This is a genomic window from Streptomyces sp. BI87 (assembly GCF_025957665.1).
Taxonomy (GTDB): domain Bacteria; phylum Actinomycetota; class Actinomycetes; order Streptomycetales; family Streptomycetaceae; genus Streptomyces; species Streptomyces albidoflavus.
This window is the reverse complement of the sequence record NZ_CP110079.1, coordinates 3,454,407-3,511,809: the sequence shown is the minus strand read 5'-3', so window position 1 is coordinate 3,511,809 and position 57,403 is coordinate 3,454,407. Positions and strand designations below refer to the sequence as shown.

Annotated in this window: 51 protein-coding genes and 1 riboswitch; of the genes, 27 read left to right on the top strand and 24 right to left on the bottom strand. The window is 72.0% G+C overall.

Translation table 11 applies throughout. The features are described 5' to 3' along the window. Positions 1–335: 335 nt before the first annotated feature. Together OIM89_RS15450 and OIM89_RS15445 are read left to right on the top strand one after the other, a co-directional pair. Positions 336–1,742 (top strand): PP2C family protein-serine/threonine phosphatase, encoded by a 1,407-nt coding sequence (locus OIM89_RS15450; protein ID WP_264491358.1) that lies wholly within the window; start codon positions 336–338, stop codon positions 1,740–1,742. Between the two features lie 124 nt (positions 1,743–1,866). Next, the gene (locus OIM89_RS15445) at positions 1,867–3,345 is read left to right on the top strand and encodes an aminopeptidase P family protein (RefSeq protein ID WP_047466440.1); all 1,479 of its coding nucleotides are present in this window, start codon (positions 1,867–1,869) and stop codon (positions 3,343–3,345) included. Between the two features lie 190 nt (positions 3,346–3,535). On the opposite strand, the gene OIM89_RS15440 is transcribed toward OIM89_RS15445, so the two are convergent. Further along, a complete protein-coding gene (locus tag OIM89_RS15440) occupies positions 3,536–3,985 on the bottom strand; it encodes an ATP-binding protein (RefSeq protein ID WP_030696631.1) in 450 nt (149 codons plus the stop codon). A 224-nt stretch (positions 3,986–4,209) separates the two neighbouring features. Here OIM89_RS15440 and OIM89_RS15435 point away from each other — a divergent pair, with 224 nt between their 5' ends. The 9 genes from OIM89_RS15435 to OIM89_RS15395 all read left to right on the top strand — a co-directional run bounded on the left by OIM89_RS15435 (position 4,210) and on the right by OIM89_RS15395 (position 14,408). Then, a complete protein-coding gene (locus OIM89_RS15435; protein ID WP_030696632.1) occupies positions 4,210–4,980 on the top strand; it encodes a hypothetical protein in 771 nt (256 codons plus the stop codon). Positions 4,981–5,121: 141 nt separating this feature from the next. After that, positions 5,122–5,913 carry a YcnI family protein gene (locus tag OIM89_RS15430; protein ID WP_037665194.1) on the top strand — a complete coding sequence of 264 codons (792 nt, stop codon included), beginning with the start codon at positions 5,122–5,124 and terminating at the stop codon, positions 5,911–5,913. Between the two features lie 78 nt (positions 5,914–5,991). Beyond that, complete coding sequence (locus tag OIM89_RS15425) at positions 5,992–6,645, top strand: SCO family protein (RefSeq protein WP_226965648.1); 654 nt, start codon at positions 5,992–5,994, stop codon at positions 6,643–6,645. Next, positions 6,642–7,178, top strand: coding sequence for a copper chaperone PCu(A)C (locus tag OIM89_RS15420; RefSeq protein WP_030696635.1), 537 nt, complete (start codon positions 6,642–6,644; stop codon positions 7,176–7,178). The genes OIM89_RS15425 and OIM89_RS15420 overlap by 4 nt, the downstream gene beginning before the upstream one ends. Before the next feature lie 60 nt (positions 7,179–7,238). Then, positions 7,239–9,278, top strand: coding sequence for a copper resistance CopC/CopD family protein (locus OIM89_RS15415; RefSeq protein WP_226965520.1), 2,040 nt, complete (start codon positions 7,239–7,241; stop codon positions 9,276–9,278). 6 nt (positions 9,279–9,284) lie between these two features. Further along, a complete protein-coding gene (gene efeB / locus OIM89_RS15410) occupies positions 9,285–10,529 on the top strand; it encodes an iron uptake transporter deferrochelatase/peroxidase subunit (RefSeq protein ID WP_030696637.1) in 1,245 nt (414 codons plus the stop codon). 64 nt (positions 10,530–10,593) lie between these two features. Continuing rightward, on the top strand, positions 10,594–11,529 hold the full coding sequence (pheA, locus tag OIM89_RS15405; RefSeq protein ID WP_030696638.1) for a prephenate dehydratase: 936 nt from the start codon (positions 10,594–10,596) through the stop codon (positions 11,527–11,529). A 756-nt stretch (positions 11,530–12,285) separates the two neighbouring features. Then, positions 12,286–13,557, top strand: a complete 1,272-nt coding sequence (gene serS, locus OIM89_RS15400; protein ID WP_030696639.1) for a serine--tRNA ligase — start codon at positions 12,286–12,288, stop codon at positions 13,555–13,557. 26 nt (positions 13,558–13,583) lie between these two features. Next, a complete protein-coding gene (locus tag OIM89_RS15395; RefSeq protein ID WP_151168866.1) occupies positions 13,584–14,408 on the top strand; it encodes an HAD family hydrolase in 825 nt (274 codons plus the stop codon). Between the two features lie 12 nt (positions 14,409–14,420). On the opposite strand, the gene OIM89_RS15390 is transcribed toward OIM89_RS15395, so the two are convergent. Genes OIM89_RS15390 through OIM89_RS15375 form a run of 4 tightly spaced genes read right to left on the bottom strand, consistent with a single transcriptional unit; the run spans position 14,421 to position 17,959 of the window. Beyond that, positions 14,421–15,140 (bottom strand): ABC transporter permease, encoded by a 720-nt coding sequence (locus OIM89_RS15390; RefSeq protein ID WP_030696641.1) that lies wholly within the window; start codon positions 15,138–15,140, stop codon positions 14,421–14,423. A 13-nt stretch (positions 15,141–15,153) separates the two neighbouring features. Beyond that, positions 15,154–16,065, bottom strand: coding sequence for an ABC transporter ATP-binding protein (locus tag OIM89_RS15385; protein WP_238469309.1), 912 nt, complete (start codon positions 16,063–16,065; stop codon positions 15,154–15,156). Further along, positions 16,062–16,943, bottom strand: coding sequence for an ABC transporter permease (locus tag OIM89_RS15380; RefSeq protein ID WP_030696642.1), 882 nt, complete (start codon positions 16,941–16,943; stop codon positions 16,062–16,064). The genes OIM89_RS15385 and OIM89_RS15380 overlap by 4 nt, the downstream gene beginning before the upstream one ends. Then, a complete protein-coding gene (locus OIM89_RS15375; protein WP_030696643.1) occupies positions 16,940–17,959 on the bottom strand; it encodes an ABC transporter ATP-binding protein in 1,020 nt (339 codons plus the stop codon). The genes OIM89_RS15380 and OIM89_RS15375 overlap by 4 nt, the downstream gene beginning before the upstream one ends. Positions 17,960–18,255: 296 nt before the next feature. Between OIM89_RS15375 and OIM89_RS15370 the strand changes: the two genes are divergently transcribed. Then, the gene (locus OIM89_RS15370; protein ID WP_264491357.1) at positions 18,256–20,073 is read left to right on the top strand and encodes an SDR family oxidoreductase; all 1,818 of its coding nucleotides are present in this window, start codon (positions 18,256–18,258) and stop codon (positions 20,071–20,073) included. Positions 20,074–20,401: 328 nt separating this feature from the next. Beyond that, positions 20,402–20,857, top strand: a complete 456-nt coding sequence (locus tag OIM89_RS15365) for a hypothetical protein (RefSeq protein WP_151168862.1) — start codon at positions 20,402–20,404, stop codon at positions 20,855–20,857. A gap of 11 nt (positions 20,858–20,868) precedes the next feature. Here OIM89_RS15365 and OIM89_RS15360 read toward each other — a convergent pair whose 3' ends face one another. Continuing rightward, a complete protein-coding gene (locus OIM89_RS15360) occupies positions 20,869–21,771 on the bottom strand; it encodes an LLM class flavin-dependent oxidoreductase (RefSeq protein WP_264491356.1) in 903 nt (300 codons plus the stop codon). A gap of 156 nt (positions 21,772–21,927) precedes the next feature. Between OIM89_RS15360 and OIM89_RS15355 the strand changes: the two genes are divergently transcribed. Further along, entirely contained in the window at positions 21,928–22,821 is an 894-nt protein-coding gene (locus OIM89_RS15355; protein ID WP_195730738.1) for a Cof-type HAD-IIB family hydrolase, read from the top strand. A gap of 2 nt (positions 22,822–22,823) precedes the next feature. Here OIM89_RS15355 and OIM89_RS15350 read toward each other — a convergent pair whose 3' ends face one another. From OIM89_RS15350 to hisC, 6 genes are all read right to left on the bottom strand, one after another. Then, positions 22,824–23,870, bottom strand: a complete 1,047-nt coding sequence (locus OIM89_RS15350; protein ID WP_030696648.1) for a M23 family metallopeptidase — start codon at positions 23,868–23,870, stop codon at positions 22,824–22,826. 124 nt (positions 23,871–23,994) lie between these two features. Beyond that, positions 23,995–25,710: a GAF domain-containing protein gene (locus OIM89_RS15345; protein WP_264491355.1), complete on the bottom strand. Its 1,716-nt coding sequence runs from the start codon at positions 25,708–25,710 to the stop codon at positions 23,995–23,997. Positions 25,711–25,787: 77 nt separating this feature from the next. After that, positions 25,788–29,453 carry a thiol reductant ABC exporter subunit CydD gene (gene cydD, locus OIM89_RS15340; protein ID WP_264491354.1) on the bottom strand — a complete coding sequence of 1,222 codons (3,666 nt, stop codon included), beginning with the start codon at positions 29,451–29,453 and terminating at the stop codon, positions 25,788–25,790. Positions 29,454–29,511: 58 nt separating this feature from the next. Continuing rightward, entirely contained in the window at positions 29,512–30,513 is a 1,002-nt protein-coding gene (gene cydB, locus OIM89_RS15335; protein ID WP_151168856.1) for a cytochrome d ubiquinol oxidase subunit II, read from the bottom strand. A gap of 14 nt (positions 30,514–30,527) precedes the next feature. After that, positions 30,528–32,036 (bottom strand): cytochrome ubiquinol oxidase subunit I, encoded by a 1,509-nt coding sequence (locus tag OIM89_RS15330; RefSeq protein WP_264491353.1) that lies wholly within the window; start codon positions 32,034–32,036, stop codon positions 30,528–30,530. Positions 32,037–32,228: 192 nt separating this feature from the next. Then, positions 32,229–33,311: a histidinol-phosphate transaminase gene (hisC, locus tag OIM89_RS15325; protein ID WP_047466418.1), complete on the bottom strand. Its 1,083-nt coding sequence runs from the start codon at positions 33,309–33,311 to the stop codon at positions 32,229–32,231. Between the two features lie 385 nt (positions 33,312–33,696). On the opposite strand from hisC, the gene OIM89_RS15320 reads away from it, so the two are divergent. The 3 genes from OIM89_RS15320 (at position 33,697) to OIM89_RS15310 (ending at position 37,189) form a co-directional block, all read left to right on the top strand. Then, positions 33,697–34,818 (top strand): LacI family DNA-binding transcriptional regulator, encoded by a 1,122-nt coding sequence (locus OIM89_RS15320; RefSeq protein WP_030696654.1) that lies wholly within the window; start codon positions 33,697–33,699, stop codon positions 34,816–34,818. 182 nt (positions 34,819–35,000) lie between these two features. Then, positions 35,001–36,068: a metallophosphoesterase gene (locus tag OIM89_RS15315; RefSeq protein ID WP_175457885.1), complete on the top strand. Its 1,068-nt coding sequence runs from the start codon at positions 35,001–35,003 to the stop codon at positions 36,066–36,068. Between the two features lie 209 nt (positions 36,069–36,277). After that, on the top strand, positions 36,278–37,189 hold the full coding sequence (locus tag OIM89_RS15310; RefSeq protein WP_264491352.1) for a hypothetical protein: 912 nt from the start codon (positions 36,278–36,280) through the stop codon (positions 37,187–37,189). A gap of 141 nt (positions 37,190–37,330) precedes the next feature. Here the strand turns inward: OIM89_RS15310 and thiC are convergent, their stop codons facing one another. Further along, the gene (thiC, locus tag OIM89_RS15305; protein WP_264491351.1) at positions 37,331–39,124 is read right to left on the bottom strand and encodes a phosphomethylpyrimidine synthase ThiC; all 1,794 of its coding nucleotides are present in this window, start codon (positions 39,122–39,124) and stop codon (positions 37,331–37,333) included. After that, positions 39,117–39,274, bottom strand: a riboswitch (TPP riboswitch). It overlaps the preceding gene by 8 nt. 71 nt (positions 39,275–39,345) lie before the next feature. Here thiC and OIM89_RS15300 point away from each other — a divergent pair. Then, complete coding sequence (locus OIM89_RS15300) at positions 39,346–40,734, top strand: YibE/F family protein (RefSeq protein WP_238469301.1); 1,389 nt, start codon at positions 39,346–39,348, stop codon at positions 40,732–40,734. A 43-nt stretch (positions 40,735–40,777) separates the two neighbouring features. On the opposite strand, the gene OIM89_RS15295 is transcribed toward OIM89_RS15300, so the two are convergent. The 4 genes from OIM89_RS15295 to OIM89_RS15280 form a co-directional block, all read right to left on the bottom strand. Then, positions 40,778–41,215 carry an SsgA family sporulation/cell division regulator gene (locus OIM89_RS15295; protein WP_008408208.1) on the bottom strand — a complete coding sequence of 146 codons (438 nt, stop codon included), beginning with the start codon at positions 41,213–41,215 and terminating at the stop codon, positions 40,778–40,780. A 97-nt stretch (positions 41,216–41,312) separates the two neighbouring features. After that, entirely contained in the window at positions 41,313–42,131 is an 819-nt protein-coding gene (locus OIM89_RS15290) for an IclR family transcriptional regulator (RefSeq protein WP_030696659.1), read from the bottom strand. 171 nt (positions 42,132–42,302) lie between these two features. Continuing rightward, on the bottom strand, positions 42,303–42,518 hold the full coding sequence (locus tag OIM89_RS15285) for a DUF5326 family protein (protein WP_030696660.1): 216 nt from the start codon (positions 42,516–42,518) through the stop codon (positions 42,303–42,305). A gap of 199 nt (positions 42,519–42,717) precedes the next feature. Next, entirely contained in the window at positions 42,718–43,035 is a 318-nt protein-coding gene (locus OIM89_RS15280) for a cupin domain-containing protein (protein ID WP_003949433.1), read from the bottom strand. A 117-nt stretch (positions 43,036–43,152) separates the two neighbouring features. Between OIM89_RS15280 and OIM89_RS15275 the strand changes: the two genes are divergently transcribed. The 7 genes from OIM89_RS15275 to OIM89_RS15245 all read left to right on the top strand — a co-directional run bounded on the left by OIM89_RS15275 (position 43,153) and on the right by OIM89_RS15245 (position 48,725). After that, positions 43,153–43,533 carry a phage holin family protein gene (locus OIM89_RS15275; protein ID WP_030696661.1) on the top strand — a complete coding sequence of 127 codons (381 nt, stop codon included), beginning with the start codon at positions 43,153–43,155 and terminating at the stop codon, positions 43,531–43,533. Positions 43,534–43,713: 180 nt separating this feature from the next. Beyond that, on the top strand, positions 43,714–44,838 hold the full coding sequence (locus tag OIM89_RS15270; protein WP_264491350.1) for a cystathionine gamma-lyase: 1,125 nt from the start codon (positions 43,714–43,716) through the stop codon (positions 44,836–44,838). Positions 44,839–45,043: 205 nt separating this feature from the next. Beyond that, positions 45,044–45,949: a LysR family transcriptional regulator gene (locus tag OIM89_RS15265; RefSeq protein WP_264491349.1), complete on the top strand. Its 906-nt coding sequence runs from the start codon at positions 45,044–45,046 to the stop codon at positions 45,947–45,949. Positions 45,950–45,995: 46 nt separating this feature from the next. After that, positions 45,996–46,478, top strand: a complete 483-nt coding sequence (locus OIM89_RS15260) for an NUDIX domain-containing protein (protein ID WP_030696664.1) — start codon at positions 45,996–45,998, stop codon at positions 46,476–46,478. 200 nt (positions 46,479–46,678) lie between these two features. Next, a complete protein-coding gene (locus tag OIM89_RS15255) occupies positions 46,679–47,557 on the top strand; it encodes a GNAT family N-acetyltransferase (RefSeq protein WP_030696665.1) in 879 nt (292 codons plus the stop codon). A gap of 153 nt (positions 47,558–47,710) precedes the next feature. Continuing rightward, entirely contained in the window at positions 47,711–48,169 is a 459-nt protein-coding gene (locus tag OIM89_RS15250) for a MarR family winged helix-turn-helix transcriptional regulator (protein WP_030696666.1), read from the top strand. A 52-nt stretch (positions 48,170–48,221) separates the two neighbouring features. Next, the gene (locus tag OIM89_RS15245; RefSeq protein ID WP_051727128.1) at positions 48,222–48,725 is read left to right on the top strand and encodes a GNAT family N-acetyltransferase; all 504 of its coding nucleotides are present in this window, start codon (positions 48,222–48,224) and stop codon (positions 48,723–48,725) included. Positions 48,726–48,882: 157 nt separating this feature from the next. On the opposite strand, the gene OIM89_RS15240 is transcribed toward OIM89_RS15245, so the two are convergent. The 4 genes from OIM89_RS15240 to OIM89_RS15230 all read right to left on the bottom strand — a co-directional run bounded on the left by OIM89_RS15240 (position 48,883) and on the right by OIM89_RS15230 (position 52,524). After that, on the bottom strand, positions 48,883–50,283 hold the full coding sequence (locus OIM89_RS15240; protein ID WP_030696668.1) for a serine hydrolase domain-containing protein: 1,401 nt from the start codon (positions 50,281–50,283) through the stop codon (positions 48,883–48,885). 151 nt (positions 50,284–50,434) lie between these two features. Continuing rightward, positions 50,435–50,671, bottom strand: coding sequence for a GNAT family N-acetyltransferase (locus OIM89_RS30000; protein WP_107049079.1), 237 nt, complete (start codon positions 50,669–50,671; stop codon positions 50,435–50,437). A 49-nt stretch (positions 50,672–50,720) separates the two neighbouring features. After that, positions 50,721–51,869, bottom strand: coding sequence for a serine hydrolase domain-containing protein (locus OIM89_RS15235; protein ID WP_247860645.1), 1,149 nt, complete (start codon positions 51,867–51,869; stop codon positions 50,721–50,723). 112 nt (positions 51,870–51,981) lie between these two features. Next, entirely contained in the window at positions 51,982–52,524 is a 543-nt protein-coding gene (locus OIM89_RS15230) for a DapH/DapD/GlmU-related protein (protein ID WP_018470260.1), read from the bottom strand. Positions 52,525–52,681: 157 nt separating this feature from the next. Between OIM89_RS15230 and OIM89_RS15225 the strand changes: the two genes are divergently transcribed. Further along, positions 52,682–53,251: a dihydrofolate reductase family protein gene (locus OIM89_RS15225; protein ID WP_030696671.1), complete on the top strand. Its 570-nt coding sequence runs from the start codon at positions 52,682–52,684 to the stop codon at positions 53,249–53,251. A 24-nt stretch (positions 53,252–53,275) separates the two neighbouring features. Here OIM89_RS15225 and dnaB read toward each other — a convergent pair whose 3' ends face one another. Next, complete coding sequence (gene dnaB / locus OIM89_RS15220) at positions 53,276–54,745, bottom strand: replicative DNA helicase (protein WP_030696672.1); 1,470 nt, start codon at positions 54,743–54,745, stop codon at positions 53,276–53,278. Positions 54,746–55,214: 469 nt separating this feature from the next. Between dnaB and OIM89_RS15215 the strand changes: the two genes are divergently transcribed. Next, on the top strand, positions 55,215–56,552 hold the full coding sequence (locus tag OIM89_RS15215; protein ID WP_047466375.1) for an MATE family efflux transporter: 1,338 nt from the start codon (positions 55,215–55,217) through the stop codon (positions 56,550–56,552). Between the two features lie 136 nt (positions 56,553–56,688). On the opposite strand, the gene rplI is transcribed toward OIM89_RS15215, so the two are convergent. Continuing rightward, positions 56,689–57,135, bottom strand: a complete 447-nt coding sequence (gene rplI / locus OIM89_RS15210) for a 50S ribosomal protein L9 (protein ID WP_030696674.1) — start codon at positions 57,133–57,135, stop codon at positions 56,689–56,691. Positions 57,136–57,153: 18 nt separating this feature from the next. Beyond that, positions 57,154–57,390, bottom strand: a complete 237-nt coding sequence (rpsR, locus tag OIM89_RS15205) for a 30S ribosomal protein S18 (RefSeq protein ID WP_003949403.1) — start codon at positions 57,388–57,390, stop codon at positions 57,154–57,156. Between the last annotated feature and the right edge of the window lie 13 nt (positions 57,391–57,403).

The window sequence follows — 57,403 nt, the reverse complement described above, 5'->3', positions numbered from 1 at the left end:
CCGGTCCACACCCTCTCGGTGTTCGTACCCGGCACGGCCGTTGTGACGCGTCCTCCCGAAGCATTCGCCCGGGGGCCGTCTGCGCTCCCTCGGCCGAACGAGGTCAGTCGACCGCAATATGCGCTTCCCGCTGACACTTTCGAGCCAAGTTCGCCTTTTTGGCCCAGGTGGCCACGGGTCCGCGCCAGCCGCAGGAACCTGGGGAATCCCCGCAGGACAATGCTGGACATCTCGTCTTCATTGCGTGTAGATGTGGACCATTGTCGGCGGCGCGGAATCACCTGGGGGTTTGCGATGCTTTTGAGCAATACGCACCGGCCGGAAAACCGTAGAACATGACAGCGCCCCACTTTCCCAATGTGGCCGGAATCGATCCCGCTGTTCCCGCCCCCGCGCAGACTGTCGCGCCCTCTCCGCAGCCTCCGGCCGCGCCGGCCCCGTCCCCTTCGACGGCCGTCCAGGACCGCCTCGCCGGCTGGGTCTCCGACCTCACCACGCTGCACGAACTCACCGAACGGCTGATCGCCACCCCCACCGTCGACGCCGCCCTGCGGGAGTTGCTGCACGCCGGAGCCTCGCTCGTCGGCGCCCGCCGCGGCCTAGCCGCCCTGGAGCCGGGCGGCCCCGGCGGGCCCCGCGCCGCCTTCACCGGGCTCGGCCTCGGCCGTGCCGACCTCGGCCACATCGAGACCGTGCCACGCGCCGCCTCCTGCCATGGCCGGCTCCTCGACGAACCGCCCGGCGGACGCCGCGAGATCTGCCACCCCGACCTCGCCACCGACCACACCACCGACCCGCGCCACCGCGAGGTCGCCGCCCGGCTCGGCTGGGCGGCGAGTTACGCGGCGGCGCTGGAGACCGGCGGCGACGGACGGTTCGGCGCGGTGGTCTGGCTCTACGACGAGCCGGCCGAGCCCGACGAGCGCCGCCGCCACCTCACCGGGCTCTACCTCCGCCAGGCCGGGGAGCACCTGGCCCGGCTGCTCGCCCTCGACGCGGCCCGCGCCACCGTCGCCACCCTCCGCGAGGAACTGCTGCCCAGCCGTCTGCCCCGGGTACCCGGGGTACGGCTCGCCGCCCGCCACCGGACCGGGCCGCGCGGGGGCAGCGACTGGTACGACGCGCTGCCGCTCCCCGAGGGCGCCCTCGGCCTCGCCATCGGCTCGGTGACCGGGTCCGGCCCGAGCGCGGTCGCCGCCATGGGCCGACTGCGCGCCTCGCTGCGGGCGTACGCGGTGATGGAGGGCGAGGACCCGGTCGCCGTCCTCTCCGACCTGGAACTGCTGCTGCGGCTCACCGAGCCCGCCCGCTCGGCGACGGCGCTCTTCGGGTACTGCGAGCCGGCCGAGGGCCCCGGCCCGGAGCGCGGGCGGCGCCTCGTGCTGGCGGGGGCCGGGCACTGCCCGCCGGTGGTCGTCAGCGAGCGCGGCGCCGAGTTCGTGGAGACCTCGCTCTCCGCGCCGCTGGGCATGCTCGCCTGCTGGGAGGCGCCCAGCGTGGAGTTGCGGCCGCAGCCGGGCGACACCGTCCTCCTCTACAGCGACGGGCTGCTGCGGCGGACCGGCGACGCGATGGACCGGGCCTTCGCCCGGCTGCACTCGGCCGCCGCCTCGGTCCCCCGGGGCCGGCGGGAGGACCCGGGAGCCGTCGCCGACCACATCCTCACCACCCTGCTCCCCGAAGGGCTCCACGACGAGGAGAGCGAGGAGGACGTGGTCCTGCTCGCCGTCCGCTTCGACTGACGCGGGGCAGGCCACCGGGCCCGCGCCCCCGGGTGACGGGACCAACAGCCGCACGCCCCTTCGGCACCGCCTGGAACGGACATACGATGGAGGAACATCCCATGTCCCACCCAGGAGGAATGCCGTGGCCGAGGAACTCTCGGAGACCCCGAAGGACGTCGATGAGGCCGTGGCGGACGCCGGCGAGCAGCCGATCAAGCAGCGGAAGAACGGGCTCTACCCCGCCCTCTCCGACGAGCTCGCGGAGAACATGACGCAGGGCTGGGCCGACACCGAGCTGCACGACCTGGAGCCGATCGAGCAGGCCGCCGAGACCGCGGGCCGCCGCGCCGCCCTCTCCGCCCGCTTCCCCGGCGAGCGCCTGGTCGTCCCGGCAGGCAACCTCAAGACCCGCTCCAACGACACCGAGTACGCCTTCCGCTCCTCGGTCGAGTACGCGTACCTCACCGGTGACCAGACCGAGGACGGCGTCCTCGTCCTGGAGCCGACCGAGGCCGGCCACGAGGCCACCATCTACCTGCTCCCCCGCTCCAACCGGGAGAACGGCGAGTTCTGGCTCGACGGGCAGGGCGAGCTGTGGGTGGGCCGCCGCCACTCGCTGACCGAGGCCGAGCAGCTGCTCGGGCTCCCCGCCAAGGACGTGCGCGAGCTGGCCGGCGCGCTGGCCGAGGCCACCGGCCCCGTCCGGGTGGTCCGCGGCTACGACGCCGGCATCGAGGCCGCCCTCGCCGACAAGGTCACCGCCGAGCGGGACGAGGAGCTGAAGGTCTTCCTCTCCGAGGCCCGGCTGGTCAAGGACGCCTTCGAGGTCCGCGAGCTCCAGAAGGCGGTGGACTCCACCGTCCGCGGCTTCGAGGACGTCGTCCGTGTCCTGGACAAGGCCGAGGCCACCTCCGAGCGGTACATCGAGGGCACCTTCTTCCTCCGCGCCCGCGTCGAGGGCAACGACATCGGCTACGGCTCCATCTGCGCCGCCGGCCCGCACGCCACCACCCTGCACTGGGTCCGCAACAACGGCCAGGTCCGCTCCGGCGACCTGCTCCTGCTCGACGCCGGCGTGGAGACGCACACCCTCTACACCGCCGACGTCACCCGCACCCTGCCCATCAACGGCACGTACTCCCCGCTCCAGCGGAAGATCTACGACGCCGTGTACGAGGCCCAGGAGGCGGGCATCGCCGCTGTGCGGCCGGGCGCCAAGTACCGGGACTTCCACGAGGCCGCGCAGCGCGTGCTGGCCACCCGGCTCGTCGAGTGGGGCATCCTCGAAGGCCCGGTCGACCGGGTACTGGAGCTGGGGCTCCAGCGCCGCTTCACGCTCCACGGCACCGGCCACATGCTCGGCATGGACGTCCACGACTGCGCGGTCGCGCGGACCGAGACCTACGTCCAGGGCACCCTGGAGCCCGGCATGTGCCTCACCGTCGAGCCCGGTCTGTACTTCCAGGCGGACGACCTGACGGTGCCGGAGGAGTACCGCGGCATCGGCGTCCGGATCGAGGACGACATCCTGGTCACCGAGGACGGCAACCGGAACCTCTCCGCCGCCCTGCCGCGCACCTCGGACGAGGTCGAGCGCTGGATGGCCGAGCTGAAGGGCTGACACCCACCGCCCCTGCCAAGGGGCCCCACCCCACGAGGGGCGTCGTTTCACGTGAAACGACGCCCCTCGTGGTGTTTCACGTGAAACATCCATCGGGGTCATGTTTCACGTGAAACATGGCGTGGCTCCGGTCGTGCGGGGCTTGTCCGTGTTTCACGTGAAACATCGCGCACCCTGCCCGGGGCAGTGGTCAGACGGCGACCAGCGGGGCGTCCTTGCGCCACTTCAGGATCTTGTCGAAGGAGACCACGGCTCCCGCCCGGCCCGGCTTGTTGCCGAAGTGGGCGTGGTCGGAGAGCTGCTCGATGAGGTCCAGTCCGCGGCCGCTCTCGTCCTGCGGAGCGGTCATCGGCACACTGCGGACGGGCCGGGCGGGGAAGCCGGGACCGGAGTCGGCCACCTCGATCCGACATCGCTCACCGTCGAGATAGGCGGTGACCCGGTAGGCGCTCTCGGGTGCGGGCGACCCCGCTCCTCCGTGTTCCACCGCGTTGGCACACGCTTCACTCAGGGCGACGGACAGGTCGTAGGAGATGTCGGGATCGACACCTGCGGTGTCCATCGACCCGATGAGCAGGCGACGGGCGAGCGGCACACTGGCGGCATCGCGCCGCAAATGGAGTGACCACATGATGCTCATGCTCCAGCCTCCTGACTGCGGCTCGACATACCGATACGTATTGCCCGGCCGTCCGCGAGGTAAGCCCCCCGGCTGCCGGCGCCTGCCCGGACCGCCCGCGCGGCGTCTCGCGCCGGGGGGTAAATACGCATACGCCCGCACCGCTGGGCCGAGAAGCTGAGGTACCCGGACTTTGCGGACCTGCCGTACCGCCGAGGGGGCGCCGGTGCGATGATGAGCCGGTCATGGCTGCCCCCCACGCGTACGCGCAGGCCGGAACAGGTCTCCGGCTCCTGAGGGCCGCGGTGTTCACCGCGGTCTGCGTCGTGGTGTCCGCGGCCGGGCACGTCTTCGCCTCCTGCCTGGCCCTGCCGGGCTGGACCCTGGCCGCCGCCTTCCTCGGGGTCTTCCTCGTGACGGTGGCGCTCGCCGGACGGGAACGTTCTCTGCTCGGGATCGTCCTCACGCTGGCCGCCGGGCAGATCGGCCTGCACGCCCTCTTCGGCCTCGCCCAGCAGGGCGCCGCCCAGGCCGCCGCCGAGGCGACCCTGGTGGCTCGCGCCGGGGAACTGACCTGCGGGCACAGCGGGGCCATCTCCCCGCACCAGGCGGAGCAGATCCTGACCACGGCGGGGCTCGACCCGCACAGCGGCTCCCTGCACCAGCACACGGGGCTCGCCGGGCTGCTGCCCTCGCTGCCGATGCTCCTCGGCCACCTGCTGGCCGCGCTCGTCGCGGGCTGGCTGCTGCGCCGGGGTGACCTCGCCCTCTTCCGGCTGGTGCGGCTCTCCGCACTCGGCCGCGACGAACTCCGCGTCCACGGGGCGCCGGTGCGCGCGCTGCGGACCGCGCTGCGGCTGGTCCGCGCCCTCCGCGCTGGTCTCGGCGCCGACGGTTCGCCGTGGGCCCGTCATCTCTCGCCCCCCGAGCCGCCCCGGCTCCGGACGGCCGAACTCCAGCACTCGGTGAGCAGGCGGGGTCCCCCCGCCGCCGAGGTGTACGTACTCGCAGTCTGACGCGGCACTCCGCAACGCCCGCGCGCACGCCTCACGGTGTGCCCGGACGGGACGGGAGGGGTGCCGCGAGGTCCGCGCGCGCCCGCGCGCCGGACACGTACCGCCTCATCCGTTCACCACTGCCGAAAGTGGAGTTCCTTCATGTCTGTCGACAATGTGACCGCCGTGGTCCCTGCCTCCTCGCGCCGCCCCTGGGCCGTGCGCGGCTCCGTCCTCGCGGTGGCCGCGGCCGCCGGGGTCCTCCTGCTCGCCGGCCCCGCCTCCGCCCACGTGAGTGTGCAGCCGCAGGGCGAGGCCGCCCAGGGTGGCTACGCGACCGTCAACTTCAAGGTCCCCAACGAACGGGACGACGCCTCCACCGTGAAGCTGGAGATCAACTTCCCGGCCGACCACCCGCTGACCTCCGTCATGCCGCAGCCGGTCCCCGGCTGGGACGTGGAGATCACCAAGGAGAAGCTGGACAAGCCGCTGGAGAGCCACGGCAACAAGATCACCGAGGCCGTCTCCAAGGTCACCTGGACCGCGGAGGACAAGGGTGTCCAGGCGGGTCAGTTCCAGCAGTTCCCGGTCTCCCTCGGGGCGCTGCCCGAGGACGCCGACCAGCTCGTCTTCAAGGCCATCCAGACGTACGACAGCAAGGAGGTCGTGCGCTGGATCGAGGAGCCGGCCGAGGGCGAGGAGCCCGAGTCCCCGGCCCCGGTGCTGGCCCTGACGGCTGCCTCCGGTGACGGCCACGGCGCCGCCTCGGACGACAAGTCCGCCAAGCCCGCTGCCTCCGGCCACGGCGAGGACGCCGAGAAGGCGTCGTCCGAGCAGGCCGCCGAGGACGCCAGCGACTCCACCGCCCGCATCCTCGCGGTCGTCGGCATCCTCGTCGGCCTCGCGGGCGTCGCCTTCGGCGTCCTCTCCGGCCGTCGGCGTACCACCAGCTGAACCCTGCGGTGTGCACCGGGATCATGACCGTGGAACGGTCACCCGGTGCACACCGCACCCGATCCCTGGGACATCACCATGCGCAAGAAGACCCTGCTCGCCGCCGCCCTGCTCTCGGCCTCCGCGCTCACCCTGACCGCCTGCGGCGGCTCGGCGGGAGGCGACAAGCCGGTCGCGTCGGTCTCCTCCGACGTCGCCACCGAGAAGGCGGCCACCGTTCTCGACCAGCCGTTCAAGAAGCCGGACCTCGTCCTCACCGACACCCAGGGGAAGAAGTTCGACCTGCGCGAGCGGACCGCGGGCAAGCCCACCCTCCTCTACTTCGGCTACACCAACTGCCCGGACGTCTGCCCGCTGACGATGAGCAACATCGCCATCGCCAAGAAGGCGCTCCCCAAGGCCGACCAGGAGAAGCTCCAGGTCGTCTTCGTCTCCACCGACCCGGAGCACGACACCCCCGAGGTGCTCGGCTCCTGGCTGAAGGGGCAGGACCCGGCCTTCATCGGCCTCACCGGCGACTTCGCCACCATCCAGGGCGGCGCCCGCACGATCGGCATCTCCATCGACGAGCCGACGAAGGACAAGAACGGCAAGCGGGTCTCGATGCACGGCAAGCAGGTCATCGCCTTCTCCCCGAAGGACGACGCCGGGTACGTGATGTACGGCGACGACGCCACCGCCGACGACTACCAGAAGGACCTGCCGAAGCTCCTGACCGGGGCCAAGCCGTGAGGCGCCGGCTGATCGGCGCCGCGCTCGCCCTGGTCGCGGCGGCCTCGCTGGCGGGCTGCTCGGACGGTGGGGCCGAGGCGTCGGGCGCCCCCGAACTGTCGGTGGACGGCGCCTTCATGCCGCAGCCGGTCAACGCCGACTTGGCGGCCGGCTTCTTCAAGGTCACCAACAAGGGTTCCGCCGCCGACCAGCTCACCTCGGTGACCAGCCCGTCCGCCGAGCGGGTCACGCTGCACACCACCAAGGACGGGACCATGCGCGAGCAGGACGCGTTCGAGGTCCCCGCCGACGGCACCCTCGACTTCAGCCGCGGCGGCAACCACCTGATGTTCGAGGAGCTCACCGGGCGGCCCGCGGTCGGCGACACCGTCGAGGTCACCCTGCACTTCAGCGGGTCGGGGGAGATCGAGGTCTCCCTCCCGGTGAAGGAGGCCACCTACAACCCGGCCAAGGCGTCGGGGACCGGGCACGGCACGGCGCAGCCGGCACAGGGCCGGACTGCTCAGGAGCACCACGGCACAGTGAGGAGCTGACCGCTGATGACCTGCACGGAAACCGGCCTCCGCAGAGGTGGCGCGGCGCCACGGAGCGCAGTGGCCGCACGGCTGCTGCCCGTCCTGCTCGCCGTGCTCCTGGCCGGGCTCGCGGTACTGGCCGGGGCCGGGAGCGCCGGCGCGCACGCGGCGCTGACCGGGAGCGATCCGCAGCAGGACTCGGTGGTCGAACAGGCGCCGAAGGAGGTCTCGCTCACCTTCTCCGAGCAGATCGCCGTCGACGAGGACGCCATCCGCGTCCTGGACCCGGCGGGCAACCGCGTCGACACCGAGGAGACTCCCCGGTCGCTCGGCTCGGGCGGCGCGCAGTACGCGGTGAAGCTGCGCGCCGGGCTGCCGGACGGCACCTTCACCGTGGCGTACCAGGTCGTCTCGGCCGACAGCCATCCGGTGGCCGGCGCGTTCACCTTCTCCATCGGCGCCCCGTCCGAGACCAGCGCGGCCGTCCCCGACCAGGCGTCGGGCGGCGGGGCCGTCGGCGCGCTCTACGGCATCGCCCGTTACCTCTCGTACGCCGGGTTCACACTGCTGGTGGGCGGGGCCGCCTTCGTGCTGGCCTGCTGGCCGCGCGGGGCCGCGGTGCGGCCGATGCAGCGGCTGGTGGCGTTCAGCTGGGTCGGGCTGACGGCGGCGACCCTCGCGATGCTGCTGCTGCGCGGGCCCTACGCGGGCTCCGGCAAGCTCGGGGACGTCTTCGACCTGGAGGTGCTGGGGGGCGTCCTGGAGACCAAGACCGGGGCGGCGCTGGTCTCCCGGCTGCTGCTGCTGGCCGCGGCCGCCCTCTTCGTCGCCGTCCTCTTCGGTGCGTACGCGCGGCGCGAGGACCCGAAGGAGCGGCGCGACCTGACCTTCGGTCTGGCGATCGGCGGGACGGTCGTCGCGGCGGGGCTCGCGGCGACCTGGGCCTTGTCCGAGCACGCCTCGACCGGGCTCCAGGCGGGCGTCGCGATGCCGGTGGACGTGCTGCACCTGCTCGCCGTGGCGGCGTGGCTCGGCGGGCTGACGGCGCTGCTGGTCGCGCTGTACCGGGGCCCGGCCGTGGAGCGGGCCGCCGTGCAGCGGTTCTCCCGGGTGGCCTTCGGCTCCGTGGTGGTGCTGGCGCTGACCGGCCTCTACCAGTCGTGGCGTCAGGTCGGCTCCTGGTCGGCGCTGACCGGGACCTCGTACGGGCAGTTGCTGCTGGTCAAGATCGGGCTGGTCGCCCTGCTGGTCGCGGTGGCGGGGCTGTCGCGCCGGTGGACGGGGCGGCTCGGGGAGGCGCCTGGGGATGCAGGGTCGCCGGGGCCCGAGGGCGAGGGCGCGTCCGCGCCGGATTCGGCGGAGCCGGTCACCGACTCTGCGCCGGACGCCGGTGACGGCGAGCGTACGGAGGCCGTCGTGGCAGCGGCCGAAACGTCGGAGGGCGCCGAAGGGGGGCGGCCCGCTGCCGTCCAGGGCGCGGAGGCCGAGACGGGTACGCCCGTGGCGGAGTCCGCCGCGACGGCGCGGGTACCGGTCCAGGCCGACCCGGCGCGGGAGGCCCAGTTGCGGCGGCAGCGGGAGGCGGCGTCGGCCGCCACCCGGAAGAAGCGGCGGGACGGGGATTCCGAGCGGTCGGGGCTGCGGCGCTCCGTGCTGCTGGAGGCCGGGATCGCGGTGGTCGTGCTGGCGGTCACCACGGTGCTGACGACGACGGAGCCGGGGCGTACCGAGGAGGAGGCGGCGGCCGGCGCCTCGGCCTCCGCCGCCCAGCAGCAGGGGCCGGTCTCGCTCACCGTGCCGTTCGACACGGGCGGCAAGGACGGCAAGGGCACCGTGCTCCTCGACGTCGACCCGGGCCGGAGCGGCGACAACGCGCTGCACGTCTACGTCCAGGACCCGGCAAAGGAGCCGCTGGACGTCCCGGAGGTGAAGGTGGCCCTGACCCTGAAGGCACAGGAACTCGGCCCGCTCACCGCTCCGCTGGAGCGCATCTCCGAAGGACACTGGAGTGCCACCGGGGTGCAGATCCCGCTGGCGGGGAGCTGGACGGTCGCGGTCACCGTCCGGACCTCCGACATCGATCAGGTGACCGTGAGCAAGAACGCAAGGATCGGCTGAACCACCATGGCGGACACTCCCCTCCAGCGTCCGGTGACCCGGCGGCGCCTGCTCGGCACCGCCGGGGCGACCGGCCTCGCCCTCGGCGTGGCGGGAGCCGCCGCCGGTTACACGGCGGCGGCCCCCTCCGAGACCGTCACGCCGCTGACCGAGGTGGGCTCCCGGCGCGAGATGTTTCACGTGAAACATCAGCCCGGCATCACCACGCCGCTGCACGCCCGGGGCCATCTGATCGCCTTCGACCTGGCTCCCGGGGCGGGACGCAAGGAGGCGGCCGCGCTCCTGCGGCGCTGGTCGCAGACGGCGGCCCGGCTGATGGCGGGGGAGCCCGCCCCGGCCGGCGGCCACGACACCGGGATCGCGCTGGACGCGGGGCCTTCCGCGCTGACCGTGACCTTCGGGTTCGGCCACAGCTTCTTCGCCCGTACCGGGCTGGAGAAGCAGCGGCCGGTCGCGCTCGACCCGCTGCCGGAGTTCTCCTCGGACCGGCTCGACGCCCGCCGCAGCAACGGCGACCTGTGGGTGCAGATCGGCGCGGACGACGCGCTGGTCGCCTTCCACGCGCTGCGGGCCGTGCAGAAGGACGCCGGGCAGGCCGCCAGGGTCCGCTGGCAGATGGACGGCTTCAACCGCTCCCCCGGCGCCACCGAGAAGCCGATGACCACCCGCAACCTGATGGGCCAGATCGACGGCACCAACAACCCGGCCCCGTCCGACGAGGACTTCGCCGCCCGCGTCCGGGTCCCCGCCGACGGTGATCCGGCCTGGATGGCGGGCGGCTCGTACGTCGTCTTCCGGCGCATCCGGATGCTCCTCGACGACTGGGAGAAGCTCTCGGTCGCCGGTCAGGAGGCGGTGATGGGGCGGCGGAAGTCCGACGGCGCCCCGCTCACCGGCGGCACCGAGACCACCGAGCCGGACCTGGAGCGGGTCGGCAAGGACGGGGATCTGGTCATCCCTCTCAACGCGCACGCCCGGATCACCCGCCCCGACCAGAACGGCGGCGCGGCGATGCTCCGGCGCCCTTTCTCGTACCACGACGGCATCGACGACGAGGGCGTGCCCGACGCCGGGCTGCTCTTCCTCTGCTGGCAGGCCGACCCGCTGCGCGGCTTCGTCCCCGTCCAGCGCAAGCTCGACCGGGGCGACGCGCTCTCGGCCTTCATCCGGCACGAGGCGAGCGGCCTGTACGCCGTCCCGGGCGGGGCGCCGAAGGGCGGGTACGTGGGGCAGGAACTGCTGGAGGGGTAGCCGCGCTGTCCGGTGGGTGGTCGCCGCCACGAAGGGGCCGCCCACGGAGACTAGGGTTTCGGACATGTCAGCCACCCGCTACGCGTATCTGGGCCCCGAAGGCACCTTCACCGAGGCCGCGCTCCGTCAGCTCCCCGAGGCCGCCACCCGGGAACTCGCCCCGATGGTCTCCGTGCCCGCCGCGCTGGACGCGGTCCGCGCGGGGAAGGCGGCGGCCGCCCTGGTGCCGATCGAGAACTCGGTGGAGGGCGGCATCACCACCACCCTCGACGAGCTGGCCGTGGGACAGCCGCTGATGATCTACCGCGAGGTGCTGCTGTCGATCTCCTTCGCCCTGCTGGTACGGCCCGGCACCGAACTGGCCGACATCAAGACGGTGACCGCGCACCCGGCGGCCCAGGCCCAGGTCCGCAACTGGCTCTCCGCCCACCTCCCCGAGGCCCAGTGGGAGTCGGCCGCCTCCAACGCCGACGGCGCCCGCCTGGTGCAGGAGGGCCGGTACGACGCGGCCTTCGCCGGGGAGTTCGCCGCGGCCACCTACGGCCTCGAACCGCTGGTCACCGAGATCCACGACGCGGAGAACGCGCAGACCCGCTTCATCCTGGTGGGCCGCCCGGCCCGGCCGTCCGCGCCGACCGGCGCCGACAAGACCTCGGTGGTCGTCTGGCTCGGCCCCGACCGCCCCGGTGCGCTGCTGGAACTGCTCCAGGAGTTCGCGGTGCGCGGGGTCAACCTGATGCTGATCCAGTCCCGGCCGACCGGCGCGGGCATCGGCAACTACTGGTTCGCCGTAGACGCCGAGGGACACATCGCCGACCGCCGGGTGGCCGAGGCCCTGATGGGGCTCAAGCGGCTCAGCCCCGACGTGCGGTTCCTGGGGTCCTACCCGCGCGCCGACGTCCGCCCGGAGGAGCTGGCACCGCTGCGCCCCGGCACCTCGGACGAGGAGTACGTGACAGCCGCGGACTGGCTGAACCGGTGCCAGGACGGGCGGTTCTGAGGGGTCCGGCGCCGCGGCTGCGGCCGCGTGGAGCGGTCCCCACCTGCCGGTTCTCCTCGTCCACAGAGTTATCCACAGGCGCGGCTCTCGACCTGGGGACAAGTCGACACGCGAGTCCGACATCATCGACAAACCGGTGAACCGACTCCAACGGTTTCGCCTTGCACCAAAAGAGGCCCCGTCACCTTAATTCTCGTGATCAACCCTTTGGGGCGAACCATTTCCACTCGAAAGCGCGGGTGTGCGAGGTTTGATCCGGGAATCCGGCGACCGGCACACCCCTTCCAGAAGTCATCGTTCCGGCATCCACAGATCACTCCCACAGCCTGTGGATAACTTTCGGCGAGGCATCATTCCTGTGGACAACAACAGGAGCGGACACCCCAAGTGGGCGCTTTCGCGGGGCAGTCGGGCCGCCCCCCACCGGGCCCGACCGGCCCGGGGGCGGGAACGCCCGGCCGACGCGCTTTCCGCCCAGCCCCTCGCCCGGCCTTCCGCGCGGGCATCTCCGCGAGCGGAATCTCTCGCACCGGTCTCGGCTCCCTCCGGAGTTCCGCGGTGTCGAAAGACGCGGAATCCGAACCGGAAATCCGCGCCGCAGGCTCCCTCGGCTTCGTGTCGCCGTACGCGTCACGGGGGCCGGACGTCCCCCGGACACCCGGCGTGCCCGTCGCCGCCCCGGGCGAAGAGGGACGTTTCGCACAGCCCGCGTTGTCGGGTCGTAGGGCGCTGGACGGCCCCGGTAGCCTGGAGGGCGTGATTGACCTTCGCCTGCTTCGTGAGGACCCCGACCGTGTGCGCGCCTCCCAGCGCGCCCGTGGAGAGGACGTCGCGCTCGTCGACGCCCTGCTCTCCGCCGACGAACGGCGCAGGTCGTCCGGCGTCCGCTTCGACGAGCTGCGCTCCGAGCAGAAGTCGCTCGGCAAGCTCATCCCCAAGGCCACCGGTGACGAGAAGGCCGAGCTGCTGAAGAAGGCCGGCGAACTCTCCGCCGCCGTCAAGGCCGCCGACGCCGAGAAGGACGAGGCCGACCAGGAGGCCAAGCAGCTCCTGCTCCGCCTGGGCAACCTCGTCCACCCCGACGTGCCGGTCGGTGGCGAGGAGGACTTCGCCGTCCTCGCCAAGCACGGCACCATCCGCGACTTCGCGGCCGAGGGTTTCGAGCCCCGCGACCACCTGGAGCTCGGCGAGGCCCTCGGCGCCATCGACGTCGAGCGCGCCGCCAAGGTCTCCGGCTCGCGCTTCTACTACCTGACCGGCGTCGGCGCCCTGCTGGAGCTGGCCCTGGTCAACGCCGCCATCGCCCAGGCCACCGCCGCCGGCTTCACCCCGATGCTGACGCCCGCGCTGGTCCGCCCGCGCGCGATGGAGGGCACCGGCTTCCTCGGCCAGGCCGCCGAGGACGTCTACCACCTGGAGAAGGACGACTTCTACCTGGTCGGCACCTCCGAGGTCCCCCTCGCCGCGTACCACATGGACGAGATCATCGAGGCCGACAAGCTGCCCCTGCGGTACGCCGGCTTCTCCCCGTGCTTCCGCCGCGAGGCCGGCACGTACGGCAAGGACACCCGGGGCATCTTCCGCGTCCACCAGTTCGACAAGGTCGAGATGTTCTCGTACGTCGAGCCGGAGGACGCCGAGGCCGAGCACCAGCGGCTGCTCGACTGGGAGATCCAGTGGCTCCAGAGCCTGGAGCTGCCCTTCCAGGTGATCGACGTGGCCAGCGCCGACCTCGGCTCCTCGGCCTCGCGGAAGTTCGACTGCGAGGCCTGGATTCCCACCCAGGGCAAGTACCGCGAGCTGACCTCCACCTCCAACTGCACGGAGTTCCAGGCCCGCCGCCTGTCCGTGCGGATGCGCGAGGGCAAGAAGGTCCAGCCGCTGGCGACCCTCAACGGCACGCTGTGCGCCGTCCCGCGCACCATCGTCGCCATCCTGGAGAATCACCAGCAGGCCGACGGCTCCGTGCGGGTGCCGGAGGTTCTCCGCCCCTACCTCGGCGGACGCGAAACCCTCGACCCGCAGTAGTCACCCAGTCTGGAGCCGTTCACCACGTGAGCCCCGTCCGTCCCGCCCCCGTGTTCCCGTACAAGCTCGTCGCCACCGATCTGGACGGAACGCTGCTGCGGCCCGACGACACGGTCTCCGAACGCACCCGTGAGGCACTCGCCGCGGCCACCGCGGCGGGTGCCGCGCACATCGTGGTGACCGGCCGCTCCGTCGCCTGGACCCGGCACGTCCTCGACGACCTCGGCTACGAGGGCATCGCCGTCTGCGGCCAGGGCGCGCAGGTCTACCACGCGGGGGAGCAGCGGCTCCTCACCTCGCTGACGATGGACCGCCGGCTCGCCGTGCTGGCCATCGAGAAGATCGAGGCGGAGACCGGACCGCTGCACCTGGCCGCCGCCCGGGACGGCCTGCACGGCGAGGTCCTCATCGGCCCCGGCTACCAGGTCCAGGACGGCCCCCTCGCCTCGGTCCCCTCCACCGACCGGGACAGCCTGTGGGCCGAGCCGATCAGCAAGGTCTACCTCCAGCACCCCGCCCTGGACGACGACGAGCTGGCCGCCGCCGCGCTGCGCATCGCCGGTGACCTGGTCGGTGTCGTGATGGCCGGGCCGGGCGTGGTGGAGCTGCTGCCGCTGGGCCTCTCCAAGGCCACCGGGCTCTCGCTGGCCGCCCGGCGCCTGGGCACCAAGGGCGCCGAGACCATCGCCTTCGGCGACATGCCGAACGACATCCCGATGTTCGGCTGGGCGGGCCACGGCGTCGCCATGGCCAACGCCCACCGCGAGCTGAAGGCCGTCGCCGACGAGCTGACCACCTCCAACGCGGAGGACGGCATCGCCGTCGTCCTGGAGCGCCTGCTCACCGGCTGACCCCCCGCCCGGTCACTCCTCCCCGGCCACCGTCAGACTCCGCAGCTTCTGGCCCGCGTACCAGGTGGCCAGTACGGTCGCCGCGACCAGCAGGATGACGGCGGTGGGCAGCGCCACGTCGGAGGCGACGGCCTCGCCGCCGGTCACCTTCTCGGCGACCGCCAGGGCCCACTGCTGCACGCTGAGGGTGCGGGCTCCGCTGATGAGAGAGGCGAAGAGGCCCTCCCAGATCAGGGCGTAGACCAGGCCGAAGACCACGGCGTGCCGGGTGATGGTGCCCAGCAGGAGGAAGAGCGCCGCGTAGGCGATGGAGGCGACCAGCGCCGCGACCGTGTAGGCGACGGCGAGTTGGCCCCCGTTGCCGTTGAGGATGAAGCCGGCGAGCAGCGTGGGTATGGCGGAGAAGGCCATCGTCACGCCGATGGCGACGAACAGCTTGGTCAGGATGATCGTGGGCCGCTTGATCGGCTTGGCCAGCAGGTAGACCACCGAGCCGTCGTCGATCTCCGGCGCGATGGCGCCGGTGCCCGCGACGACGCCGATGATCGGCACCATGACGGCGAGCGAGAACCCGCCGAGGACGGCTTCTGCCGTGCTGTCGTCGGCTCCGGTGAGCAGCCGCACCGCCGCCGCGATGACGAGGAGCAGCGCGGGGAGGACGAAGAGGATGAGGGCCCGGCGGCGGCCGAGCAGCGCCCGGTAGGTGAGCCGGGCGACCGTGGGGTCGTACATCGCTGAAGGCTCCTTACGCCGCGACGAGATAGGAGAAGACCGATTCGAGGGACTCGTCGGACGGCGAGACGGCCAGCAGCCTGATGCCGTGGTCCCGGGCCACCCGTGGCAGCAGTGCGGTGAACCGCCCGAAGTCGACCGCCTGGACGCGCAGCATCCCTTCCTGAGCGTCCACCTCGATGCCGGCGGTGGAGGGGTCCGCTATCAGCGCGGCGGCCAGGGCCCGGTCGTCGCTGGAGCGCACCACGTACTGGTGCGGCCGGTCGGTCATCAGCCGCCGGATGCGGCGGAAGTCCCCGGACGCGGCGTGCCGGCCGGCGACGATCACCTCGATGTGCGAGGCGAGTTGCTCGACCTCCTCCAGGATGTGCGAGGAGAAGAGCACCGTGCGGCCCTCCTCGCCCATCCGCCGCAGCAGTTCCATGAGCTGCATGCGCTGGCGGGGGTCCATGCCGTTGAACGGCTCGTCGAGGAGGAGCACGGAGGGGTCGTGCACCAGCGCCGAGGCCATCTTGACCCGCTGGCGCATGCCCTTGCTGTAAGTGGCGATCTTGCGGTCCTGGGCGTACTCCATGTCGACCGTGGCCAGCGCGCGGGCGGCCACGGCGGCGTCGAGGCCGTGGAGTTCGGCGTTGGCGACGACGAACTCCCGGCCGGTGAGGAAGTCGTACATGGCCTCGCGCTCGGGGACGATCCCGATCTGCCGGTAGACGGACTCGTTCCGCCAGACCGGGTCGCCGTCGAGGGTGACGGTGCCGGTGGAGGGGGCGAGGAAGCCGCCCATCATGTTGATCAGCGTGGACTTGCCCGCGCCGTTGGGCCCGAGGAGGCCGGTGACGCCGGGGCCGATCGTCATGGTGATGTCGTTGACCGCGACGACGTTCCCGAACCAGCGGGAGGCATGGTCGATGGTGAGGGTGGTCACAGTCCGGCCTTCCGGTAGCGGCGCATCAGCAGGCCGTAGCAGCCGGCGATGAGGGCGAGGACGACGAGGAGATGGACGGCCCCGCCCGCCGTGGACGGCCCGGCCCCGCCCGGGTAGGCCGAGGTGGCGCCGAGGAAGGCGGTCTGCACGCCGTCGATCAGGGTGATGGGGGAGAACAGGCCGATCCAGCCGACCGCGTCGGTGTTGCCCTGCTGGAAGGCGATGGCCTGGACGGTGGAGACCGCGCCGTAGGTGATGGTGAAGACCGCGATGACCGCGGCGATCCCGAAGCCGCGGCGCGGCGTGACGGCCGAGACCACCAGCCCGATTCCGGCGAAGAGGAGCGAGAGCAGTGCCACGGAGACCATGCCCTGTCCGAATCCCGCCGTCTGGTCGGCGAAGTCGAGTTCGGCGAGAAGCGCGCCCGCGTAGAGCACCAGGAGCGGGACGGCGGTGAGGAGGAAGAGGGCCGAGGCCATCGCCGCGTACTTGGCGAGGACGTAGTCGACGCGCTCGACGGGGCGGGAGAAGTAGAGCGGCACCGTCTTGAACCGCAGGTCGCGGGAGACCGACTGCGGTGCCTGCGAGGCCACGTAGAGACCGATGACGGCCTGCATGACGACGGCGTAGCGGGTGTAGTCGACCGGGAGGGTCTTGAGGCCGGCGGTGACCGTGACCGCGACCATGATGGCCGCCGGGAGGCACATCACGGCGAAGAGGAGCATCGGCAGCACTTTGGACTTGGCCGAGCGTCCGAGGCCGTAGGCGCCGCGCAGGCTCTGGGAGTAGAGGGCGCGCCGGGCGTGGGCGCGGCCGAGGCGCGGGCCGTCGTACTTCCGGTACCCGATGTTGTGGATCTGTGTGCTGTCCACGGTCATGACCGACCGCCTCCCGCCGTGGGTCGGAGGGACTCCGCCGCGGCGGCGGGCGGAGGCTCTGATGGGTCGTGGTGCGGGCGCCGGCCGGTGCCGTCCGCCTGGAAGACGTCGGCGATGTGCCGGCGGCCCTGCTCCATGCGGACCAGGCCGAGGCCGAGGTCGACGACGAGGTCGCGGACCAGGTCGCGGGTCTGGTCGTCGGCCTCCTCCAGGAGCAGGCTGTGGCCCGCGCCGGGGAGGACGCCGCCCGAGCCGGCCGTGACGCCCCGGTCGCGGAGGGCGGCCAGCAGCGCGGCCGTGCCGTCCGGGTGCGCCTCGGTGTCGGTGACCTCGACCGCCAGCGTCGTGGTGGCGCCGGTGAAGTCGCGGGTGGAGCTGGAGCGGAGCAGGCTGCCGCCGTCGATGACCACGACGTGGTCGCAGGTGCGCTCCAGCTCTCCGAGGAGGTGGGAGGTGACCAGGACCGAGATGCCGAAGTCGGCGTGGATGCGGCGGATCAGGCCCAGCATGTCGTCCCGGCCGACCGGGTCGAGGCCGTTGGTCGGCTCGTCGAGGAAGACCAGGTCCGGGTCGTGGACCAGGGCCTGGGCGAGCTTGACGCGCTGCTTCATGCCGGTGGAGTAGCCGCCCATGGGGCGGTAGCGCTCTTCGTAGAGGCCCACGTGGCGCAGGGTGTCGGCGGTGCGCTCCCGGGCCGCGGTGGGAGGCAGGCCGGACATCCGCGCCATGTGCACGACGAACTCGGTGGCCGAGACGTCGGGTGGCAGGCAGTCGTGCTCCGGCATGTATCCGACGCGCTCGCGGATGGCGCCCCCGTGGGTGGAGACGTCGAGGCCCAGCACCTCCGCCCGTCCCTCGGTGGCCGGGGCCAGGCCCAGCAGAATCTTGATGAGCGTGGACTTCCCGGCACCGTTGGACCCCACGAGGCCGGTCACTCCGGGCCCGACGTCCATGGTCAGCCGGTCAAGCGCGGTCACCTTGGGGTACCGCTTGCTCAGGCTTTCGGTCGCGATCACAGTCACCCCTCGAACGTAGTGGTGCGCGCCACACAGGTCGTCAGACCACGGGGTTGTCCTCGTCTCAGACTCCGGTATTACGAGCCCGTAAGGGGGCCGTACCGGGGTACGGGAGCGCGTCGGGGTCGCGGAACGGAGCGTGGAGCACACGTGGGTGAACGCGGCCCGCTATTGGAAGAGTTGTCCACAAGGCTGGTGCACGCCTATTGACGGGGCCGCGCCTGGTTGCAAGATTCGTCGGTGCCACGGTGCGTAATCCACCCGTCGCGACGGACGAGAGAGACGGAGTACAGGTCATGGGGGGTCTGACCGGCGCGCGTGAGCGCTCGGTACACACAGGCGGCGTGGAGCTGCGCGTCGCGGAACTGGGCGACGCGAGCAGGCCCACCGTCGTCCTGGTCCACGGCTACCCGGACTCCAAGGAGGTCTGGTCCGGCGTCGCCACCCGCCTCGCCGACCGCTACCACGTCGTCCTCTACGACGTCCGAGGCCACGGCCGGTCGACCGCGCCCCGCCCGCTGCGCGGCGGGTTCACCCTGGAGAAGCTCACCGACGACTTCCTCGCCGTCGTGGACGCGGTCAGCCCCGACGCCCCGGTCCACCTCGTCGGCCACGACTGGGGCTCCGTGCAGTCCTGGGAGTTCGCCACCGTCGAACGCACCCGCGGCCGCGTCGCCTCCTTCACCTCCCTCTCCGGCCCGTCCCTGGACCACTTCGGCCACTGGATCAAGAAGCGCGCCGCCCGTCCCACCCCGCGCCGCCTGGCACAACTCGTCAACCAGGGCGCCAAGTCCTGGTACGTCTACATGCTGCACACCCCGGTCCTGCCCGAGCTGGCCTGGCGCGGCCCGCTCGGCAAGCGCTGGCCGCGCATCCTGGAGCGGCTGGAGAAGGTACCGGCGGGCGACTACCCGACCTCTTCCCTGGGGAACGACGCAGCCCACGGCGCCTGGCTGTACCGGGACAACGTCCGCGCCCGCCTGCGCCACCCGCGTCCCGACCCGTACGCCCACGCGCCGGTGCAGCTGATCACGCCGACCGGCGACATCTTCCTGTCGCAGCGGCTCTACGACGAGCTGGAGTCCTGGGTTCCGCAGCTGGTCCGCCGCACGATCCCCGCCAAGCACTGGGTACCGCGCACCCGTCCCGACCAGCTCGCCGCGTGGATCGGCAAGTTCGTCGACAGCCAGGAGGCCCTGCGCCAGAGCGGGCGCGCCACCTCGCTCACCCTGGTCGAGGGCGGACGGCCCCGGGGAAGCGCCCGCCGGCGGGCGGCGCTGGCCCGGTACGCCGAGCGGTTCGCCGGACAGCTCGTGCTGGTCACGGGCGCGGCCGGCGGGATCGGGCGGGCCACCGTGCTCGCCTTCGCCACCGCCGGCGCCCGGGTGATCGCCGCGGACCGGGACGGCGCGGGAGCGGCCGGCACGGCGCGCGCGGCCCTCGCGGCGGGGGCGCCCCGCGCCTGGGCCGAGACCGTGGACGTCGGTGACGAGCAGGCCATGGACAAGTTCGCCGCCAAGGTGGCCGCCGAGTACGGCACGGTGGACGTCCTCGTCAACAACGCCGGAATCGGACTCTCCGGCTCCCTCCTCGACACCACGCCCGAGGAGTGGCGCCGCGTCCTGGACGTCAACCTCTGGGGTGTCATCCACGGCTGCCGCCTCTTCGGCCGCCAGATGGCCGACCGGAACCAGGGCGGCCACATCGTCAACCTCGCCTCCGCCGCCGCCTACCTGCCCTCGAAGACGCTCCCCGCGTACAGCACCTCCAAGGCCGCCGTGCTCATGCTGAGCGAGAGCCTCCGCGCCGAACTGGCCCCGCGCTCCATCGGCGTCACCGCGATATGCCCCGGCATCGTCAACACGGGCATCACCCGCACCTCCCGCTTCGCCGGAGCGGGCAAGGAGGAGGAGGCCAAGCACCAGCAGCGCGCTGCCAAGCTCTACGGCGTGCGCAACTACCCGCCGGAGAAGGTCGCCGACGCGATCCTGCGCGCGGTGCTCGACAACAGCGCGGTCGTCCCGGTCACCCCGGAGGCGCGCGGCGGCCGTCTCCTCGCTCGCCTCTCCCCGAAGGGCGCCCGGGCCTTCGCACGGCTCAACCCGCCGGTGTGAGGGTCAGGACAGGAGATGACGAGCGTGCCAACAGCGCCTGAACCACAAGCGCCTGACGTGCTGTCACGCTGCCTCCGAGAGCGAAGTTGCCCCCAGAGGCGCCCAGTTATCCACAGGATCGGCCGTCTCAGCTGTGGATAACAGGCCCTCACTGTGGATCAAACCTCAATACACCGTGGAATGACGCACAGTTGCGGAGGCCCACGCCTGAACGCCCCCTTCGCGCAGGCTCCTTGCACTCCGAGGTCTTCCTGCGCCCGGCCGACCGTCCGCACCGGTCGCCCGGGCCCGGGATGCCGAACGGTGGCCGTGGCGCCATGATCGACGGGTGAGCTGTCCGCACCTGCCGACCACGCAGGCGGCCGTCCTGGCGGTCCGCGAGGTCGCCGGGGGCTTCCACCGCACCGGGGAGGTGACCGAGGAGATCGGCGCCGACCGGGTCTCACGGGCGCCCGGGGTCGCCCCGTCCCCCTGGACCGCCGACGCGGAGGAGTTGCTTCCGCACGAGGCGTACATCGAGCTGAGCGGGACGCCCTCCGTGCAGGTGCGGCTGTACGCGGACGGCGACGCCTCGGTCTGCGTGGAGGGCGTCGACTGCCCCGACCTCGACCGGGACGTCGTCCCCGCCTTCCTCGCCTCGGTCTACGGCGGCCTGGCCCACCTGCGGCGCCGGGCCTTCCCGCCCAGCTGCCACCTGGTCGTCCCGCTCCCCTGCGGTACGGAGCACCGCGCGTACGTCTCGCCGCTCGAACTGACCGGCTGGCTGCTGAGCCGGAGGCGATGAGGCGCCTGGTCTCAGGAGAGCTGCCCGACCGCCTCGGTGGCGATCTTCTCGAAGACGGCCTGGTCGGCGGCGAAGTCCGAGTCGGCGATCGGCCAGTGCACCGCGATCTCGGTGAACCCCAGCTCCTGATGGCGCCCGGCGAACTCCACGAAGGCGTCGACGGAGTCCAGCGGGCGGTTCCGGTCGGGGGTGAAGCCGTGGAGCAGGACCTTGTCGAGGGCGGCGACGTCACGGCCGGCCTCCTCGCAGGCCGCCCCGAGCCGCTCGATCTGGCCGCGCAGCGCCGCCCCCGACTGCTCCGGGGTCCCCGTCTCGTTCACCTTCGGGTCGCCGGTCGTCACCCAGGCCTGGCCGTGCCGTGCCGCGAGCCTGAGCCCGCGCGGCCCGGTCGCGGCGACCGCGAAGGGGAGCCGGGGCCGCTGGACGCAGCCGGGGATGTTGCGGGCCTCCTCGGCGGAGTAGAAGGTGCCGCGCTGCGAGACGGCGTCCTCGGTCAGCAGCCGGTCGAGCAGCGGCACGAACTCGGCGAAACGGTCCGCCCGCTCCCTCGGCGTCCACGCCTCCTGGCCGAGCGCGGTGGCGTCGAAGCCGCTGCCGCCGGCACCGATGCCGAGGGTGACCCGCCCGCCGGAGACGTCGTCCAGGGAGATCAGCTCCTTGGCGAGGGTCACCGGGTGCCGGAAGTTCGGCGAGGTGACCAGCGTCCCCAGCCGCAGCCGTTCGGTGGCGGTCGCCGCGGCCGTCAGCGTCGGGAGCGCGCCGAACCAGGGCCTGTCCCGGAAGGTGCGCCACGACAGGTGGTCGTAGGTGTACGCGGTGTGAAAGCCCAGCTCCTCGGCGCGCTGCCACGTGGCACGGCCGCCCTCGTGCCAGCGGTCGACGGGGAGGATCACGGTGCTCAGTCGCAGGCTCATGGCCCCGAGCCTACGTGGACGGCAACGGAGCCCTCCAGGCCCGCGGGGGCGCGGGGGGAGGCGCCGGTGCGCGGTCCGGCCGGGTTTCGGCCATCCCGGTGCTCGACCGATCGAAAGCACTCATCTGTGCGAAGGTCCGCACACGCGTGCTGGCATATGCGTCACAATCGAAGAGTGACCTCAGTGACGCCGTTGCCTCGGACCCCGGCCGCCCCGTCCGTCCCGATCCGTCTGATCGCCACGGACCTCGACGGCACACTGCTCCGCGACGACAAGACGATCTCCCCACGGACCCGCGCCGCCCTCGGCGCCGCGGAGCGGGCGGGGATCGGCGTGCTGTTCGTGACCGGCCGGCCGGCCCGCTGGATGGAGGTGGTCCGCGACCACGCCCACGCGGACGCCCTCGCCATCTGCGGGAACGGCGCCGCCGTCGTCGACCTCGGCACGGACGACGAGAGCGGGCGCCCGCGCTTCGTCCGGGTCCGCCCCCTCCTGGAGGAGACGGCGCTCCAGGTCGTGGCCACCCTGCGCGCCCACGCGCCCGGCACCAGCTTCGCCGTGGAACGCACCAGCGGCCTCTTCCACGAGATGAGCTACCCGCCGCTCCACCTGGACCCGGCGCAGAGCGTCGCCCCCGCCGAGAAACTGCTGGCGGAGCCCACCGGTACGACGCCCCAGCCGGTGCTCAAGCTCCTCGCCCACCACGACGAGCTGTCCCCCGACGCCTTCCTGACCCGCGCGCGGGAGCTCGTCGGCGACCTGGTCTCGGTGACCAGGTCCAGCCCCACCGCCCTGCTGGAGATCAGCGCCCACGGCGTCTCCAAGGCCAGCACCCTGGCGCTGAGCTGCGCGGAACGCGGTATCCGTCCGGAGGAGGTGGCCGCCTTCGGCGACATGCCGAACGACATCGAGATGCTGAGCTGGGCCGGCTCCTCGTACGCCATGGGCAACGCGCACCCCGACGTCCTGGCCGCCGCCACCGGCAGCACGCTCGACAACAACGAGGACGGCGTGGCCCTCGTCATCGAACGCATCCTCGCGGGCGGCTGACCTCAGAGGACGACGCCCCGCTCCGCGAACCACGGACCGGGGTCGACGGCCGAGCCGTAGTACGGGGTCAGCCGGATCTCGAAGTGCAGATGGGGGCCGGTGGAGTTCCCGGTGCTGCCGGACTGGCCGATCCAGTCACCGGCCTGCACCCGGTCCCCCTGGTCGACGGCGGGCGCCGACAGGTGCGCGTACTGGGAGTAGTAGCCGCCGTCGTGCCGCACCACGACCTCGATACCGTACGCGCCGCCGCAGCCGACCCGGATGACCCGGCCGGCGCCGATCGCGCGGACCGGGGTGCCCGTGTCGACGGCGAAGTCCTGCCCGCTGTGCCGGTTGGCCCACCGGTCGCCCTGCCCGCCGTACCCGGCCGAGAGGGTGTAGGACCGGACCGGCGTCATCCAGGGGCGTCCCGTACGGGCCGGGCTGCCGGCGTTGCCGAGGCGGACGGCGCCGCGGCACTTGCCGGCCGTCACCGAGGTCTCGGCCTGCCGCTCCAGCCGCTGCTGGGCGTCGCGCAGCTGGTTCTCGATCCGCGTCTTGAGCTTGCCCAGTTCGTCGGCGCGGCGGGCCAGCGTCCGGGAGACCTTGGCGGCGGTCCGCTCCCCCTCGGCCAGCCGCCGCTCGGCCCGTTGGGCGCGGCCGAGGGCGTTGGTGACGGCCAGATCGGCCTGGTTGGCAGCGTGCTGACTGCGGAGCAGGCCCTCGGGGTCGTCCGCCAGGAGCAGCCGCGCGGTGTACGGCAGTCCGGCGCCGGCCCGGTACTGGGCGCTGGCGATCCGTCCCAGGTCGGCGCGGTAGGTGGCGAGCACCCGGCGCTCCTCGGCGAGCCGCCGCTCCAGCCGTTCCGCCTCCCTGCGCTGTGCGCGCGAGGCCCGCAGCCCGGCCTCGTACCGCTGGGTGGCGTCGGACGCCCGCTCGTAGAGTCGCGCCACCTCGGCACCGGGGTCGGGGGGCGTGTCGCCGCTCGCGTCGTGCGGGGCGAGGTACCCGAGGGCGAGCAGCGCACACAGGACCGGGAGGAAGAGGTGGCGGCGGTCTCGGGAGCTCATGCCCGGATCGTTGCCCGCCCGGCGGGGCTTGCTCTCACCGGACTCGTACGGGCGAGGGACGGCGTGCCCCGTACGGAGCAGGGGCGTACCGCTGAACAGGGTGGGTGCGGGCGGGGCCGCACCGTCAGAGGGCGGCCTCCCAGACGACGGAGGTGCCGCCTCCGTTTTCGCCGATGCCGGGGCCGTACCAGCTGGAGCCGCCGAGGGATTCGGCGCGCCGCCTGAGGTTGCGCAGGCCGCTGCGGCGTCCGCCGGCCGCGATGCCGACCCCGTCGTCGGCGACGGTGAGGCGGACGCCCGGCGTGCCGTCGGGCAGGGGCCGACCGGCCTCCACGATCACCTCGATGCGGCCGGCGCCGGAGTGGCGGAAGGCGTTGGAGAGCGCTTCGCGGAGCGCGGCGACGAGGTTCTTGCCGGTGGTCTCGCCGACGAGGGTGTCGACGGGGCCGAGGAAGCGGTGGGACGGGGTGAAGCCCAACGGCACGGCGGCCAGGTTGATCTCGCGCAGGACGCGGGTGCGCAGCCCGGCGGGAGCGTCGGCGGGCCCCTGCTGAAGGGCGAAGATCGCGGTGCGGATCTCCTGGATGGTGACATCGAGTTCGTCCACCGCGTTGCCCAGTTTCTCCCGTACGGCGGGGGCGTCGGAGCGGCGCTGAGCGGTCTCCAGCATCATGCCGGTGGCGAAGAGGCGCTGGATCACCAGGTCGTGCAGGTCGCGGGCGATGCGGTCGCGGTCCTCCAGAACGGCGAGGCGCTCGCGGTCGCGCTGGGCCTCGGCCATCCGCAGGGCCAGCGCGGCCTGGGTGGCGAACTGGGTGGCCAGGGTCCGTTCCGTCTCGGTGAAGTGCCGGGCGCCGACGGAGCGCGGGGTGACCAGCGCGCCCAGCACCCGGTCGTCGCTGACCAGGGGCAGCATCATGCTGGGCCCGAACCCGGCGCCGACCTCGGTCCGTACGCGGGGGTCGCTGGTGGCGTCGTCCACGAGGACCGGGCGACCCGCCAGCAGTTCGCGGACGAGCACGCTGTCGGCGGGGATGACCAGCCCCATGGCGCCGCGGGGTTCGTCCGCCCGCGAGGAGGCGGCGACCACCTCCATCCCGCCCTCCTCGGTGGGCAGCAGGACGAAACCGGCCCGGGCGTCGGCGAGATGGCGTGCCTGTTCCGCCACGACGGTGAGCGCCTCGTCGGCGTCGCTGCCGGAGAGGAGGCTGGTGGTGACGGCGACCGAGCCGTCGATCCACCGCTCGCGCTGCTTCGACGCCTCGTGCAGCCGGGCGTTGCCGATGGCGATGCCGGCCTCGGTGGCCAGCACCCGCAGGATCTGGAGGTCCTCCTCGGTGAACTCGGCGCCGCCCTCCTTCTCCGCCAGGTAGAGGTTGCCGAAGATCTCCTCCCCGACCCGGATGGGGACACCGAGGAAGGACCGCATCGGCGGGTGGTGGGGCGGGAATCCGCAGGAGCGCGGATCGGTGGTGAGGTCGGCGAGGCGGAGCGGGCGCGGGTCGCGGATCAGCGCCCCGAGCAGTCCTCGGTGTCCGTCGGGGAGGTGGCCGATGGCGCGGGCCGTGGCGCTGTCGACGCCGTGGTGGACGAAGTCCGACAGGCCCTGCCCGTCCTCGGCGACGACCCCGATCGCCGCGTACCGCGCGCCGCCCAGGGCCGCGGCGGTCTCGCAGAGCTTGTCGAGCGTGAGGTGCAGCTCGGTGCCGGAGCCGACGGAGCGCATCGCCGCGAGCAGTTGCGGGATACGGACCGCCAGCTCGGCGGAGATCCCGTGCGGCCCGGGGAGGTCGGCGTCGTCCGGGAGGGAGCCGGAGCGGTTCTCGGCGGGGGGCGGCATGGAGGGAGCGTAGTTTGTCCGGTTGGCGGCGAATGGGCGGCGTCCGGACGTGTCGAGCCCCGCCCGGGCGGCGCTGCTCACGCCGGCACCCCGGCCCGGCCGAGCAGCAGCGCGTCCGTGGCCCGCTCCCGCTCCCGCAGACGCCGGAAGGGCCCGTCCCCCACACTCAGTTCCTCGTACGTGCCGCGCTGCACGACCCGGCCCGCGTCGAGCACGAGGATCTCGTCGACCGCTTCCAGTCCGGCGAGCCGGTGGGTGATGAGAAGGGTGGTACGCCCCCGGGTCGCGGCCAGCAGGTCGGCGGTGAGGCGGTCGGCGGTCTCCAGGTCGAGGTGTTCGGCCGGCTCGTCGAGGACCAGGAGCGGGAAGTCGGCCAGGAGCGCCCGGGCCAGGGCCAGCCGCTGCCGCTGCCCACCGGAGAGCCGCGCCCCGTGCTCCCCGACCGGGGTGTCCAGCCCCTGCGGCAGCGTCTCGGCCCACTCCAGCAGCCGGGCCCGCGCCAGCACCTCGCGGAGCCGTGCCTCGGTCGCCGAACGGTCGGCGAGGAGCAGGTTCTCCCGGAGGGTGCTGTCGAAGACGTGGGCGTCCTGCGCGCAGAGGCCCACCAGGCGCCGTACGTCGTCCCCGTCGAGCTCGGGGGCGGAGGCACCCGCGAGCGTGTAGTTCCCGGTGCGAGGGTCGAGGAACCTGAGCAGGAGCTGGGCCAGCGTGGTCTTGCCCGAACCGGACGGGCCCACCACGGCGATCCGGCGCCCCTCGGCCACGGTCAGGTCGATGCCGGTGAGGGCGTCGCGCGCCTGCCCGGGGTGGCGGACGGCCACCCCGCGCAGCTCCACGGGGAACGGGCTCTCCGGTGCCGCGCCGGCCGCCTCGGGCTCGGTGACCGGGGCGGGCGCGTCCAGCACCTCATGGACCCGCTCGGCGCTACGGCGTACCCGCTGCCGGAACTGGACGGCGAGCGGGAGGGCGGTCACCGCTTCGAAGGCGGCGAGCGGCGTCAGCACCACGACGGCCAGCGCCACCCCGTCCAGGGCGCCCGCGCTCACGCCCCGGATGCCGACGTACGCCGCGGCCACCGTGGTCAGGCCGGTGATGACCGCGGTCAGGCCCGCCCCCAGGGCGTTGGCGGCGGCGCCCCGCGCCCTGATCCGGGTCAGTTCGCGGTCCGCGTCGCCTGTCCGGGCGGTGCGGTGGGCGAGCGCGCCCGCCACCGTCAGTTCACCGGTGCCGGTCAGGACCTCGGCGACCCGGGTGGCCAGCGCTCCCCGGGCCGGCGCCAGCCGCCGTTCGGCGCGCCGGGCGAAGCCACCGCTGACCAGCGGCACGCCCACGCCCGCCGCCAGCAGGCCGACCGCGAGGACGGCCCCGGCCGGCGGTAGCAGCCAGGCCATGAAGAGGACGGAGACGGCGGAGACGAGGGCGGCCCAGCCGGCCGGAAGGAGCCACCGCAGCCAGTAGTCCTGGAGCGCGTCCACGTCGGCGACGAGACGCGAGAGCAGGTCGCCCCGCCGCGTCCCGCGCAGGCCGGCCGGGGCCAGCCGCTCCAGCCGCCGGAACACCGCGACCCGGGTGTCGGCCAGCATCCGCAGGACCACGTCGTGGGAGACGAGCCGCTCGGCGTAGCGGAAGACCGCCCGCCCGATACCGAAGGCCCGCGTCGCCGTCACCGCCATCATCAGGTAGAGCACCGGGGGCTGTTGCGAGGCTCGGGAGATCAGGTAGCCGGAGGTGGCCATGAGGCCCACGGCGCTGCCGAGCGCCAGGCCGCCCAGGACCAGCGAGAGGATCAGGCGTCCCCGCGCCGAGCGTCCCGTCTCGCGCACACGTACCAGGGCGGAGCCCCGTCCGGGGAGTTGCCGGTCGGGCGTGGACTCGGCCTCCGGTGTTTCACGTGAAACACCCGCCTCGGGCTCCTCCGGCCGTGACGTGGTTTCACGTGAAACATCGGAGAAGAACCACTCCCACTCCTCCGGCCGTGTTTCACGTGAAACATCCGCTCCCCGGGGGCCGTCCGCCACCGTCATGGAGTCGGCCGCCGAGACGGCCGGGCTCCGAACCGTGGCGCCGCGCTGTGCCGGGACACCGCGCCCGGCCTCCCCGGCCGACGCCTTCGTCACCTCGTCGAGCCGCACCACCCGGTCGGCCACGGCGAGCAGCGCGGGCCGGTGCACCACCAGCAGCACCGTCCGGCCCACGGCGAGCCGGCGTACCGCCTCGACGATGGCTTCCTCGCTGGCCCCGTCGAGCGAGGCGGTGGGCTCGTCCAGCAGCAGGACCGGCCGGTCGGCGAGGAACGCCCGGGCCAGGGCGACCCGCTGGCGCTGGCCTGCGGAGAGCCCGGCGCCGTCCTCGCCCAGCTCCGTCTCCGCGCCCGCGGGGAGACCGGCGACGAACTCCTGGGCCCCGGCCTGTCCGAGGGCGCGCGCGACCTCCGCGTCACTGGCGTCGGAGCGGGCCAGCCGGACGTTCTCCGCGACGGTGCCGGCGAAGAGCTGCGGGCGCTGGGGGACCCAGGCGATGCGCTGGTGCCACTGCTCCCGGTCGACCTCCGCCAGGTCCGTCCCGCCGACGGTGACGCGGCCCTCGGCCGGGGCGACGAAGCCCAGGGCAGCCTGGAGCAGCGTGGTCTTGCCGCAGCCGCTGGGCCCGACGAGGGCGACGGTCTCCCCCGGATCGACCGTGAAGGCGGCTTCGCGGACGGCGGGAGCGTCACGTCCCCGGTAGCGGACGGTCACCCCCTCGAAGGCGAGGGCGCCGGCCGGCGGGGCCTGTGTCCCCGTGTTCGGCACCGGCGTCTCCAGGACGGCGAAGACCTCGTCGGCCGCGGCCAGTCCTTCCGCGGCCGCGTGGTACTGCGCCCCGACCTGGCGCAACGGCAGGTACGCCTCGGGGGCCAGGACGAGGATGACCAGCCCCGTGTACAGGTCCATGTCTCCGTGGACGAGCCGCATGCCGATGGTGACCGCCACCAGGGCCACGGAGAGCGTGGCCAGCAGCTCCAGCGCGAAGGAGGAGAGGAAGGCGATGCGCAGGGTGCGCAGCGTCGCCCTCCGGTAGTCGTGGGTGATGCGACGGATCGACTCGGCCTGCGCCTTGGCCCGCCCGAAGATCTTGAGTGTCGACAGCCCGGCGACCACGTCGAGGAAGTGGCCGGAGAGCCGCGACAGCAGCCCCCACTGCCGGTCCATCCGCGACTGGGTCGCCCAGCCGATGAGCGCCATGAAGAGCGGGATGAGGGGGAGGGTGACGACGATGATGGCCGCGGAGACCCAGTCCTCGGTGACGATCCGGGCGAGCACCGCGACCGGCACGACGACGGCCAGACCCAGCTGCGGCAGGTACCGGGCGAAGTAGTCGTCCAGGGCGTCCACGCCCCGGGTGGCGAGGGCGATGAGGGAGCCGGTCCGTTGGCCCCCGAGCCAGCCCGGGCCCAGCTGCCCGGCCCGTTCGACCAGCCGCATCCGCAGTTCGGAGGTGACGGCGGCACTGGCCCGGTGGGCTGCGAGTTCGGTCAGCCAGGAGACCAGCGCCCGGCCGAGGGCGACCGCCACCAGCAGGAGAAGCGGCGTGGTCAGGTCACCGGTGTCGAAGCGCTGCTCGAAGGAGGAGACGATCAGCTCCGCGAGCAGCATGGCCTGGGCGATGACCAGCCCGGCGCCGAGCGCACCGAGCACCACCACCGCGGCCAGGAAGAGCCTGGTGGCGCGGGCGTACCTGAGGAGTCGCGGGTCGATCGGTTTCACGTGAAACACCCTCCGGGGCCGGGGGCCGGGCCGTACGCTCCGGCCCCCGCGTGAGCGGTCAGTGGGCTTCGGCGATGTGGTGGGTGCCGATGCGCTTGCGGAAGACCCAGTACGTCCACCCCTGGTAGAGGAGGACCACCGGCGTCGCGATCCCCGCACACCAGGTCATGATCTTCAACGTGTACGGGCTGGAGGCGGAGTTGGCCGCGGTGAGGCTCCACGCCGGGTCCAGGGTGGAGGGCATCACGTCGGGGAAGAGCGAGACGAAGAGCATCGCCACACTGGCGACGATGGTCAGCCCCGAGAGGGCGAAGGCCCACCCTTCCCTGCCCTTGGCGACGGCACCGAGGGCCGCGAGCAGCGCCAGGACGGCGACCGCCAGCAGGACGGCTCCGGCGGTCTTGCCGTGGTCCGCCTGGGTCCAGAGGAGGAACCCCAGGGCCGCCACCGCGGTGAGGGCGCCGAGCCGCAGCGCCAGCGCGCGGGCCCGCTCCCGTATCTTCCCGACCGTCTTCAGCCCCACGAACACCGTGCCGTGGAAGGTGAAGAGGGTGAGGGTGACCAGGCCGCCGAGCAGGGCGTACGGGTTGAGCAGGTCGAGGACGCCGCCGATGTACTCCTTGTCGGCGTCGATCGCCACGCCGTGCACGATGTTGCCGAAGGCGACCCCCCAGAGGAAGGCCGGGAGGAGGGAGCACCAGAAGATGGCGTGCTCCCAGTTGGTCTGCCAGCGGTCGTCGCTCCGCTTGGCCCGGTACTCGAAGGCGACCCCGCGGACGATGAGGCAGACCAGGATGAGCAGCAGCGGCAGGTAGAAGCCGGAGAAGAGCGTGGCGTACCAGTCGGGGAAAGCGGCGAAGGTGGCGCCGCCCGCGCTGAGCAGCCACACCTCGTTGCCGTCCCAGACGGGCCCGATGGTGTTGATCAGGACCCGCTTCTCCCGCCGGTCGCGGGCCAGCAGCTTGGTGAGGACACCGACTCCGAAGTCGAAGCCTTCCAGGAAGAAGTAGCCGGTCCACAGGACGGCGATCAGGACGAACCAGACGTCGTGGAGTTCCATACCTCAGCGCTCCCTCAGTACGAGAAGGCCATGGGCCGGTCGGCGTCGCTGGGATCGCCGCCGATCTTCTTGGGCGGGTTGAGGTCGGCCTCCGTCAGCTCGGGCGGTCCGGCCTTGACGTACTTCACGAGCAGCCTGACCTCGATGACGGCGAGGACGGCGTAGAGCAGGGTGAAAACGATCATCGAGGTGAGGACCTCGCCCTGGGAGACGCTGGGGGAAACCGAGTCGGCGGTGCGCAGGACGCCGTAGACCGCCCAGGGCTGGCGGCCCGTCTCGGTGAAGATCCACCCCCAGGAGCTGGCTATCAGCGGGAAAGCCAGCGTCCAGAGGGTGAGGCGCCAGTAGAGGCGGCCGAGGCGGGGGCTCAGCAGCTTGTTGCGGGTGAGGACGAGGTTCGGCACCTCGTCCTCGCCGGTGCGCAGACGGTGGGGGAGGAGGAACTTCCGCCGGGTGAGCCAGAGCCCGAGAAGCCCGATCCCGAAGGAGGTCATGCCGAACCCGATCATCCAGCGGAAGCCCCAGTAGGCGACCGGGATGTTGGGCCGGTAGTCCCCGGGCCCGTACTTCTCCTGGTACTCGGCGTTCAGCTCGTTGATGCCGGGCACCCGGTCGGTGAAGTTGTTGTGGGCGAGGAAGGAGAGGAGTCCGGGCACCTCGACGGTGACCACGTTGTGGCCCTTGTCCACGTCGCCGACGGCGAAGAGGGAGAAGGGCGCCGGCCCCTCGCCCTCCCAGAGCGCCTCGGCCGCGGACATCTTCATCGGCTGCTGCTGGTACATGATCTTGCCGAGGGTGTCGCCGCTGACCGCGGTGAGCAGGCCGCCGACTGCCAGGGTGACCAGGCCCAGGCGGAGCGAGAGCCGCATCGAGTCGATGTGCTTCTTCCGCATCAGGTGGTAGGCCGCGATGCCCGCCATGAAGGCGCCGCCGGTGAGGACGGCCGCCGCCATGGTGTGGAAGAACTGCGCCAGGGCGGTGTTCTGGGTCAGGACCAGCCAGAAGTCGGTCAGTTCGGCGCGGCCGGTGACCTCGTCGATCCGGTAGCCGACCGGGTGCTGCATCCAGGAGTTGGCGGCCAGGATGAAGTACGCGGAGAGGATGGTGCCGATCGACACCATCCATATGCAGGCGAGGTGGATCTTGGGCGGCAGCTTGTCCCAGCCGAAGATCCACAGCCCGATGAAGGTCGACTCGAAGAAGAAGGCGATCAGCGCCTCGAACGCCAGCGGTGCGCCGAAGACGTCCCCGACGAACCGCGAGTAGTCGGACCAGTTCATGCCGAACTGGAACTCCTGGACGATGCCGGTGACGACCCCCAGGGCGATGTTGATCAGGAAAAGCTTGCCCCAGAACTTGGTCGCCTTGAGGTACTTCTCCTTGCCTGTCCGCACCCATGCGGTCTGGAGCCCGGCGGTGAGACCGGCGAGCGAGATCGTCAGGGGGACGAAAAGGAAGTGGTAGACGGTTGTGATGCCGAACTGCCATCGCGACAGTGTTTCCGGCGCCAGTGCAAGATCCACGTCTCCTCCTTGGATCACCCGTGGACGGCGCCCACTTCGCCCACCTTGATCCCCTACAAAGGGGTGGAAAACAGGATGCGCTTGTGAACGCGTTCACATTCACAAGCATTATGTCCTACCACCTGACAAGCGAAAGAGGCGGGGCCCCCTTTCCGGGAACCCCGCCTCCGTGCGCCCTCTCCGGCGCCGCCGTCAGCCGCTCTTGCGGAACGCCTCCGCCGCCTTCAGGAAGAGGTCGTTCGCCTCGCCCTCACCGATGGTGACCCGCACACCCTCGCCCGCGAACGGCCGGACCACGACGCCGGCCCGCTCGCAGCTCCGGGCGAACTCGACCGTCCGCTCCCCCAGCCGCAGCCAGACGAAGTTGGCGTGCGTCTCCGGCACCGTCCACCCCTGCTCCTGGAGCGCGGCGACCACCCGGGCCCGCTCACCGACCAGCGCGCCGACCCGGCCCAGCAGCTCGTCCTCGGCACGCAGCGAGGCCACGGCCGCGTCCTGCGCGAGCTGGCTCACCCCGAAGGGGACCGCCGTCTTCCGCAGCGCCGCCGCCACCGGCTCGTGGGCGATGGCGAAGCCGACCCGCAGCCCGGCCAGGCCGTACGCCTTCGAGAACGTCCGCAGCACGGCGACGTTGGGCCGGTCGCGGTAGAGCTCGACCCCGTCCGGCACCTCCACGTCCCGGATGAACTCGCGGTAGGCCTCGTCCAGCACGACCAGCACGTTGCTGGGGACCTGGTCGAGGAACCGCTCCAGCTCGGCCCGGCGGACGACGGTACCGGTGGGGTTGTTGGGGTTGCAGACGAAGATGAGCCGGGTGCGGTCGGTGATCGCCGCCGCCATCGCGTCCAGGTCGTGCACCTCACCCGAGGTCAGCGGCACCTGGACCGACTTCGCCCCGCTGATCTGCGTGATGATCGGGTACGCCTCGAACGACCGCCAGGCGTAGATCACTTCGTCGCCCGGGCCCGAGGTGGCCTGGAGCAGCTGCTGCGCCACCCCGACCGATCCGGTGCCGGTCGCCACGTGCTCCTGCGGCACCCCGAACCGCTCGGCCAGCTCGGCCGTCAGTGTGGTGCACGCCATGTCCGGGTATCGGTTGAGCTGGGCGGCCGCGGCCAGCGTGCTCTCCAGGACACCGGGGAGGGGCGGGTAGGGGTTCTCGTTGGAGGACAGCTTGTAGGCCGCCGGGCCCTCGGAGGCGGAGGCGGGCTTGCCGGGCTTGTAGGTCGGGATGCCCGCCATCTCCGCACGCAACGTGGGGGTCGACTCGCTCACCGCGGTCCTCCTCGTGATCATCGGTTCGAATACTTCTCACCTTATGAGGATTGGGCTTCCCGGCGCAGGGCCTCGGCGGGGAGAACACGGTGCGTGCTCTGCCGCACACCGAACGGAACCGGGCCGGGGGCGCAGACGAAACAGCCGCACGCCGGTGGCCCACGCCGTGGCGCGCATCCCTCGTGAAGGTGAGTTGAACCTCGGCCGCTCCCTCATCCGATAAGCGTGACCGTTCCTCCAGGGCCTCCGATTCAGCGGGCCAGAAGCGTCAAGAGCCTTGCATTCAAGCGGTGTTGAGCAGAGATGACCATGCAGAAACGTCTCCGTCAACGCCTGCATATGCACCCGGGCCACCCGCCTCCATGAGCCCTACTATCGGCTCGCCATGACAGCAGCAGGGAAGCACCAGGTGAGCCGAGCGGATACGACCCGCCGGGGGAGCCGGCCAGTGCGAGCGGGCATCAGAGATGTGGCCGCCGCCGCCGGCGTCTCCATCACGACCGTGTCCGACGCCCTCAACGGCAAGGGGAGACTTCCGGATGCCACCCGCCGCCACGTCCGTGAGGTGGCGGAACGACTGGGCTACCGCCCCTCGGCGGCCGCCCGCACCCTCCGTACGGGCAAGTCGGGCCTCATCGGTCTGACCGTGACCACGTACGGGGATGAACCTTTCACCTTCACCGAGTTCGCCTACTTCGCGGAGATGGCCAGAGCCGCCACCTCTGCCGCGCTCGCCCGCGGCTACGCCCTGGTGATCCTCCCGGCGACCTCCCGGCTCAGCCCCGTCGACGTCTGGTCCAACGTGGCGCTCGACGGCACCGTGGTGGTCGACCCGGCCGACGACGACCCGGTGGTGCGCGAACTCGCCCGCCAGGGGCTCCCCGTCGTCTCCGACGGGCGGCCCGCGGGCTCCCTGCCGGTCACCGCCTGGGTCGACAACGACCACGAGGCGGCCGTCCTCGACATCCTCGACCACCTCGCCGCGGCGGGCGCCCGCCGTATCGGGCTGCTCACCGGCACGACCACGGACATGTACACCCGCCTCTCCACCGCCGCCTACCTGCGGTGGTGCGCCCGGATCGGCCAGGACCCGGTGCTGGAGGCGTACCCGGCGCACGACCCGTGCGCCGGGGCCGTCGCCGCCGACCGGCTCCTCGCCCGGCCGGACCGGCCCGACGCCGTCTACGGGCTCTTCGACCCCAACGGCACCGACCTCCTCGCCGCCGCCCGGCGCTACGGACTGCGCGTACCCGACGACCTCCTCCTGGTCTGCTGCAGCGAGTCCACCGTCTACGCCAGCACCGAGCCGCCCGTCACCACGCTCTCCCTCAAACCCCGCCGGATCGGCACCGCCGTCGTCCAGCTCCTCATCGACGCCATCGAGGGGATCAACCAGGACCAGCCGGTGGAACAGGTGATACCGACCGAGCTGATCGTCCGGACCTCCTCGATGCGGCGCTCCCCCCGCACCACCGTCAATCCGCCCCGCTCCTCCGGCCAGGGGTGAGCGACACGGAGAGCGCCGGGGAAAAGTCCTCCCAATTCGGCAGGAATCCCCGGTGAACAGAGGTCCCGTCGTTATTCACCACCCCTGGTGCACCACACAGCGCGATCCTCATTCCTATGATGGGCGGACGACACCGCGGGCCGCTGCGACCAGGCAGTCCGAACCGGTGCAGAGGCGGCGCGATGGTGGTGGAGGGGTCGATGACTCAGGGGGCCAGTCAGGGACCCACGGTGCGCACAGCGACACTGCGTGACTTCCGGGTACCCGCGTACGTCCAGCAGGCGGGGCCCCCGGCGGCCACCGCCCCGGTCGACGAAGAACCGCCGGACGGCTACACGCCGACCCAGCGGGACCTGCCGGTCATCAACCGGGGCGACACCGTGCAGGTGACGGTGGCCCCGGAAGAGACCGCTCCGCGCCCCGCGACCGAGGGCCTCGGGCCGCTCTACGCGGTGGGGGACGTCCACGGCTACCTCGACGAACTGCTGGCCGCGCTCCAGGCACAGGGGCTGGTCGACGCCGACGGCACCTGGTCGGCGGGGAACGCCCGCGTCTGGTTCCTGGGCGACTTCACCGACCGTGGCCCCGACGGCATCGGTGTGATCGAGCTGGTCATGCGCCTCTCCGCGGAGGCGGCCGCGGCCGGCGGGTACTGCAAGGCCCTGATGGGCAACCACGAATTGCTGCTGCTCGGCGCCAAGCGGTTCGGCGACACCCCGATCGACTCCGGCGCCGGCACCGCCACCTTCCAGGCCGCCTGGCTCCTCAACGGCGGGCAGAAGACCGACATGGAGCGGCTGGAGGACCACCACCTCCAGTGGATGTCCCGCCTGGACGCCATCGTCGAGGAGGACGGCCACCTGCTCCTCCACTCGGACACCACGGCCTATTTGGACTACGGGGACTCGATCGAGGCGGTCAACGACACCGTCCACTCCATCCTCACCCGCAACGACGCCGACGAGTGCTGGGACCTCTTCCGCAAGTTCACCAAGCGGTTCGCCTTCCGCGACGAGGGTGCCTCGGCAGCCCGCGAACTCCTCGGCGTCTACGGCGGCCGCCGCGTCGTCCACGGCCACAGCCCCATCCCCTACCTGCTCGGGGAGTCCGGCTCCGAGGACGGCTCTCCCGACAGCGGCCCGCAGATCGACGGCCCGCACGTCTACGCCGACGGCCTCGCGGTCGCCCTCGACGGCGGCGTCACCATGGCGGGGAAGCTCCTGGTCAGCGGATTGCCCCTCGCCGACTGACCTACGAGGCCGGACACCTCGCAGGCGGCGGACATACGGACGGGACAGCGTACGAGACGGCGCCGGCCCCTGTCCGAATTCCGCAAAGTCCCTGTCATGGCGGGCCGTTGCCGCTCTACCATCGGGATATCCGTAGCAGGCTCTCCTCCGTTTCCCACCGACCCGCCCGCGACGTCGCGAGCGGCGATGCCCTACGGACACCTCGGGGGATGCACATGAACAGCGCTCCGCACCTGCTGAACGAGGACCGTGCCGCGTACGAGCGGCTCCTCGACGAAGCCCTGCGCACCATCACCCACGACGAAGGCCACCACCGAGCCACCCTGCCCGGCAGACTCCCCGTCGCCGAGCTGCGGCGGCTCGCCCTGGGCGGTACCGCCGCGATCACCGCGGCGGCCGCCACCGAGTACCGGCACCTGCTCTCCCTCCGCGAGGAGCTGGGTGAGGCCACCACGGCCGGACCCGCCACCGGCGACGACCCCGCCGCCGCTCCCGGCGGCGGCGGCCTCACCACCGCCGTGAGCCAGATGACCGAAGCCACCGGCGCGGGCGCGCTGGCGGTCCTGGCGGTCCTCGCCCCGCTCCTCGCGGGCACGGCGGCCCTGATATTCCTCATCGTCGGCTACGGGCTGCGGATGCTGGACCCCGCGCCCGCCCTCGCGCAGACCCTGCTCACGACGGGCTGGGTGTTCGCGGCGTTCGCGGCGGCCGCCCTGCTCGCTGCCGGCCTGGCCCTTCTGCTCACCGCCCTGCGGAACAAGGCTCTCTTCCCGGCTGCCGCGGTACCGTCCGACCCGCTCCGCCGTGAGGTGCAGCAGGCCGCCGACGCCTGGGAGCGGGCCCTCACCGAACGAGGCATCCTGCCCTTCCTCCGCACCACGCTCGCCGAGGCGGCGGCGTCGGGCCCCGAGCCGAGGTCCGGGGAGCCGGTGGAGCCCGCCGGCCCCAGGCCCGCCGCGGAAGCGGACCGTATGCCGCAACTCGGCTACGGCCGACCCGGATTCAGCAGCCCGTCAGAGAGCGGCCACGACCGGCCCGACTCCCGCCCCTCCTACCAGAGCCCCCAGTTCAGCAGCCCCGACTTCAGCGGTCCGGAGTACGACGGACCGGGGCACGGGTGAACGGCAGGGCGGCCAGGGGTTCGCCCCCCCGGCCGCCCGCTCGTCATGTTTCACGTGAAACGTCGCGTTGGCTGATGTTTCACGTGAAACATCGACTGTTGGGGTGTTTCACGTGAAACATCGTCGCGGCGATGCGGGCCGTCAGTCCGCCAGCGGCAGGTAGACCCGGTTGCCGGACTCGGCGAACTCCTTGGACTTCTGGAGCATCCCGGCCTCGATCTCCTCCTGGGAGGCCCCGTCTCCGGCCGTGTCCCCGAACCGGGTCGCGATGTCCTGGCTGATCTTCATGGAGCAGAACTTCGGCCCGCACATCGAGCAGAAGTGAGCCGTCTTGGCCGGTTCGGCCGGGAGGGTCTCGTCATGGAACTCCCGGGCCGTGTCCGGGTCGAGCGCCAGGTTGAACTGGTCCTCCCAGCGGAACTCGAACCGCGCGTCCGAGAGCGCGTCGTCCCACTCCTGCGCCCCCGGGTGCCCCTTGGCGAGATCCGCCGCGTGCGCCGCGATCTTGTAGGTGATCACGCCGGTCTTGACGTCGTCCCGGTTGGGCAGGCCGAGGTGCTCCTTGGGGGTGACGTAGCAGAGCATCGCCGTGCCCCACCAGCCGATCATCGCCGCGCCGATGCCCGAGGTGATGTGGTCGTAGGCGGGGGCGATGTCCGTGGTCAGCGGTCCGAGCGTGTAGAACGGCGCCTCCTCGCAGATCTCCTGCTGGAGGTCGATGTTCTCCTTGATCTTGTGCATGGGCACGTGCCCCGGGCCCTCGATCATGGTCTGCACGTGGTGCCGCTTGGCGATCGTGTTCAGCTCGCCGAGCGTCCGGAGTTCGGCGAACTGCGCCTCGTCGTTGGCGTCCGCGATGGAGCCGGGCCGCAGCCCGTCGCCGAGCGAGTAGGTGACGTCGTAGGCCGCGAGGATCTCGCAGAGTTCCTCGAAGTGCGTGTAGAGGAAGCTCTCCTGGTGGTGGGCGAGGCACCAGGCGGCCATGATCGAGCCGCCCCGCGAGACGATGCCGGTCTTGCGCCGGGCGGTCAACGGCACGTAGGCGAGCCGGACGCCTGCGTGCACCGTCATGTAGTCGACGCCCTGCTCGGCCTGCTCGATGACGGTGTCCTTGTACACCTCCCAGGTCAGCTCCTCGGCCTTGCCGTCGACCTTCTCCAGGGCCTGGTAGAGCGGCACGGTCCCGATCGGCACGGGGGAGTTGCGCAGGACCCACTCGCGGGTGGTGTGGATGTTCCGGCCGGTCGAGAGGTCCATGACGGTGTCGGCGCCCCAGCGGGTCGCCCAGGTCATCTTCTCCACCTCCTCCTCGATCGAGGAGGTGACCGCCGAGTTGCCGATGTTGGCGTTGATCTTCACCAGGAACCGCTTGCCGATGATCATCGGCTCGATCTCCGGGTGGTTGACGTTGGCCGGCAGCACGGCCCGGCCGGCCGCGATCTCGTCCCGGACGGTGCGCGGGTCGAGGTTCTCCCGGATGGCCACGTACTCCATCTCCGGCGTCACCTCGCCGCGCCGCGCGCAGGCGAGTTGCGTGACCGTGCGGCCGGGGACGGCCCGGCGCGGCTTGCGGGGGCGGCCGGGGAAGACCGCGTCGAGGTTGCGAAGCCCCCCGCGCGGGCTGGTGTGCTTGATCCCGTCGTCCTCGGGGCGGACGGGGCGCCCGGCGTACTCCTCAGTGTCGCCGCGCGCGGTGATCCAGTGTTCCCGCAGGGGCGTCAGCCCCCGGCGGACATCGGTCTCCACCGCCGGATCGGTGTACGGGCCGGAGGTGTCGTACAGCGTGACGGCGTTTCCGTTGGTGAGGTGCACCTGGCGGACCGGCACGCGCAGATCGGGGCGGGAACCCTCGATGTACGCCTTGTGCCAGCCGATGGACTTCCCGGCCTCGCTCTTCGGTGCGGAGGCAGGCGTGCGTGCGTCCTGTGTGGTCATGAGACCTACTCCCTACGCCGGCATTACCCGGTAACAGGTTCGGCGGTCGACGCAGCGATGTCCGCGATCCAGACCGGTGTTGACGACCGGTCGGCCGGCGGAGGTCAGCGCCCTCTCAGCCCGGTGCTCCGAGCTCCCGCGTGTACAAAGGTGGCTCCACGCTAACGCCCCGTCGGCCGTGCTGAACAGTGGGCCCCGCCAACTCTTGCGATGATCGACCCGTGACCTCGACGACGCCTCCGCCTCCGCCGCCCTCGCAGCCCCCCTCGGGCGGTCCGCCGTCCGGGACCGGTGGCCAGGGGGGTGAACCGCCGACGGGCGGCCACGGCCACTCCCACAGCCACGGCCCGGCCGCCCCCGTCTCCCAGCACCTGCGCAAGGTGATCGCGGCTGTGCTGATTCCCTTCGCCGCCGCAGTCGTGGTCGGGCTGCTCGTCCTGTGGCCGGGGGGCGCCCCGTCGCACGAGCGGACCGGTGTCGGCATGGACCGGCAGACGGAGCAGGGCTCGGTCACCAAGGTGGACCGGGTCGACTGCGCCGACGTGAACGTCTCCCAGCCGCCGCCCAACGGCGACACCTCCACCCCCGAGGGCCGCTCGGCGCAGGAGCAGGCGACCGGGAAGTGCGAGAAGGCGACCGTCGAGGTGACCTCCGGGCCGCACGCGGGCCGGACCTTCACCGAGATCGTCCAGCCGGACGCCTCCCGCAAGCTCCACCAGGGCCAGGGCGTGGTGGTCGCCTACGCGCCGGACGCGCCGGAGGAACTCCAGTACTCCGTCACCGACGTCAACCGGAAGTTCCCGCTGGCCCTGCTCGCCGCGATCTTCGCGGTGGCGGTGGTGCTGGTCGGCCGGATGCGGGGGCTGATGGCACTGGTCGCCCTCGCCGCGAGCTTCGCGCTGCTCACCCTGTTCATCCTGCCCGCGATCCTCCAGGGCTCGAACCCGCTGGTGGTCGCGGTGGTCGGGGCCAGCGCCATCATGCTGATCGCCCTGTACCTCTGCCACGGGCTGACGGCGAGAACCTCGGTGGCGGTCCTCGGTACGCTGGTCTCCCTCCTGCTGATCGGCCTGCTCGGTTCGGTCTTCATCGGCTGGGCGGCGCTGACCGGCAACACCGACGACAACACCGGGCTGATCCACGGTCTCTACCCGGAGATCGACATGAGCGGCCTGCTGCTGGCGGGCGTGATCATCGGCTCCCTGGGTGTCCTGGACGACGTGACGGTCACGCAGACCTCGGCGGTGTGGGAGCTGCACCAGGCGGACCCGACGATGGGCTGGCGCAAGCTCTACCGGGCCGGCATCCGCATCGGCCGGGACCACATCGCCTCGGTGGTGAACACCCTGGTGTTGGCGTACGCGGGTGCGGCCCTGCCGCTGCTGCTGCTCTTCTCCATCGCGCAGAGCAGCGTGGGCATGGTCGCCAACAGCGAGCTGGTGGCGGAGGAGATCGTGCGGACGCTGGTGGGGTCGATCGGTCTGGTGGCCTCGGTCCCGGTGACGACGGCGCTGGCGGCACTGGTCGTGTCGGCGGACAAGGGCACAGGGGTACCCGTGGGCGGCGCTCCTGCGGCGCGGAGCGGCAGGGGGCGCCGCAGGAAGCGCTGAGACCACGTTGGGCGCCGGCGCGGGACGGGCCGGCGCCGCCTGCTCAGCCGGCGCTCTGCTCCTCGGCCAGGATGCGGTTCAGAGCGTCGTCGAGGTGGCTGTCGAAATCGGCGTGTGCTCGCTCACTGCCGAGCGGGACGAGCCGGTCGGTGCGGTCGAGGAAGGCGAGCAGCGGCGCCTTGCCTGCCCGGAAGAGCGCCTGCTCGGAGCCGACCTGGAGGGTGATGTGCACCTCCCTGGTGGCCGTCTGCCCCACCGGGCAGACCCGGACGTCGCCGTCGCCCGCGGCGTCCAGAACTCCCTCGACCAGCAGTTCACGCCCGAAGACCCAGGTGACCGGGGCGTCTCCGGGGAGGTGGAACGTCAGCCGCACCGCGTACGGATCGACGGTCTCGTACCGCAGTTCCACCGGGATGCGGAAGGCGAGCTCCTCGGAGACGAGGAAGCTCATCATGACCTCTGCCTGTACTGACTCGCGCATGGACTACCCCGCCAGTTGCCGCCATGTGGCCGAAATCCGTCCCGGCCCTTCATGGCATCTTGCAGAACGCCATCATTGGATCACAAGGAGTGAGTTTTCAGATGCTGATAGAGAACCGGAGCCGCCGCAGAATGCTGCCGACGTCCCGGTGCAGCAGCTGTGTGGTGCCCCGGAGGCGTTCCGCCTGAGCGGCGGGCAGGGAGACGGCGAGCACGGCGGCGCTGGACCCGACGGTGATCGGCACCGCCGCGCAGGCCACGCCGAGCGCGTACTGCTGGTACTCGACAACGGGCTGCATACGCTCGGCCGCGGCCAGCCGGCGCAGCAGACGCTGGCTGTCCGGGACCGAGTACGGGGTGAGCGGCCGGACCGGGTGCCGGGAGAGGTGGTCGCGGCGGCCTTCCTCGTCGAGCTGCGAGAGGAGGCACTGGCCGATGGCGTGGGCGTGGGCCGTCTCGCGGAAGTCGGCCCATTCTGCGACCGCGGGATTCCCGGGCGTGTCCGCCGTCGCCACGAGGTCGACCTCGCCGTCCCGGTACAGGGCGAAGTAGACGGGTGCGCCCAGGCGTTCGTGCCAGTGGCGCAGGACGTCGTCGATGAGGTGGCGGCGGCTCTGCTGGGCGTGCGCCTCGTCGAGACGGCCCACCGCGGGCCCCAGCACGTAGACCCCGTCGACCCGGCGCAGGTACCGCTCGTGGGTGAGGGTGCGCAGCAAGTGGTAGGCGGTGGGCAGGGCGACGCCCGCCTCCCGGGCCAACTGCTTGGCGGGAGCCCCGCTTTCGTGGACGGCCGCCGCCTCCAGCAGTCGCAACGCCCGCTGGACGGAGCCGATGAGTGTGGGCGCGGCATGGCCGTCGTCCTGATGTGAACCCGTGGACCAGTGATCCGGTCGGTCCGCGGGCGTGGCGTGGGCCATGGCCTGGTCACCCCCGGAGAGCATGTGCCCCCGGGCGTGGCCGCCCGGAGCGGTGCGAAGACGGGGCCTTCGCGCCGGATTCCGGACTGTAGTGCGTGGCCTGACGGCGAGTTCGCCGCTTGGGGAGGCGTTCCCCCGGGTGGACGAACCGCCGCGCCTCCGTGCTGGCCGCTACCAGCTGCCCCGGCCCGACGACGGGAAGAACTTCCGGACCACGTAGATGAGTCCGCCGACGAGGGCGACGAAGACCAGGATCTTGAAGAGCAGCCCGACGACGAAGCCGACGACGGAGGCGATGAGCCCGCCGAAGATGAAGAGGGCGAGGACCGGGATCGCGATCCACTTCACCCACCACGGGAGTCCGATGAATACCTCGCGTGCGCCCATGACCTGTCCCCTCTCTGCCTGTCGCGCCCGGGTGGCGCGGCCGACGGTGCGGCCAGGCCCGGTGGGGCCCTCGCGCTGCCGTGTCGTCTTCGATGCTAGGTGGGCGGCGGGCGCGGTGGGCCGCTCGGACCCCCCGTCTCTCCCTGACGCTCCCCCTAGGGAACCGCCGGGGTGCGGCCAGGGTTCCCGGGCCGGCCGGTCAGCCTTCCGGCGGGGAGAAGACCACCATCACCCGCAGGTCCTCGCTGATGTGGTGGAACTTGTGCGGCGTCCCGGCCGGTACGTAGACGACGCTGCCGCGCGCCACCTCGGTGGTCTCCTCGCCGACCGTGATGGCCGCCCGGCCGCTGACGACGAGGTACACCTCGTCCTGGCGGTGCGGCTGCTGCGGGTCGAGCTGGCCGGCGTCGAGGGCGTACAGGCCCACGGACATGTTCCGCTCACGCAGGAACTGGAGGTAGGCGCCGTCGTTGGCGGCGCGCTCCGCCTCCAGTTCGTCGAGCCGGAAAGCCTTCATCAGCCGCTGGCCTCTCTGTTCGGTTCTCGGTGTGCGCCTTCGGTCCGGCCCGCTGCCCGACCTGCCGTGCGGGCGGACGCCCGGCCGACGCCGATCTTGTCTGTCACGATCAGACACATGACCAATTTCCTAGTCAAGACGCTGGCCAACGCGGCCGCCCTTCTGGTGGCCGTGTGGCTGCTCGACGACATCACCCTCACCGGCGACAGCACCGGCAACAAGGCGCTCACGCTCATTGTCGTCGCCCTGATCTTCGGCCTGGTCAACTTCCTGGTGAAGCCGGTGGTGAAGGTCCTGACCTTCCCGCTCTTCGTGCTCACCCTCGGCCTGATCACGCTGGTGGTCAACGCGCTGATGCTGATGCTGACCTCCTGGCTGGCGGGCCAGTTCGACCTGAGTTTCCACGTCGACGGCTTCTGGACCGCGGTCCTGGGTGGCCTGATCATTTCGGTGGTCTCCTGGGCTCTCAACGTCGCCCTGCCCGACCGCAAGGACTGACGGCCTCCGACCCGCTCCGCCCGGGCGGGCCGTCCGCACGGCCCGCCCGCCGAGTCCATCTGTCCAGGTCGTGGACGTGTTGTGCGGTGTCTGGAGAGGGTGTCCGATGCTGTGGGAGGGCGGCCCTCCGGTCGGCGTCCGCCCGACGGGGGCCCGAACGACGCGAGAAAGGCGGCCACGATGACGGGCGAGGGTACGAGGGCGGTACGAGCAGGGCTGCCCGAGGCGGTCAAGAACGAGCCAACGCTTCCCGGGCCGGTCTTCGCCGCCCACTTCCACCTGCCCGGTGACGTGAGCGGGCCCTACTCCTACGGCCGGGACTCCAATCCGACCTGGACCCATCTGGAACGCGCCATCGCCGAGCTGGAGGCACCGGGCGAGGAGGCGCACACGCTGGTCTTCGCCTCCGGGATGGCGGCCATCTCGGCCGTGCTCTTCTCCCAGGTCGGCACCGGCGACGTGGTGGTCCTGCCGGACGACGGCTACCAGGCTCTGCCGCTCGTCCGCGAGCAGCTCACCGCCTTGGGCGTGGAGGTGCGCACCGCCCCGACCGGCGGCGACGCCCAGCTGGACGTCCTGGAGGGCGCCAAGCTGCTGTGGATCGAGACCCCGTCCAACCCCGGCCTCGACGTGTGCGACATCCGCCGACTCGTCGCGGCCGCCCGTGCCCAGGGGACGCTGGTCGCGGTGGACAACACCCTGGCGACCCCGCTCGGCCAGCGTCCGCTGGAGCTGGGCGCTGACTTCGCGGTGGCCTCCGACACCAAGGGCATGACCGGCCACGGCGACATCCTGCTCGGCCACGTGACCTGCCGCGACGCCGAGCTGGCCGCCGGCGTCCAGCGCTGGCGGAAGATCGTGGGTGCGATCCCCGGACCGATGGAGGCGTGGCTCGCCCACCGCTCCCTCGCCACGCTGCAACTCCGCGTCGAGCGCCAGACCGCCAACGCCCTGGCGCTGGCCGAGGCCCTCCGGGCCCGTGCCGATGTGGCGGGCCTGCGCTACCCGGGGCTGCCCGACGACCCCTCGCACGCGGTCGCCGCCCGGCAGATGCACCGCTTCGGCTCGGTCGTCTCCTTCGATCTCGGGACCAAGGAGCGGGCGGAACGTTTTCTGGCCGCACTGCGCCTGGTCGAGGACGCGACCAGCTTCGGCAGCGTGCGCTCGACCGCCGAGCGCCGCGGCCGCTGGGGCGGGGACGCCGTCGGCGAGGGGTTCGTCCGCTTCTCCGTCGGGGCGGAGGACGCCGAAGACCTCCTCGCGGATGTGACGCGCGCCCTCGACCTCTCCCTCGACGACGCCTGAACCGGCAGGCGCACAGACCTCACGCGTACGGACGGCCCGAGCCTCCCCCCTCGTGGCTCGGGCCGTCCCGGCTCCGGTCCTGAAGAGCCGCACTGTCCAGGCTAGTTGACCCTGCGTCAGTGTCCAATCACTGTGGCAGCAGCGACCTATCGACATATTTATAGTTGAACCGCGAGTGACGGCCTGCGACGAAGGGGTTGAGGGCGTGGATCTGGCGCTGCTGCGTACGTTCGTCACGGTCCACCGAGCCGGGTCCTTCACCCGCGCCGCCGCCCTGCTCGGCCTCTCCCAGCCGGCGGTCACCTCGCAGATACGCACCCTGGAGCGCCAGCTCGGCCGCCCGCTCTTCCTCCGCAAGGCCCGCGGGGTGACGCCCACCTCGGTCGGCGACGAGCTGGCCCACCGGGCGGCGCCCCATCTGGACGCCCTGGTGGAGATCGCCGAAGGCGGCCTGGAGGTGGAGGCGCCGCTGCGCACCCTGCACCTGGCGGGCCCGCCCGAGTTCATGGCGGAACGCGTCCTGCCGGCCCTCGTCGGGATGACGGGGGCCGAGGGGCCGGCGGTCCGGCTCCGCACCTCTTTCGGCTCCACCGACGACGTCCTCGAAGGGCTCGCCGCCGGCCACCACGACCTGGCGGTCGCCACCCGCCGCCCGCGCGGCACCCTGCTCAGCGCCGGAACGCTCTGCGACGAGGAGCACCTCCTGGTGGCGGGAGCACGCTGGGCCGGGCGGTTCGCCCCCGGAGCGGTCCGGCGCGGCGGAGCCGAGGCGCTCGCCAAGGTGCCGGTCGTCGACGTGCACGAGTCCCTCCCCTTCGCCCGGCGCTACTGGACCACCGTCTTCGACGCACCCCCTCCCGAGCACGCCGCTCTGGTCGCCCCCGACCTGCGGGCGATCCTGTCGTGCGTCGTCGCGGGCGCCGGCCTGGCCGTCCTGCCGCGGTATCTCTGCGAGGAGGCTCTGCTCCGGGGCGAGCTGGTCACGCTGCTGGAGCCGCCGGTTCCACCGCTGCGGACCTACTTCGTCGCCGTGCGGGCCGGTACACAGGCTCTGCCGCACATCGCGACGGCCCACGAGTGGCTGTTGCGGGCCGCCGCCGCCTGGGGGTGAGCCCCCGCGATGTTTCACGTGGAACGTGCGGGGCCAGATTTCCCCCATGACCGTTCGCTCCGTGGTCAAGCGCACCGCCCGCGCCGTCCTCCTCGACGGCGACCAGCTCGTCCTGATCAAGCGCACCAAGCCCGGCGTCGATCCGTACTGGGTGACCCCGGGCGGCGGGGTCGAGCCGGAGGACAGCACTGTCGTCGCCGCGCTCCACCGCGAGGTCCTGGAGGAGCTGGGCGCCAAGATCACCGATGTCGTCCCCTGCTTCGTCGACACCGTCGAGCACATCGGCGAGGACGCCGAGACCACCGGCGTGAAGGTGCAGCACTTCTTCGTCTGCCGCCTCGGCTCCATGGACCCGGCACTGCGCCACGGCCCGGAGGTCGAGGAACCGTGCGGGGAGTACGAGATCGTGCGCATCCCGTTCACCCGCCTCGGCATCGCCTCGGTCCACATGGTCCCGCTGTCGCTACGGCACTATCTGGACGGCAACATCGAGGGCGTCCAGGCGCTGCTCGCCCCTGATCTCGGCTGAGCGGGAGCAGGCGCGCCCGCCGATGTTTCACGTGAAACACCGCACATCCCGGCCGGGCCCGACTTCCGAGACTGTGTGGACCTCGCCCATGAGCTGCACAGATATCCGCCGGACGGGCTTTCCTGCCGCCCTGGAAGTGCTCGCTCCACGGCTGAAAAGACGGTGGACGGGAGGGACCCCCGTCGGTCAACCTGGGCCGCGTGTCGACACCTGCGCTCTCCGCTCTACCGGTTCGCCCCCTCACCCTCCGGGACCTCCCGGCCTGCACGAGCCTCGCGCACGACAGGGGGTGGTCCCCGGAGGAGCACAAGTGGCGGTTGCTGCTCGCGGCCGGGCACGGGGTCGGGGTGGACGCTCCGGACGGACGCGGGCTGCTGGGCGCCTGCACCCTGACCGACTTCGGCCCGCACGAGGCCCCCGCCTTCACCGCGATCGGCATGATGCTGATCGCCGACCGGTACGCCGGTCGGGGCTTCGGACGCTGCCTCCTGGAGCACGTGGTCCAGTACAGCGAGCGGGTACCGCTCACCCTCTACGCCTCCGGGAGCATGCTCCCGCTCGCCCGGAAGCTCGGCTTCACCTCGATCGGCCGGGCGGCCGCCGCCACTGGCCGCCTCACCGGAGCGGCCGCCCTGCCGGCCAGGCCCGGGCTCACCCTCTCTCCCGCGCGGGCCGGGGACCTCCCCCGCATCCTCCAGCTCGACGCCGAGGTGTTCGGCACCGACCGCACACCCTTGATCGCCCGGCTTCCGGCCTTCGCCGACCGCTTCCTGGTGGCGGAGGAGGACGGGGAGCTGACGGGCTTCGCGGCGCGCTGGCCCAACACCGGCACCGAGGTCGTCGGCCCGCTCATCGCCCGCGACACGCGCACCGCGCAGGCCCTGATCACGGGTCTGGCCGAGGGAAGCACCCGCCCGCTCCGGGTGGACGTCGACGCCCGGCACACCGCGCTGCTGGAGTGGCTGGGCGAGCGTGGGATGCCGGTGGTCACCACCAGCGAGCTGCTGACCCGCGCTCTGCCCGGTCTGCCCGGCGACTGGACCAGGCGGTTCGCTCCCCTCACCGTGGCCGCGGCCTGAGGTGTTCCGGCGGACGCGGGAACATGTGATTGCAGGCGCGCGTTATATGCATACGCGTGATATTGCGCGCATGTCTTAAGCTGGACGGCACCCGGACTTTCGGCGCCCGCCGGGAGGAGCCGAGGGGGCACCGACCAGGAGGAGCGAGGAACCATGACCGCCACGGACCCCGCGCTGACCGCACTGGCGCAGAGCTGGTGCGCACTGTCCCTGCTGCACGGACGCATCGAGACGCACGTGGAGCGGGCCCTCCAGTCCGGGCACGGACTCAGCACCCGCGAGTACTCCCTGCTGGACGTGCTCAGCCGGCAGCACGACGGTGAGGGCGGCCATCTGCAGATGAAGCAGGTCGCCGACGCCGTCGTCCTCAGCCAGAGCGCCACCACGCGCCTGGTGACTCGCCTGGAGGACCGCGGCCTCCTCTCCCGCTACCTCTGCCCCACCGACCGGCGCGGCATCTACACCGACGTCACCCCGGCCGGGAAGGCCCTCCTCGACGAGGCCCGCCCCACCAACGACACCGCCCTGCGGGAAGCTCTCGACACTGCGGCCCAGAACCCCGAACTCGCCCCGCTCGTCCAGGCCGTGGAGACCTTGCGCACCCCCGCCTGACTCTTCAGCGGCCCTCCGGGGGCTCCCCGCCGGCTGGTCTACTGTGCCGCTCATGGATCACCCTCAAGACGCACTCCAGCGGGACCGCACCCAGGATTCCCCCGGCGAGGCGCTCCTGATACGCCGCGCCGAGGCGTCCGACGTGGCCGCCATCGTCGCCATGCTCGCCGACGACCCCCTCGGCGCCACCCGGGAGTCCCCGGACGACCTCACCCCGTACCTGGCCGCGCACGCCCGGCTGGCGGCCGACCCGAACCAGCGCCTCGTCGTCGCCGAACGGGCCGGGAAGGTCGTCGGAACGCTTCAGCTGACCCTCATCCCGGGTCTCTCCCGCCGGGCCGCCACCCGGTCCCTGATCGAAGGGGTGCGCGTCCACGCGGACGAGCGGGGCAGCGGGCTCGGCACCCTCCTCATCGAGTGGGCCGTCGAGACCTCTCGCGCCGAGGGGTGCCGGCTCGTCCAGCTCACCTCCGACGCCACCCGCGAGGACGCCCATCGCTTCTACGAGCGCCTGGGTTTCGTCGCCTCCCACGTGGGGTTCAAGCTCCAGCTCTGAGCCGGGTCTGCTTGCCGGTCGACGCGCGCCCAACAGGCCGCTGAGGAACAATGTTTCACGTGAAACACCGCGTGAGCCATGTTTCACGTGAAACATCACGAATCATCGTGTGCAGGGCGGATGTTTCACGTGAAACATGCCGATCGAGGCAGCTCGGTCAGCCCAACTCCCCAGCCGCACGCCAACCCTTGGTGTCCACGCCACCAGGGACCACCGAATCCGGCGCATAGGGCTCGCGCGTGAAGACGAAGGACCCCAAGTCCAAGTGGGTCACGGCGCCTTCGGTGTCCCGCACCGGCCGCAGAGTCTCCCCCAGGAAGTAGCCGTCCAGGCCCCGCCACGACCCGTCACCGGCGGATACGAAGCGCGCGGCCCGCCCGGCTCCCTTCAACGGCCGCAGCTCCACACCACCATCGGCCCCGCAGTGCAGCCCGTACGGCGTCACGCCCCAGTACCAGGCGCCCGCCAACTCCAGGACCCGCGGGTCGGCTTCGGCCATCGGGCGCCAGAGCCGGGGCATCGACGGCTCGGCCTCGGCCACGATGCCGATGAGTTCGGCGGCGAGGCTGCCGGTGAGGAGTCCGGAGGTGGTGTTGGCGAGGACCACGGCGGCCAGGCCCTCGTCCTCACGGGCCAGCAGGGCCGCGAGGAACCCCGGGAGCGAGCCCATGTGGCCCGTGAGCGTCGTCCCGCCGACGCTCAGCACCTGCGTCCCGAGTCCGTAGGCGCTCTCCTGCGCCCCCGGCAGGCTCGGGGCGGCAGGCGTCCGCATCTCGCGCACCGATGCTGCGCTGAGCACCCTGTCGTCGCCCTGGATCAGGAAGGCGGCGAAGCGGAGCAGATCGCGGGTGGTCGACCAGAGCTGACCGGCCGGCGCCATCCGGCCCAGATCGTGGGCGGGCTCCGGGAGGAGGGCGTCGGCCCAGGGGTGCACCGCCCAGCCCCGCGCGTACGGCTCCTGCGGCCCGTAGCTGGTGCGGGTCAGCCCCAGCGGCTCCAGCACCTCGGCGCGCAGCACCTTCTCCCAGGGCTCGCCGCGCACTTCCTCGACGAGGGCGCCGAGCAGGGTGTAGCCGGGGTTGGAGTAGTGGTGGACCCGGCCGACAGGGTGGCGGTGCGGTTCCTCACCGAGCACGTCGGCCAGCTCGGGGCGCAGGGTGCCGGGGCTCCGTTCCCACCACTCGCCCGGCGCCTCGGCGGCGAGACCGCCGGTGTGGGAGAGCAGGTCCGCGACGGTGGCCTGGCCCGCGCCGGTACCGGGCAGATGCTTCTCCAGCGGGTCGGTCAGCTCCAGGAGCCCTTCGTCGCGGAGCCGCATGACCAGAACAGCCGTGAAGGTCTTGCTGATCGACCCGATCCGGTACTGGGTGTCGCCGTCGACCCCGACCCCCTCCAGCGCGGAGAGCGCGCCTTCCCAGATCACCTCGCCGTCCCGCGCCACTCCGGCCACCAGCGACGGCACCCGGGACTCGCTCTGCGCCCTGGCGAGGCGGTGGTTCAGGGCCCGGCGGGTGGTGGACAGAAGGCCGAGGTCTTCCGGGGTCTCATGAGTCGTCATGGCCCCACTCCACTCGTTCGGCCCGGTGAGGTCCAGCCCTTTTCCCGGTCACGTCGGGAGTGGCTCACCCGGCCGTTCTGGGGCCCCGGCTGCCGGCCGACCGCGTCGAGCAGGCGCCGGGAGGGGGTGTCGGCGACCTGGGTCACCGCGATCAGCTCCGCATGCGTGCCTCGCTCATTCCGGTACCGTCGAGCACCGCACGAACCGCCTCCCGCGCCAGCCCCCGCCCTGTGGCCTTCCGGAGTAACCCGTACGACAGCTCCGTCCGGTCCGGCCGGTCCGCGTCGGGCCGGAGTTCCACGTGCCCGACCGGAAAGGTGCCTTCGGCACCTGATGGGCGCTCTACGCGGCAGGAGGCACAGAGCGGAGAGTCCGGCCCCCCAGCCATCCCCCCGGCCCCGGCCGGAGCGCCGTCCGCGTCCTCCTGCCGGGCGCCGTCACGTCTTGAGGCTCCCCCGCAGCGCGGTGATGAGCCGGTTGGCGCGGTCGTCGCCGTGGCCGATCATCCGGTTGGCCACGTAGGCGAATCCGACGCCGAACTCGTCGTCGCCGAAGGCGAACTGGCCGCCGGCGCCGTCGTTGCCGAAGCTGCGGCCGCCCAGCATCGGGCGGGGCCGCCCGGAGTCGAGGAGGAAGCCGGAGCCCCAGCGCTGACCGAGGTCGTACCCCTGCCAGGTGGGCCCTGCCGACACCTCGCGCACCGCGTCGGTCAGGGTCTCCTCGGAGAGCAGGCGCGGCCCGCCGTCGAGGCCCGTCACGGCTGCCCCGTACAGGGCGGCGAGCCCGCTCGCGGAGGCGACCGCGCCGGCGCCAGGGAGTTCGGTGCCGAGCAGTTCGGGGTCGTTGAAGCCGTGCGGCTCCTCCAGGCCGGGGAAGACCAGCGCGCCGTTCATCGTGACGATGCGCATCAGCAGGGACTGCGGATCGCCGGCGGGACGCCCCTCGGCCTCCACCAGGCGCGCCAACTTCCCCCTCTCAGCGGCGGGCAGGCCGATCCAGGCCCGCAGCCCGAGCGGCCCGCCGACCGCCTCGCGGAAGAAGCGGCCGGGGGTGAGCCCGGTGATCCGGCGGATGACCTCGCCGACCAGGAAGCCGAAGACGTGCCCGTGGTACTCGTACGCCTCGCCGGGTTCCCAGAGCGGTCGCTGCTCCTCGATCGCACGAACGACGGGGGTCCACTCGGTGATCTCGCCGAAGCTCACGGTGCGGTCGAGTACCGGGACCCCGGCGCGGTGGCCGAGGACCATGCGCGTGGTGATCCGCTCCTTGCCCTCGGCGGCGAACTCCGGCCAGTAGGCGGCGACCGGTGTGTCCAGGTCGAGCCTGCCCTGCTGGGCGAGGAGATGCGCGCAGATGCTGACGAGGCCCTTGGCGCAGGAGAAGACGGGGACCACCGTCTCCTGGTCCCAGGGGCGGCCGGACCGCTCGTCGGCGACCCCGCCCCAGAGCTCCACCACCGGGCGGCCGCCGGCCCGGACCGAGACGGCCGTGCCCAGTTCCCCGAACACGTCGAAGTTCTCCCGGAAGACGTCCGCGACGCCCCCGAAGCCCTCATCCGCCCAGCCGCCGATCTCCACCGTGCACACCCCAGTTCCCGAGCGCTTCCCGACCCGGCCCCAGGTCGGCGGACCGCGACAGACTACGAGTCCCTCCGGCGGACCGCGAGGTCTTTTCGGTGGGCCGGCGGCCCGGCCCGCCTCACCACTGCCGGTTGACGGTCGCCTTCGGGCCGGTCACCAGGGTCGCCGGCGGAACGTCCTCGGCCACGACCGCACCCGCGGCGACGACGGCGTCCCGGCCGATGCTGACGCCGGGCAGGATCGTGGCCCCGGCGCCGATCCACACGTTCTCCGCCACGTCGATGGGTCCGCCGCTCAGCCACTCCCGCCGCTCCCCGGGGTCGACCGGATGCCCGAGGGTGATGAAGGTGGCCTTCGGGCCGACCATCACGCGCTCGCCGAGCCGAATGCCCGCGTAATCCAGGAACGTGCAGTTCTGGTTGATGAACACCCGCTCGGCCAGCTCCAGGTGGAGGCCGTGGTCGGTGTAGAAGGGCGGGTAGATCGTGGTCCTGGCGGGCAGCGGCCGGCCGAGAATCCGCTCGAACAGCTCGGCCTTGCCCGCCTCGTCCTCGAACGGCAGGACGTTCAGCCGGGAGGTCAACTCGGTGGCCCGCAGGACCCGCTCGGACATCGCCCGGAACTCGTCACTGTGGATGCGCATGAGACGGTCGTCGGCCATGGCCGAGCACGGTACCAGCGCACGGCCTGTCGAGCTCGCGTGAACTGGTCGTTCTCCGTGGCCTCACGGCCTCGTCGCCCGTGCTTGTCCCCAGCCCGTGGTATGCCCGTCCGGGGCGGTGCCGGACGGCCCGTCCGCGTCGACGGAAGGCTGGGCCGTGCGGAAACTGATCTACGGCATGAACCTGTCCCTGGACGGCTACATCGCCGCGCCCGGGGACGACATCGGCTGGAGCGGACCACCCAGCGACGAGCTCTTCCAGTGGTGGCTCGACCAGGAGCAGGAGAGCGGCCTGACGCTGTACGGCCGCAAGCTGTGGGAGACGATGAGCTCCTACTGGCCCACCGGCGACCAGCAGCCCGACGCCACCCCGGCGGAGATCGCCTTCGCCCAGAACTGGCGGTCCACACCGAAGGTGGTCTTCTCCTCTACTCTCGACGACCAGCTCGACTGGAACACCCGCCTGGTCACCGGCGACGCGATCGCCGAGATCACCCGTCTCAAGGCCGAGGACGGCGCCCCGCTTCAGATCGGCGGTGCGACGCTCGCCGCGGCGGCCATGCGCGCCGGGCTGATCGACGAGTACGCGATCGCCACCCACCCGGTGCTGGTCGGCGGCGGCACACCGTTCTTCGGTCCGCTGGACGGCTGGGTGCAGCTGAAGCTGCTAGAGACCCGGACGTTCCCCGGCGGCGTGGTCCTGACCAGGTACGAGACGAGGCGCTGAGCGGCAGCGCCCACGCGGCTCGCCTCAGCCGTGCGCCATGTCGACGAACCGGCTGTAGTGGCCCTGGAAGGCGACGGTGATGGTGGCCGTGGGGCCGTTACGGTGCTTCGCCACGATGAGGTCCGCCTCGCCGGCGCGCGGGGACTCCTTCTCGTACGCGTCCTCGCGGTGGAGCAGGATGACCATGTCGGCGTCCTGCTCGATGGAGCCCGACTCGCGGAGGTCGGAGACCATCGGCTTCTTGTCGGTGCGCTGCTCGGGGCCGCGGTTCAGCTGGGAGAGCGCGATGACCGGGATCTCCAGCTCCTTGGCGAGGAGCTTGAGGTTACGGGACATGTCCGAGACCTCCTGCTGACGGCTCTCGGCGCGCTTGGAGCCGCCTGACTGCATCAGCTGGAGGTAGTCGATGACGACGAGCTTGAGGTCGTTGCGCTGCTTGAGCCGGCGGCACTTGGCGCGGATCTCCATCATCGACAGGTTCGGGGAGTCGTCGATGTAGAGCGGTGCGGCGGACACGTCGGGCATACGGCGGGCGAGCCGCGTCCAGTCCTCGTCGGTCATCGTGCCGGAGCGCATGTGGTGGAGGGCGACCCGGGCCTCGGCCGACAGCAGGCGCATGGCGATCTCGTTGCGGCCCATCTCCAGGGAGAAGACCACGCTGGGCAGGTTGTTCTGGATCGAGGCGGCCCGCGCGAAGTCCAGGGCCAGAGTGGACTTGCCCATGGCGGGTCGGGCGGCGATGACGATCATCTGGCCGGGGTGCAGGCCGTTGGTGAGGGAGTCGAAGTCGGTGAACCCGGTGGGCACACCGGTCATCTCGCCGCTGCGGGAGCCGATCGCCTCGATCTCGTCGAGCGCCCCCTCCATGATGTCGCCGAGCGGCAGGTAGTCCTCGGAGGTCCGCTGCTCGGTGACGGCGTAGATCTCCGCCTGGGCGCTGTTGACGATCTCGTCGACGTCGCCGTCGGCGGCGTATCCCATCTGCGTGATCTTGGTGCCCGCCTCCACGAGCCGGCGGAGCACCGCCCGTTCGTGGACGATCTCCGCGTAGTACTCGGCGTTGGCCGCGGTGGGCACCGTCTGCACGACGGTGTGGAGGTAGGGGGCGCCGCCCACCTTGGTGATCTCGCCGCGCTTGGTCAGCTCGGCGGCGACGGTGATCGGGTCGGCCGGCTCGCCCTTGGCGTACAGGTCGAGGATGGCCTGGTAGATCGTCTCGTGGGCCGGGCGGTAGAAGTCGTTGCCCTTGAGGATCTCCACCACGTCGGCGATGGCGTCCTTGGAGAGGAGCATGCCGCCGAGGACCGACTGCTCGGCGTCGAGGTCCTGCGGGGGCACGCGCTCGAACGCGGTCGCCCCGCCGCCGTCCCAGGTGTCGCCGGCGCGGTCACGGCCTCCGTCGTTGCCCTTGCCCCGGCGCCGGGAGGCCGGCAGCCGGTCACCGGGTCCGGCGTCCGCCGCCCACGGGTCGTCCAAGGGCTCGGAGATACTCACCGTGCCGCCTCCATCCGTCCGCCGAGCGGACCTCGCCGTGCGCGCTTCCGTACGGCCCGACACTGACAAAGCGAGAGGCCCAACCCCTCATCTGACGCGTCGGAGTCGCGAGATTCCTCAGTCGGAACCCGGGCCGCACGCGGGTGGGTCGCCGGACCACGGTAGGCCCGTCGGCACCGTCAGCCAATCTGGTTATCCACAGGCCCTGTGGATGATCGACCCAATGCTGTGGAGAACTCGCCGAAACCTGTGCACGCCGCCGTGGACAGCGCTGTGAACAACCCCTCAGGGGCTCCGACATCCTAGCGCTGACCTGGCGTTTCACCATCCGCAGGCTGTGCAGGGGAAAAACTTCCCCAACTCGCGCGAGATCGTCGCCAAACCGTTGCCCGCGGACCCGCAACCTGGCCACACGTAAGGAGCGCACTCCCATTGCATCTGTTACCTGTGGATGATTACATTGGGCGCCATGACCAAGGCAGCTCCGCAGGCCAAGCACCATCGCCGTCAGCACGACCGCGAGATCGTCGCCCTCGCCGTACCCGCCTTCGGAGCCCTCGTCGCCGAGCCCCTCTTCGTGATGGCGGACAGCGCGATCATCGGTCACCTGGGCACCGCGCAACTCGCCGGACTCGCCGTCGCCTCCGCTCTGCTGACCACCGCGGTCAGCATCTTCGTCTTCCTCGCCTACGCCACCACCGGCGCCGTCGCCCGCCGCGTCGGCGCGGGTGAGCTCTCCGCCGCCATCCGCCAGGGCATGGACGGCATCTGGCTGGCGCTGATCCTGGGAGCCGCCGTCATCGCGGTGGTCCTGCCGACCGCCCCGGCCCTCATCGACCTCTTCGGCGCCTCCGAGACCGCTGCCCCGTACGCGGTGACGTACCTCCGCATCTCCTCGTTCGGCATCCCCGCGATGCTCGTCGTCCTGGCCGCCACCGGCGTCCTCCGCGGCCTCCAGAACACCCGCACCCCGCTCTACGTCGCCATCGGCGGCTTCGTCGCCAACGCCATCCTCAACGTCGTCCTGGTCTACGGCGCCGGACTCGGCATCGCCGGCTCCGCCTGGGGCACGGTCATCGCCCAGTGCGGCATGGCCGCCGTCTACCTGGTGGTCGTCGTCCGCGGCGCCCGCAAGCACGGGGCGTCGCTCCGGCCGGACGCGGCCGGCATCCGCGCCTCGGCACAGGCCGGCGCCCCGCTGCTGGTCCGGACCCTGTCGCTGCGGGCCGTCCTGATGATCGCGACGGCGGTGGCGGCCCGCCTCGGTGACACGGAGATCGCGGCCCACCAGATCATCCTCTCCCTGTGGAGCCTGCTCGCCTTCGCCATGGACGCCATCGCCATCGCCGGCCAGGCGATCATCGGGCGCTACCTGGGCGCCGGGGACAGCGCCGGAGCCAAGGCCGTCTGCCGGCGCATGGTCGAGTGGGGCATCGGCTCCGGCATCGTCCTGGGTGTCCTCGTGATCGTCTCCCGCCCGCTCTTCGTCCCCCTGTTCACGAGCGACGGAGCCGTGAAGGACGCGGCCCTCCCCGCCCTCGTGGTGGTCGCCCTCTGCCAGCCCCTCTCCGGCATCGTCTACGTCCTCGACGGCGTCCTCATGGGAGCGGGCGACGGGCCGTACCTCGCCTGGGCCATGCTGCTCACCCTGGCGATCTTCACGCCCTTCGCCCTGCTGATCCCCAGCTGGGGCGGCGGCCTCACCGCGGTCTGGGGCGCCATGACGCTGATGATGGCCACCCGCGCGGTCACCCTGGGGCTCCGTACGAGGTCGGGGCGGTGGCTGGTCACCGGCGCCAGCCGGTGATGTTTCACGTGAAACATCACTGACCCGGCCGGACACCCCCAAGCCCGATGTTTCACGTGAAACATCGGACGCCACACGACGGAGGGCCGCACCCCTGACGGGTGCGGCCCTCCGCTTCACGCTGCCAGATCGCTGATCAGGCGGCGACGACCTCGACGTTCACCTTGGCGGCGACCTCGGGGTGCAGACGCACGGACGCGGAGTGCGCGCCCAGCGACTTGATCGGCGCGTCCAGCTCGATGCGACGCTTGTCGACCTTCGGGCCGCCGGCGGCCGAGATCGCCGCGGCGATGTCGGCCTGCGTGACGGAACCGAAGAGGCGGCCGGCCTCGCCGGAACGGGTGCTCAGGCGGACCTGGACGCCCTCGAGCTCGGCCTTGACCTGGTTGGCCTGCTCGATGGTGGCGATCTCGTGGATCTTGCGAGCGCGACGGATCTGCTCGACGTCCTTCTCGCCACCCTTGGTCCAGCGGATCGCGAAACCACGCGGGACCAGGTAGTTACGGGCGTAGCCGTCCTTGACGTCGACGACGTCGCCGGCCGCACCGAGGCCGGAGACCTCGTGGGTGAGGATGATCTTCATGATTCGGTCACCCTTCCCTTATCGCGCGGTCGACGTGTAGGGCAGCAGCGCCATCTCACGGCTGTTCTTCACAGCCGTGGCGACGTCACGCTGGTGCTGCGTGCAGTTGCCGGTCACGCGGCGGGCACGGATCTTGCCGCGGTCGGAAATGAACTTCCGCAGCATGTTCGTGTCCTTGTAGTCCACGTACGTGACCTTGTCCTTGCAGAACGCGCAGACCTTCTTCTTAGGCTTGCGCACAGGCGGCTTAGCCATGGTGTTTCTCCTG

Coding starts and splice junctions, on each gene's coding strand:
- OIM89_RS15380 (WP_030696642.1), bottom strand. CDS start 16,943: ATGACCGTGGACAGCACACAGATCCACAACATCGGGTACCGGAAGTAC.
- OIM89_RS15425 (WP_226965648.1), top strand. CDS start 5,992: ATGCGCAAGAAGACCCTGCTCGCCGCCGCCCTGCTCTCGGCCTCCGCG.
- OIM89_RS15350 (WP_030696648.1), bottom strand. CDS start 23,870: ATGAGCTCCCGAGACCGCCGCCACCTCTTCCTCCCGGTCCTGTGTGCG.
- OIM89_RS15290 (WP_030696659.1), bottom strand. CDS start 42,131: ATGGCCCACGCCACGCCCGCGGACCGACCGGATCACTGGTCCACGGGT.
- OIM89_RS15275 (WP_030696661.1), top strand. CDS start 43,153: ATGACCAATTTCCTAGTCAAGACGCTGGCCAACGCGGCCGCCCTTCTG.
- cydB (WP_151168856.1), bottom strand. CDS start 30,513: ATGGAACTCCACGACGTCTGGTTCGTCCTGATCGCCGTCCTGTGGACC.
- OIM89_RS15430 (WP_037665194.1), top strand. CDS start 5,122: ATGTCTGTCGACAATGTGACCGCCGTGGTCCCTGCCTCCTCGCGCCGC.
- OIM89_RS15310 (WP_264491352.1), top strand. CDS start 36,278: ATGCACATGAACAGCGCTCCGCACCTGCTGAACGAGGACCGTGCCGCG.
- OIM89_RS15280 (WP_003949433.1), bottom strand. CDS start 43,035: ATGAAGGCTTTCCGGCTCGACGAACTGGAGGCGGAGCGCGCCGCCAAC.
- OIM89_RS15440 (WP_030696631.1), bottom strand. CDS start 3,985: ATGAGCATCATGTGGTCACTCCATTTGCGGCGCGATGCCGCCAGTGTG.
- OIM89_RS15245 (WP_051727128.1), top strand. CDS start 48,222: ATGGATCACCCTCAAGACGCACTCCAGCGGGACCGCACCCAGGATTCC.
- OIM89_RS15370 (WP_264491357.1), top strand. CDS start 18,256: ATGGGGGGTCTGACCGGCGCGCGTGAGCGCTCGGTACACACAGGCGGC.
- OIM89_RS15360 (WP_264491356.1), bottom strand. CDS start 21,771: ATGAGCCTGCGACTGAGCACCGTGATCCTCCCCGTCGACCGCTGGCAC.
- rplI (WP_030696674.1), bottom strand. CDS start 57,135: ATGAAGATCATCCTCACCCACGAGGTCTCCGGCCTCGGTGCGGCCGGC.
- efeB (WP_030696637.1), top strand. CDS start 9,285: ATGGCGGACACTCCCCTCCAGCGTCCGGTGACCCGGCGGCGCCTGCTC.
- OIM89_RS15260 (WP_030696664.1), top strand. CDS start 45,996: ATGACCGTTCGCTCCGTGGTCAAGCGCACCGCCCGCGCCGTCCTCCTC.
- OIM89_RS15295 (WP_008408208.1), bottom strand. CDS start 41,215: ATGCGCGAGTCAGTACAGGCAGAGGTCATGATGAGCTTCCTCGTCTCC.
- OIM89_RS30000 (WP_107049079.1), bottom strand. CDS start 50,671: ATGGCTGGGGGGCCGGACTCTCCGCTCTGTGCCTCCTGCCGCGTAGAG.
- OIM89_RS15215 (WP_047466375.1), top strand. CDS start 55,215: ATGACCAAGGCAGCTCCGCAGGCCAAGCACCATCGCCGTCAGCACGAC.
- OIM89_RS15230 (WP_018470260.1), bottom strand. CDS start 52,524: ATGGCCGACGACCGTCTCATGCGCATCCACAGTGACGAGTTCCGGGCG.
- OIM89_RS15285 (WP_030696660.1), bottom strand. CDS start 42,518: ATGGGCGCACGCGAGGTATTCATCGGACTCCCGTGGTGGGTGAAGTGG.
- OIM89_RS15355 (WP_195730738.1), top strand. CDS start 21,928: ATGCGTCACAATCGAAGAGTGACCTCAGTGACGCCGTTGCCTCGGACC.
- OIM89_RS15240 (WP_030696668.1), bottom strand. CDS start 50,283: ATGACGACTCATGAGACCCCGGAAGACCTCGGCCTTCTGTCCACCACC.
- OIM89_RS15450 (WP_264491358.1), top strand. CDS start 336: ATGACAGCGCCCCACTTTCCCAATGTGGCCGGAATCGATCCCGCTGTT.
- OIM89_RS15390 (WP_030696641.1), bottom strand. CDS start 15,140: ATGTACGACCCCACGGTCGCCCGGCTCACCTACCGGGCGCTGCTCGGC.
- OIM89_RS15315 (WP_175457885.1), top strand. CDS start 35,001: ATGGTGGTGGAGGGGTCGATGACTCAGGGGGCCAGTCAGGGACCCACG.
- OIM89_RS15435 (WP_030696632.1), top strand. CDS start 4,210: ATGGCTGCCCCCCACGCGTACGCGCAGGCCGGAACAGGTCTCCGGCTC.
- OIM89_RS15250 (WP_030696666.1), top strand. CDS start 47,711: ATGACCGCCACGGACCCCGCGCTGACCGCACTGGCGCAGAGCTGGTGC.
- OIM89_RS15320 (WP_030696654.1), top strand. CDS start 33,697: ATGACAGCAGCAGGGAAGCACCAGGTGAGCCGAGCGGATACGACCCGC.
- thiC (WP_264491351.1), bottom strand. CDS start 39,124: ATGACCACACAGGACGCACGCACGCCTGCCTCCGCACCGAAGAGCGAG.
- rpsR (WP_003949403.1), bottom strand. CDS start 57,390: ATGGCTAAGCCGCCTGTGCGCAAGCCTAAGAAGAAGGTCTGCGCGTTC.
- pheA (WP_030696638.1), top strand. CDS start 10,594: ATGTCAGCCACCCGCTACGCGTATCTGGGCCCCGAAGGCACCTTCACC.
- OIM89_RS15270 (WP_264491350.1), top strand. CDS start 43,714: ATGACGGGCGAGGGTACGAGGGCGGTACGAGCAGGGCTGCCCGAGGCG.
- OIM89_RS15345 (WP_264491355.1), bottom strand. CDS start 25,710: ATGCCGCCCCCCGCCGAGAACCGCTCCGGCTCCCTCCCGGACGACGCC.